General features: G+C 69.6%; 50 protein-coding genes and 1 pseudogene. 21 read left to right on the forward strand and 30 right to left on the reverse strand.

Features of this window, described 5'->3' with window-relative positions:
• Positions 1-92: 92 nt before the first annotated feature.
• Positions 93-371, reverse strand: coding sequence for a hypothetical protein (locus AB0N03_RS40925; RefSeq protein WP_364384224.1), 279 nt, complete (start codon positions 369-371; stop codon positions 93-95).
• Between the two features lie 150 nt (positions 372-521).
• Positions 522-1,847 carry an MFS transporter gene (locus AB0N03_RS40930; protein ID WP_364384227.1) on the reverse strand — a complete coding sequence of 442 codons (1,326 nt, stop codon included), beginning with the start codon at positions 1,845-1,847 and terminating at the stop codon, positions 522-524.
• Positions 1,848-2,174: 327 nt separating this feature from the next.
• Here AB0N03_RS40930 and AB0N03_RS40935 point away from each other — a divergent pair, with 327 nt between their 5' ends.
• From AB0N03_RS40935 to AB0N03_RS40950, 4 genes are read left to right on the forward strand one after another with little or no spacing between them, the layout of a single operon-like run.
• A complete protein-coding gene (locus AB0N03_RS40935; protein WP_364384230.1) occupies positions 2,175-2,822 on the forward strand; it encodes a hypothetical protein in 648 nt (215 codons plus the stop codon).
• Entirely contained in the window at positions 2,819-3,433 is a 615-nt protein-coding gene (locus AB0N03_RS40940) for an AAA family ATPase (RefSeq protein WP_364384233.1), read from the forward strand. The genes AB0N03_RS40935 and AB0N03_RS40940 overlap by 4 nt, the downstream gene beginning before the upstream one ends.
• Positions 3,430-4,260 carry a hypothetical protein gene (locus AB0N03_RS40945; RefSeq protein ID WP_364384236.1) on the forward strand — a complete coding sequence of 277 codons (831 nt, stop codon included), beginning with the start codon at positions 3,430-3,432 and terminating at the stop codon, positions 4,258-4,260. Before AB0N03_RS40940 ends, AB0N03_RS40945 begins: the two co-directional genes overlap by 4 nt.
• A gap of 55 nt (positions 4,261-4,315) precedes the next feature.
• On the forward strand, positions 4,316-5,107 hold the full coding sequence (locus tag AB0N03_RS40950) for an SDR family oxidoreductase (RefSeq protein ID WP_364384239.1): 792 nt from the start codon (positions 4,316-4,318) through the stop codon (positions 5,105-5,107).
• Between the two features lie 112 nt (positions 5,108-5,219).
• On the opposite strand, the gene AB0N03_RS40955 is transcribed toward AB0N03_RS40950, so the two are convergent.
• The 8 genes and pseudogenes from AB0N03_RS40955 to AB0N03_RS40990 form a co-directional block, all read right to left on the reverse strand.
• On the reverse strand, positions 5,220-6,032 hold the full coding sequence (locus tag AB0N03_RS40955; protein ID WP_364384242.1) for a sugar phosphate isomerase/epimerase family protein: 813 nt from the start codon (positions 6,030-6,032) through the stop codon (positions 5,220-5,222).
• Between the two features lie 29 nt (positions 6,033-6,061).
• Positions 6,062-7,051 carry a Gfo/Idh/MocA family oxidoreductase gene (locus tag AB0N03_RS40960; protein WP_364384245.1) on the reverse strand — a complete coding sequence of 330 codons (990 nt, stop codon included), beginning with the start codon at positions 7,049-7,051 and terminating at the stop codon, positions 6,062-6,064.
• Positions 7,048-7,938 carry a sugar phosphate isomerase/epimerase family protein gene (locus AB0N03_RS40965; RefSeq protein ID WP_364384248.1) on the reverse strand — a complete coding sequence of 297 codons (891 nt, stop codon included), beginning with the start codon at positions 7,936-7,938 and terminating at the stop codon, positions 7,048-7,050. Before AB0N03_RS40965 ends, AB0N03_RS40960 begins: the two co-directional genes overlap by 4 nt.
• On the reverse strand, positions 7,935-8,453 hold the full coding sequence (locus AB0N03_RS40970) for a VOC family protein (RefSeq protein WP_364384251.1): 519 nt from the start codon (positions 8,451-8,453) through the stop codon (positions 7,935-7,937). Before AB0N03_RS40970 ends, AB0N03_RS40965 begins: the two co-directional genes overlap by 4 nt.
• Before the next feature lie 29 nt (positions 8,454-8,482).
• Positions 8,483-9,478, reverse strand: a complete 996-nt coding sequence (locus AB0N03_RS40975; RefSeq protein WP_364384254.1) for a LacI family DNA-binding transcriptional regulator — start codon at positions 9,476-9,478, stop codon at positions 8,483-8,485.
• Complete coding sequence (locus tag AB0N03_RS40980; protein WP_364384257.1) at positions 9,456-10,454, reverse strand: Gfo/Idh/MocA family oxidoreductase; 999 nt, start codon at positions 10,452-10,454, stop codon at positions 9,456-9,458. Before AB0N03_RS40980 ends, AB0N03_RS40975 begins: the two co-directional genes overlap by 23 nt.
• Before the next feature lie 401 nt (positions 10,455-10,855).
• Positions 10,856-11,047: pseudogene (locus AB0N03_RS40985) on the reverse strand (SDR family NAD(P)-dependent oxidoreductase); the annotation flags it as partial.
• A 94-nt stretch (positions 11,048-11,141) separates the two neighbouring features.
• Complete coding sequence (locus AB0N03_RS40990; protein ID WP_364384260.1) at positions 11,142-12,212, reverse strand: class I SAM-dependent methyltransferase; 1,071 nt, start codon at positions 12,210-12,212, stop codon at positions 11,142-11,144.
• Between the two features lie 1,225 nt (positions 12,213-13,437).
• On the opposite strand from AB0N03_RS40990, the gene AB0N03_RS40995 reads away from it, so the two are divergent.
• Positions 13,438-14,490, forward strand: a complete 1,053-nt coding sequence (locus tag AB0N03_RS40995; protein ID WP_364384263.1) for an EcsC family protein — start codon at positions 13,438-13,440, stop codon at positions 14,488-14,490.
• A 710-nt stretch (positions 14,491-15,200) separates the two neighbouring features.
• Positions 15,201-15,833, forward strand: a complete 633-nt coding sequence (locus AB0N03_RS41000; RefSeq protein WP_364384266.1) for a TetR/AcrR family transcriptional regulator — start codon at positions 15,201-15,203, stop codon at positions 15,831-15,833.
• Here the strand turns inward: AB0N03_RS41000 and AB0N03_RS41005 are convergent.
• The gene (locus AB0N03_RS41005) at positions 15,823-16,767 is read right to left on the reverse strand and encodes a YafY family protein (RefSeq protein ID WP_364384269.1); all 945 of its coding nucleotides are present in this window, start codon (positions 16,765-16,767) and stop codon (positions 15,823-15,825) included. The two genes, AB0N03_RS41000 and AB0N03_RS41005, sit on opposite strands and share 11 nt — an antisense overlap.
• A 62-nt stretch (positions 16,768-16,829) precedes the next feature.
• Here AB0N03_RS41005 and AB0N03_RS41010 point away from each other — a divergent pair, with 62 nt between their 5' ends.
• Both AB0N03_RS41010 and AB0N03_RS41015 read left to right on the forward strand, forming a co-directional pair.
• Complete coding sequence (locus AB0N03_RS41010) at positions 16,830-17,384, forward strand: DinB family protein (protein WP_364384272.1); 555 nt, start codon at positions 16,830-16,832, stop codon at positions 17,382-17,384.
• The gene (locus tag AB0N03_RS41015; protein WP_364384275.1) at positions 17,381-18,472 is read left to right on the forward strand and encodes a winged helix DNA-binding domain-containing protein; all 1,092 of its coding nucleotides are present in this window, start codon (positions 17,381-17,383) and stop codon (positions 18,470-18,472) included. The genes AB0N03_RS41010 and AB0N03_RS41015 overlap by 4 nt, the downstream gene beginning before the upstream one ends.
• Here the strand turns inward: AB0N03_RS41015 and AB0N03_RS41020 are convergent.
• A complete protein-coding gene (locus tag AB0N03_RS41020) occupies positions 18,469-19,425 on the reverse strand; it encodes a YafY family protein (RefSeq protein ID WP_364384278.1) in 957 nt (318 codons plus the stop codon). The two genes, AB0N03_RS41015 and AB0N03_RS41020, sit on opposite strands and share 4 nt — an antisense overlap.
• A 102-nt stretch (positions 19,426-19,527) precedes the next feature.
• Between AB0N03_RS41020 and AB0N03_RS41025 the strand changes: the two genes are divergently transcribed.
• Positions 19,528-19,986 carry a nucleoside deaminase gene (locus AB0N03_RS41025; RefSeq protein ID WP_364384281.1) on the forward strand — a complete coding sequence of 153 codons (459 nt, stop codon included), beginning with the start codon at positions 19,528-19,530 and terminating at the stop codon, positions 19,984-19,986.
• Positions 19,987-20,010: 24 nt separating this feature from the next.
• On the forward strand, positions 20,011-20,973 hold the full coding sequence (locus AB0N03_RS41030; protein WP_364384284.1) for a 2-oxoglutarate and iron-dependent oxygenase domain-containing protein: 963 nt from the start codon (positions 20,011-20,013) through the stop codon (positions 20,971-20,973).
• Between the two features lie 3 nt (positions 20,974-20,976).
• On the opposite strand, the gene AB0N03_RS41035 is transcribed toward AB0N03_RS41030, so the two are convergent.
• Together AB0N03_RS41035 and AB0N03_RS41040 are read right to left on the reverse strand one after the other, a co-directional pair.
• A complete protein-coding gene (locus tag AB0N03_RS41035) occupies positions 20,977-21,456 on the reverse strand; it encodes a hypothetical protein (RefSeq protein ID WP_364384287.1) in 480 nt (159 codons plus the stop codon).
• Between the two features lie 97 nt (positions 21,457-21,553).
• Positions 21,554-22,816 carry a GGDEF domain-containing protein gene (locus tag AB0N03_RS41040; protein WP_364384290.1) on the reverse strand — a complete coding sequence of 421 codons (1,263 nt, stop codon included), beginning with the start codon at positions 22,814-22,816 and terminating at the stop codon, positions 21,554-21,556.
• Between the two features lie 340 nt (positions 22,817-23,156).
• Between AB0N03_RS41040 and AB0N03_RS41045 the strand changes: the two genes are divergently transcribed.
• Both AB0N03_RS41045 and AB0N03_RS41050 read left to right on the forward strand, forming a co-directional pair.
• Positions 23,157-24,107 (forward strand): chitinase, encoded by a 951-nt coding sequence (locus AB0N03_RS41045; protein WP_364384293.1) that lies wholly within the window; start codon positions 23,157-23,159, stop codon positions 24,105-24,107.
• Between the two features lie 192 nt (positions 24,108-24,299).
• Positions 24,300-25,673 (forward strand): cytosine permease, encoded by a 1,374-nt coding sequence (locus tag AB0N03_RS41050; RefSeq protein WP_364384296.1) that lies wholly within the window; start codon positions 24,300-24,302, stop codon positions 25,671-25,673.
• Here the strand turns inward: AB0N03_RS41050 and AB0N03_RS41055 are convergent.
• The 12 genes from AB0N03_RS41055 to AB0N03_RS41110 all read right to left on the reverse strand — a co-directional run bounded on the left by AB0N03_RS41055 (position 25,637) and on the right by AB0N03_RS41110 (position 41,829).
• Positions 25,637-26,116 (reverse strand): hypothetical protein, encoded by a 480-nt coding sequence (locus AB0N03_RS41055; protein ID WP_364384299.1) that lies wholly within the window; start codon positions 26,114-26,116, stop codon positions 25,637-25,639. The two genes, AB0N03_RS41050 and AB0N03_RS41055, sit on opposite strands and share 37 nt — an antisense overlap.
• 127 nt (positions 26,117-26,243) lie before the next feature.
• Positions 26,244-28,025: a murein biosynthesis integral membrane protein MurJ gene (gene murJ, locus AB0N03_RS41060; RefSeq protein ID WP_364384301.1), complete on the reverse strand. Its 1,782-nt coding sequence runs from the start codon at positions 28,023-28,025 to the stop codon at positions 26,244-26,246.
• 86 nt (positions 28,026-28,111) lie between these two features.
• Entirely contained in the window at positions 28,112-28,369 is a 258-nt protein-coding gene (locus AB0N03_RS41065; RefSeq protein ID WP_364384304.1) for a hypothetical protein, read from the reverse strand.
• A gap of 196 nt (positions 28,370-28,565) precedes the next feature.
• Positions 28,566-29,168 carry a TetR/AcrR family transcriptional regulator gene (locus AB0N03_RS41070; RefSeq protein ID WP_364384306.1) on the reverse strand — a complete coding sequence of 201 codons (603 nt, stop codon included), beginning with the start codon at positions 29,166-29,168 and terminating at the stop codon, positions 28,566-28,568.
• Positions 29,165-29,998 carry an NAD(P)-dependent oxidoreductase gene (locus AB0N03_RS41075; RefSeq protein ID WP_364384309.1) on the reverse strand — a complete coding sequence of 278 codons (834 nt, stop codon included), beginning with the start codon at positions 29,996-29,998 and terminating at the stop codon, positions 29,165-29,167. The genes AB0N03_RS41070 and AB0N03_RS41075 overlap by 4 nt, the downstream gene beginning before the upstream one ends.
• 10 nt (positions 29,999-30,008) lie before the next feature.
• Positions 30,009-31,175 (reverse strand): acyl-CoA dehydrogenase, encoded by a 1,167-nt coding sequence (locus AB0N03_RS41080; protein ID WP_364384312.1) that lies wholly within the window; start codon positions 31,173-31,175, stop codon positions 30,009-30,011.
• Positions 31,172-33,121, reverse strand: coding sequence for a biotin carboxylase N-terminal domain-containing protein (locus AB0N03_RS41085; protein WP_364384315.1), 1,950 nt, complete (start codon positions 33,119-33,121; stop codon positions 31,172-31,174). The genes AB0N03_RS41080 and AB0N03_RS41085 overlap by 4 nt, the downstream gene beginning before the upstream one ends.
• Positions 33,122-33,128: 7 nt before the next feature.
• On the reverse strand, positions 33,129-34,727 hold the full coding sequence (locus tag AB0N03_RS41090; RefSeq protein WP_364384318.1) for a carboxyl transferase domain-containing protein: 1,599 nt from the start codon (positions 34,725-34,727) through the stop codon (positions 33,129-33,131).
• The gene (locus AB0N03_RS41095) at positions 34,724-35,872 is read right to left on the reverse strand and encodes an acyl-CoA dehydrogenase family protein (RefSeq protein ID WP_364384321.1); all 1,149 of its coding nucleotides are present in this window, start codon (positions 35,870-35,872) and stop codon (positions 34,724-34,726) included. The genes AB0N03_RS41090 and AB0N03_RS41095 overlap by 4 nt, the downstream gene beginning before the upstream one ends.
• A complete protein-coding gene (locus tag AB0N03_RS41100; protein ID WP_364384323.1) occupies positions 35,869-37,626 on the reverse strand; it encodes an acyclic terpene utilization AtuA family protein in 1,758 nt (585 codons plus the stop codon). The genes AB0N03_RS41095 and AB0N03_RS41100 overlap by 4 nt, the downstream gene beginning before the upstream one ends.
• Positions 37,623-38,414 carry a TIGR03084 family metal-binding protein gene (locus AB0N03_RS41105; RefSeq protein WP_364384326.1) on the reverse strand — a complete coding sequence of 264 codons (792 nt, stop codon included), beginning with the start codon at positions 38,412-38,414 and terminating at the stop codon, positions 37,623-37,625. The genes AB0N03_RS41100 and AB0N03_RS41105 overlap by 4 nt, the downstream gene beginning before the upstream one ends.
• Before the next feature lie 124 nt (positions 38,415-38,538).
• Complete coding sequence (locus tag AB0N03_RS41110) at positions 38,539-41,829, reverse strand: HEAT repeat domain-containing protein (RefSeq protein ID WP_364384329.1); 3,291 nt, start codon at positions 41,827-41,829, stop codon at positions 38,539-38,541.
• Positions 41,830-42,015: 186 nt separating this feature from the next.
• Between AB0N03_RS41110 and AB0N03_RS41115 the strand changes: the two genes are divergently transcribed.
• From AB0N03_RS41115 to AB0N03_RS41155, 9 genes are all read left to right on the forward strand, one after another.
• The gene (locus AB0N03_RS41115) at positions 42,016-42,357 is read left to right on the forward strand and encodes a hypothetical protein (protein WP_364384332.1); all 342 of its coding nucleotides are present in this window, start codon (positions 42,016-42,018) and stop codon (positions 42,355-42,357) included.
• 97 nt (positions 42,358-42,454) lie between these two features.
• A complete protein-coding gene (locus AB0N03_RS41120; RefSeq protein WP_364384335.1) occupies positions 42,455-43,285 on the forward strand; it encodes an enoyl-CoA hydratase-related protein in 831 nt (276 codons plus the stop codon).
• Positions 43,282-43,887: an acetoacetate decarboxylase family protein gene (locus AB0N03_RS41125; RefSeq protein WP_364384338.1), complete on the forward strand. Its 606-nt coding sequence runs from the start codon at positions 43,282-43,284 to the stop codon at positions 43,885-43,887. The genes AB0N03_RS41120 and AB0N03_RS41125 overlap by 4 nt, the downstream gene beginning before the upstream one ends.
• 393 nt (positions 43,888-44,280) lie before the next feature.
• Complete coding sequence (locus AB0N03_RS41130) at positions 44,281-47,148, forward strand: ribonucleoside-diphosphate reductase subunit alpha (protein WP_364384341.1); 2,868 nt, start codon at positions 44,281-44,283, stop codon at positions 47,146-47,148.
• A gap of 15 nt (positions 47,149-47,163) precedes the next feature.
• Positions 47,164-48,237, forward strand: coding sequence for a ribonucleotide-diphosphate reductase subunit beta (locus AB0N03_RS41135; protein ID WP_364384344.1), 1,074 nt, complete (start codon positions 47,164-47,166; stop codon positions 48,235-48,237).
• 81 nt (positions 48,238-48,318) lie between these two features.
• Positions 48,319-48,753: a dienelactone hydrolase family protein gene (locus AB0N03_RS41140; RefSeq protein WP_364384347.1), complete on the forward strand. Its 435-nt coding sequence runs from the start codon at positions 48,319-48,321 to the stop codon at positions 48,751-48,753.
• A 311-nt stretch (positions 48,754-49,064) separates the two neighbouring features.
• The gene (locus tag AB0N03_RS41145) at positions 49,065-50,525 is read left to right on the forward strand and encodes a cytochrome P450 (protein ID WP_364384350.1); all 1,461 of its coding nucleotides are present in this window, start codon (positions 49,065-49,067) and stop codon (positions 50,523-50,525) included.
• Positions 50,526-50,762: 237 nt separating this feature from the next.
• Entirely contained in the window at positions 50,763-52,583 is a 1,821-nt protein-coding gene (locus AB0N03_RS41150) for a diguanylate cyclase (RefSeq protein WP_364384397.1), read from the forward strand.
• Between the two features lie 166 nt (positions 52,584-52,749).
• Entirely contained in the window at positions 52,750-53,211 is a 462-nt protein-coding gene (locus tag AB0N03_RS41155) for a peroxiredoxin (RefSeq protein ID WP_364384353.1), read from the forward strand.
• A gap of 209 nt (positions 53,212-53,420) precedes the next feature.
• Here the strand turns inward: AB0N03_RS41155 and AB0N03_RS41160 are convergent, their stop codons facing one another.
• The 4 genes from AB0N03_RS41160 to AB0N03_RS41175 form a co-directional block, all read right to left on the reverse strand.
• The gene (locus AB0N03_RS41160) at positions 53,421-53,942 is read right to left on the reverse strand and encodes a GNAT family N-acetyltransferase (RefSeq protein WP_364384356.1); all 522 of its coding nucleotides are present in this window, start codon (positions 53,940-53,942) and stop codon (positions 53,421-53,423) included.
• Positions 53,939-54,472, reverse strand: coding sequence for a GNAT family N-acetyltransferase (locus tag AB0N03_RS41165; RefSeq protein WP_364384359.1), 534 nt, complete (start codon positions 54,470-54,472; stop codon positions 53,939-53,941). The genes AB0N03_RS41160 and AB0N03_RS41165 overlap by 4 nt, the downstream gene beginning before the upstream one ends.
• Before the next feature lie 42 nt (positions 54,473-54,514).
• Complete coding sequence (locus tag AB0N03_RS41170; protein ID WP_364384362.1) at positions 54,515-55,720, reverse strand: LCP family protein; 1,206 nt, start codon at positions 55,718-55,720, stop codon at positions 54,515-54,517.
• A 103-nt stretch (positions 55,721-55,823) separates the two neighbouring features.
• Positions 55,824-57,071: a cyclopropane-fatty-acyl-phospholipid synthase family protein gene (locus tag AB0N03_RS41175; protein WP_364384365.1), complete on the reverse strand. Its 1,248-nt coding sequence runs from the start codon at positions 57,069-57,071 to the stop codon at positions 55,824-55,826.
• Positions 57,072-57,127: the final 56 nt, after the last annotated feature.

Raw genomic sequence — 57,127 nt, forward strand, 5'->3', positions numbered from 1 at the left:
ATCGGGATGCTCAGTCCCGACAACTTCGAGCAGTCACTCCAAGCGGCTGCCTGAATCCCTCGTAAGCCCCTGTCCACCATTCGGGGTGAACCTCACTCACCGTCGCCCCACCTCGCATCGTCGACGGCGAAATCGCGATTCCCAGCGCTCCTGGCCTCGGCATCGAGCTCGACCGAGAACGCCTCCTCGCCGCCCACGACCTCTGCCAGCAGAAGACACTGGGAGCCCGGGACGACGCGATCGGGATGCGCTACCTGGTCCCAGACTGGCAATTCGACAGCAAACGCCCCTGCCTCGTGCGGTAATCGCGTCACCGGCGACAGTAGCGCCCGTAGGTGTTCCAGTTCCTCCTCCGACACCTCGCTCGTCAACACAGCAAAGGTCCACGCTCTGGTGGGCGAGAACGGCTCCGGCAAGCCCACTGAGTCAGTTCAAGCACTCAGCGGAATTCACCAACCTCCGGCCTCGATGCGAAGCGACCCTCGACGATGAAGAGCGCCTTGCTCGCGGAGAGCAGGCGCCTACGTCAGGGAACGCCTCGTCCGGGTGCGCACAGTGGCCTCCTCCAGCTCACCTTCCACGATCTCCGGGTCCTTCAGCGCGACGGTCGCGCGCAGCGTCTTGCTGCCCGTCTCCGGGAGCGTGAAGTAGACGGCGAGGCAGACAGCGGTGATCACGATCATGTAGAGAGCGACGTACATGGGGTGCCCGGCGCCGACGAACGCGGCGGCGATCAGGGGGGCGGTGCCGCCGAAGACGGCGATCACCAGCTGGTGGGAGAAGCCGATGCCGGACACCCGGACCGACGCCGGGAACAGCTCCGCCTGGATGGTCGGGTACACCGCCTGCCAGATGCCCAGGACGAGCCATCCTGATGCGGCCACCACGACGTAGACCCAGAAGCCCGGCCGGTCGAGGAGGAGGAGCAGAGGGTAGAAGAGCACGATCATGCCGACAGCACCCACGATGGGGAAGATCTTGCGCCGCCCGAGCCGGTCCGACAACGCGCCGCAGATCGGCACGACGATGACCAGCAGGGTGAGCCCGATGACGCTGCCGACCAAGGTGGAGGCCTTGTCCCGTCCGCTGGTGAGCTGGGCGTAGGTGGGCAGGAAGGTCGCCCAGGTGTAGTAGGCCACGGCCGGCGCGGACAGCGCCGCCGTCTGCAGCAGGGCCTTCGGATGCTCACGGAGCAGAGCCAGCAGCCGGGCGGGTGCCGACTTCTTGTCGACGAGGGAGCTGGCCTCGAACTCGGAGGTCTCGTCGGCGCGGACCCGCAGGACGAGACCGACCACACCCAGGAGGCCGCCCACGAGGAAGGGGATGCGCCAGCCCCAGGCCGCGAGCTCGTCCGGAGCGAGGGCTGTGGTGATGATCGCGGCGGCCCCGGTCGCGGCGAGGGTCGCCAGGCCGCTCGCCATGTTCGAGAAGGACCCGAACAGGCCTCTCCTGTTCGGCGGGGCGTGCTCGACCATGAACGAGATGGCGCTCTGCTGCTCGCTGCCGGCCGAGATGCCCTGCAGGATCCGGGCCACCACGAAGAGGATGGGCGCCGCGTAGCCGATCGTGTCGTACCCGGGGGTGAGCGCGATGACCAGGGCGCCGAGCGCCATCCCGGACACGGACAGGGTGAGAACGACCCGCCGGCCGTAGCGATCGGCCAGCGGCGAGACGATGATCCCGCTGAAGGGGCGGACCACGAACCCGATCGCGTACGTGAGCAGCGCCGCGATGAGCGAGGCGAACGGGGAGTGGCTCGGAAAGATCTGCGGGGCGAACACCGCGGCCAGCAACCCGTAGATGTACCAGTCGTACCACTCGACGAAGTGGCCGATCGTGCCGGCCACCATGTTGACCGGGCGGCGAGGGCGATCCAGAACTTCGGAGAGCCCCGGAGGGCTTGAAGTCCCGGAGGCGTCTGGTGAGTTCGTCGTCATTGAGCGCTCCCTGGTTGGTGTGGTGCCGTGCCGGGCATCGTCAGGACTTGTTCGTCGCGGACATCGCTGTTCCCGAGCTCGTTGTCCCGGACTCCGGCCGTTCCGGGGGTGCGCCACCCGTCGAGGCGGAGCTCCATGATCGTCTCCTCAATGAGATCGATTGCTGAGATCGGTTGCAGGGACAGTAGGAAGCATGCGACTATTTGTCAATCACGCTCCCGCCCAGAGGGGACACCGGTGTTCACCAAGCTTGCGACACTGCGCACGATCGACGAGTCAGGCGCTGTGCTCATCGTTCGGCTGCCCGACGCGGACAGCGCGGAGCGCGTCGCGCATGCCGCGATCGAGGGCGGGTTCCGCGCCCTGGAGATCACGCTCTCCATCCCCGGGGCCGTCGAGCTCATCCGCCGGTTGGCCACCCGGTACGCGCCGGACGGTGTCGCCGTGGGAGCGGGAACCGTCCTCGACGGCCACGCCGCGTACGAGTGCATCCGGGCCGGTGCGGCCTTCTTGGTCAGCCCGCAGCTCAACTCCGGGATGATCCGCGTCGCCAACCGCTACCAGGTGCCGACGATCAGCGGGGCCTTCACCCCGACCGAGATCCTCGAGACCGCTGAGGCGGGTGCGGACATCGTCAAGATGTTCCCGACCGAGAACGCGGGTATCCCCTACGCCAAGGCCGTGCTCGCGCCGCTGGCGCACCTGCCGATCATGCCCGCCGGTGGGGTAACGGTCGAGAACGTCAAGGAGTGGTTCGCCGCAGGCGTGGCGGGCGTCGGTGTGGGCAGTGCCGTCACCAAGGCGTGGCAGCCTGACGGCGACTTCACCCGGGTGACCGCCGCCGCCCGCGACTTCCTGATGGCGGTGCGGGACGCGCGCGGATGAACGCACCGACCCTGCGCATCGTCATCGGCACGGCGGGCTCCGGCAAGTCGACGATCGCCCAGCGCCTCGCCCGGCAGCACGGCGCCACGTACCTCGACAAGGACGCGATGAGCGCGCGGTTCGTCGAGGCCGCCCTGGCGTCGGCCGGGTACGACCCCGGCGACCGCGAGGCCAACCCGTTCTACCGCGACAACATCCTGCCCCTCGAGTACGACTCGCTGCTCGACGTCGCCGGAGCCAACCTCCGCCTCGGTTGCCCCGTGGTGGTCGACGCACCCTTCAGCCCCTACCTGTCCGACCCCACCTTCATCACCGCGGCCGCGGAGCGCTTCGACTGGCCGCCGGTCGACGTGGAGGTGGTACGGGTCCGCGTCTCCCCGAGGACGCTGCAGGACCGGCTGCGCAAGCGTGGCCTCGAACGCGACCAGGTCAAGCTCGCCCATTGGGACGAGTACTGGGCCGTGCACGGCGGGCTGCGGTGCGCGTGGACCGGCGTACGGCTGTCAGAGCTCTCCAACGACGTGCAGGAGGCAGGGACCTCCTCGGACGTGCCGGCCCGCCCGGTTGCCTTCGAGCACGGAGGACGCGGCACGGACGGAGGCACCCGATGATCAGCGGAACGACCACACTCGTCGCGCACCTGGGCTACCCCACGCACACGTTCAAGTCGTCGCTGATCTGCAACCCCTGGTTCGAGAAGAACGGCATCGACGCCGTCGTCGTCCCGATGGGGATCAAGGCCGAGGACTACCCGGACTTCTTCCGATCGGTCTTCACGCTCACCAACATCCGCGGTGCGCTGGTCACCATGCCGCACAAGGTCACCACCATGGATCTGGTGGACGAGATCAGCCCGACCGCCGCGATCGCCGGCGCGACGAACGCCGTCCTGCGGCGGGAGGACGGGTCGCTCCTCGCCGACCAGTTCGACGGCGCCGGCTTCGTCCGCGGCATGCTGCGCAAGGGGTTCACCCCGTCCGGGAAACGCGCGCTGGTCGTCGGCAACGGCGGGGTCGGTTCTTCGATCGCTGCGTCGCTGGCCGGCCTCGGCCTGGCCGAGATCGGCTTGTTCGATCCCGACGCAGCCGCCTCCGAAGCGCTCTCCCAGCGCATCGGCCTGCACTACTCGGACGTGAAGGTCGTGATGGGGGCGAGGGATCCCGAGGGCTACGACCTGATCGTGAACGCCACCCCCATCGGAATGAACGACGGCGATCCTCTGCCTGTCGACGTCGACCGCGTCGCCGCCGGTTCGTACGTCGGAGATGTGGTGCTCAAGACCGACATGACCCCGTTCCTGCAGGCAGCCGAGGACAAGGGCTGCACGATCCAGGTCGGCAGCGACATGTTGTTCGAGCTGATTCCCGCCTACCTGGAGTTCTTCGGCTTCGAAGGCGCCGCACCCGACGAGCTGCGCGCAGCTGCGCAGCGACCGTGACGGCCACGGCTTGCGGAAGTCTGTCCCTAGTAATCCCCAGCTACAGGAGTGTGTGATGAAAGCTTTGGTCAGTGGTGGAAGTAGCGGCATAGGCGCGTCTACCTGCGTGAGGCTCGCAGAGGCGGCTCTTGCCCGGGGCAAGCAGCCGCAGATCGCGGTGTGTGGACATAAACTGACCACTGGCCAAGAGCAAACTGTCCGTTCAATTCAGTCACTGGGGGGTACTGCCATCGCATTGGTGGGTGACCTCGGTGATCCCGACGTGCCAGGTCAACTGGTAGAAGCTGCGGTAGCCGAATTTGGCGGCCTGGATGGGCTGGTAGCGAATGCCGGAATCGCCAGTCCCGGCGCAATATGCGACTTATCCGTCGAGGACTGGGACGAAATGTTCTCCGTCAACCTCCGCGGCGCGTGGCTTCTCGCCAAAGCAAGCTACGCGCATCTGAAGCGTAGTCGCGGTTCGGCTTGTTTCACCTCCTCGATGTCCGGTCAGCTACCACATGCCGGATCAGGTGCTTACAGCCCCAGCAAAGCTGCTTTGACAATGCTGGCCCAGACGCTCGCTTTGGAGTGGGCACCCGACGGTATTCGTGTGAATGTCGTATCCCCAGGCATGACTCATACATCGATGACCGAGAAAATGTACGCCGACCCCCAAATCAAGAAAGCAAGGGAAGGTATCATTCCACTGTCGCGAATTGGGAACCCCGCGGATATCGCGAACGTGATCGAGTTTCTGGTAGGCCCGTTGTCGGGTTATGTCACGGGGCAAGACATCTGTGTCGACGGCGGCTTCTCCAAGTCTATTCTCAGCCATATTCCCGGTCGGCCAAGCTCCAACTCTTAAGGCTCGATATGCTTCGAGCAGAGTCGGCACTAACCCTTTGGTTGAACGGACGGGGATCGTCGGCGGTCAACGCCTCGCGCACACCGCCGCGCCGTAGGCGTGCCAGGTCACGCTAGTTTCCTAATTTCCAGCCTTTATTTCTGAGATCGTGCATTGCCTGATTGAACTCATGCAGAGTGTTTTCTTCGCGAATTACCTCGAGAACAACATTACTTACTCCGCACGTTGCTTCGACGGCGTCGCCCAACCCTTCGAAATCTACCACTCCAGTGCCGATCGGATCATGACCCCATGTCTTCAAACCCGTATCGGAAATATGCACGAGTGCAATAGATTCTTGATGCGAGAGCAAACCCGCTACGGGATCCTCTTCTATGTAAGCAGCATTGGCGACGTCGTACACGATCTTAAGCGCATCATCGTTGACCGTACTGACGATACCCGCCAGGTCCCGGACGGTGGGAGTGAAGCAATAGGGAGTATTTTCCAGAAGGAGTCGTGTGCCAGCCAGTTTGGCCAGTGGGATCAGATCGCCCAGACTCTCATACATCCATCCATACGCTTTTTCGAGTGAAGGTGAAATCATCGGCCGCCTTGTACCAGGGGATATCACGACTTCGGGGACATCCCAAGCTACCGCCAAGTCGATCACCGACTTGATGTGTTCAATACTTTTGCGGCGCATATTTGCGCCGGGGCTCGCCAAATTGATGTCATATCCACCAGCATTGAGCGACCTGATTCTCGCGCCGTATTCGCTGAGCCTCGCCTTCATGGCCGAGCGCTCTGAGCTGGATATTTCATCCGGCCAACAATGCGGAGAGCTAATCGGAACTTCGAAAGTCTCATAGCCGTTGTCGACCAATTCCGCAATTGCATCAATCGCCGTAGACGACCATAGATACGAAAACGTGTTGATAATCACGTCGAAACATCCCTCTCGCGTCGTCGCCGTCACTTCTTGGCGTGGCTGCTCCAGGCCCGTCCGGGTTGCTCGTCGGTGGGGAGCCCGGCGGCGGCGAGGATGCGATCGAGGAGGAGCTGGGTCTTCACCGCGTCAGCCCCGGACGTCAAGGGCTCACCGCGGTCCCGGACACGGTCCAGGAAGTGGTGAACCGCTGCGGCGAAGCCGAACGTCTGCGTCGCCGTCGCCCAGCCGAAGGCCTCGGGCGACATCTCGCGCACGGTCGTCCCGTCGGGCCGGCTGATCGAGATCCGGTCGGGCGCGGTGACGCTCGCGCTCGCCCCGTCTCCGTATGCGTCGAGTTTCTCGCTCCAGCCGCCGGCGTCGCGGGCCCCCACGAGCACGCCGGAGTGACCGTTGTCGAACCGGACGAGCGCGGCCACGCCGTCCTCTTGCCAGCGGTCGTCACCGGCCGCGTGCGCGCTGACGTCGACGGGCTCGCCCCCGCAGTACCAGCGCAGCAGGTCGACCATGTGGATCGCGTTCTCGAAGGTGGCGCGGTACTCGGAGCCTGCCCGGTTCTTCTGGGCGACGCAGAAGCTCGCGCCGCTCTCCCCGAAAGCCGCGCGACCGGCCTCGTACACCGGAGCGAAGCGGCGGTTGAACCCGACCATGAGCACCCGATTTCGTACGGCGGCCAGCTCCGCGAGGGACTGCGCGTCGGACGCGCTCGTCGCCAGCGGCTTCTCGCAGAAAACGTCGACGCCGGCCTCCAGCGCGAGTCGCGTCGCGTGGACGTGCTCCGACCGGGGCGTGAGGACGAACAACGCGTCCAGTTCCTCCGCCTCGAGCAACGCCTCGGCCGTCGGATAAGCACGGCGGAAGCCCCAGCGCCGCATCAGGGGCTGCGGGTCATCCTTGCGGGTGACCAGGCCCCGCAGCTCCACGTCGTCGCGCGCGACGAGGGTCGGGAGCTGGGCGATGCTCGCGATGTTGCCGGCGCCCGCCACACCGATGCGCAGCACATCCGGACTCGTCACGCGGGCACCACCGTGGCGAGCATCTTGCGGAGCGCGAGCGCGGAGTCCTTGAAACCGACCGCGGGGTCGGGCAGGTCCTGCGGATGCCACCGGTACTCGTACTCGAGTGAGAGCACGTCGTCGTAACCGCGGCGCACGAGCTCCTCGAGGATGTCGGGCCACGGCACGACGCCCGTACCGACGACCCGGGACCTGACGGCGCGTTCCTCGGCCTTGACCCGGGCGGTGTCCGAGGCCCGGAAGGGCGCCTCCGGGTCCTTGAAGACCAGGTCCTTCACGTGCACGTGGCCGACGAGCTCGCCCTGGGCGGCAAAGGCCTCCTGCCAGGTCTCGTCATGGGTGAAGGTCAGGTTGGCTTGGTCGTACAGCACGCGGACGGAGGGGAAGCCGACCTCGCTGACGAGACGGGCGGTATCGGCCGCGGTCTGCGTCATGGTGCCGAAGTGGTTCTCGACGCAGAGCACGACGCCCGCGTCCGCGGCCTCGGGCGCGAGGACCGTCAGCGCGCTCCGCAGCTGCTCCCAGTGCCGGGCGTGATCGGTGTCCCCCGGGTGCCAGGCGCCGGCGTACACCCGGACGCGGGTCGCACCGACGGTGTGCGCGGCCTCGAGGCATGCGCGGAGCTCGTCGATCCCCTGCTGCCGGTTCGCCGCGTCGACGCTGTTGATGGAGGTCGTGTACGGGGTGAGCGCGACGATCGGGACCCCTTCGGCGTCGGCGATCGCGGCGGCCTGCCGCGCGGACCGCGGGTCCGACGGGCTGATGGCCGCCGGGTAGTCGTCCTGGTAGATGACTTCGGCGGCGTCGAGACCTGCCGTGCCGAAGAGGCGCAGCGCTTCGGCGAGGTCACGGCCCGGGGTTCCCAGCGTGTGTCCGGCGATGATCATGAGAGAGGGGTGCTCCTTATTGGCGGGCGGCTCCAGTCCGCCGGGCCGACGAGGTTCGGCGGGTGCTGCACCCGGGACCGGTCCACGAGCTCCATCAGCAGGCCCCAGGGGGTGACGAAGTACGTCCACCGGTTGCCGGCCACGAGGGGGCTGTCGGGACCGACTTCCTTGCGGCCGCCGAGGACCCGAACGTTCGGGATCGTGCCGAGGTGGGCGATCGCCGCGTCGACGTCGTCGACGACGAAGCACAGGTGATGACCGCCCCGGTCGCTGTGTCGAGGGTGCTGGGTCCGCTGGTCGACGGACTGCCACTCGAACAGCTCGACGTTCAGGTTCGGCGGGAGCCGCAGCATGGCGAGTTCGAGGACAGCGTCCGACGGGACGTCGAAGTGCGCCGGCATGAACGACGGGTCGGGACCGCGCCGGGAGCGGTAGAGTTCCTCCGCCCCGAGGACCTCGACGAAGAAGCGCACCGCCTCGTCCAGGTCTGGAACCGTGTACGCAGCATGGTCCACGTGACGGAGCCCGGGCAGCAGCCGGCCGGTCACCGGACCGGCCTGGTCGAGGAGCGGACGAGGAGCTGCGGCTGGAGCACCACGTGCTCGACCGGGCCGCCGTTCGCCGCCTGCTCGGCGAGACGGATCGCGATGCGGCCCATCTCGGCGATGGGTTGCTGCACCGAGGTCAGCGGCGGGTTGCTGCGGGCGCCGAGCGCCAGACCGTCGAAGCCCACCACCGAGACGTCGCCGGGGACCGACATCCCCCGCGAGCCGAGCGAGCTGATGAGTCCGAAGGCGACCAGGTCGTTGCCGGCGACGACGGCGGTCGGCCGCTCACGCAGGCTCACGAGCTCTTCTGCGGCACGTTCGCCGGCGTCGACGCCGATCCCGCTGCTGTCGAGCTCGATCGGCGTCATCCCGTGCTTCTCCGCCAGCGTCCGGTAAGCCTGGCGTCGGTCGGCGGCGGTGTGCGTCCCCGCGATCCCGGAGACGTAGGCGATGGAGGTGTGCCCGAGCTCGAACAAGTGGTCCAGCGCGAGCGCGATCCCCGTCGCGCTGTCGACGGTCACCGTGGATGCCTGGTCGCCGGACTCGACGCGGTCGATGACGACCAGCCGCTTTCCGAAGCCCCGGGACTCGAACTCGGCGGGAAAGACCCGGGCGTAGGGCGCGATCACCGCGAACGGCGCGTACATCGCCTGCATGGCGTCGAGGTACCGGGCGGTGGCGTCCGCGTCGTTCTCCGTCACGCACAGCACCAGCTGGTAGCCACGCTCCCCCGCGGCGGCCGTCATGGCCTTCGCGAGCTCGGCGAAGTACGGGTTGGTGATGTCGGGGACGACCAGCGGCACGAGGGTGCTGACCTTGGTTCGGAGCGCCTGGGCGAGCGGGCTCATCCGGTAGCCCATGGAGGCCGCCACCTGGCGGACGTGGTCCAGGGTCTCCCGCTTGACGGCCTCGGGGCGGGAGAACGCCCGCGAGACCGTCGACCTGTGGACCCCGGCTGCCGCCGCTACCTCATCGATGCTGGGTGTGGACACCGGTTCTCTCCTGTCGGCTGTGCGCGTACGCGTCCCAGATGACGGCCATCGTGGTCTCGAGATCGCTGATCCGCGGGAGCTCCACGAAATCACGTCTCAGCTGCTCGGCCACCTGGTCGACGAACAATCCGTACAACGGGTCGCTGTCCACGTCGATGAGTGCGGTCTCCGTGACGCCGTCGACGGAGGTGAACGACGCGTTCCCGTCAGACCGGATGGTCGCGGTCCCCGCGGCGCCGATCCGCATGAAGGAGCAGTGCCGCTTGAGCGGCGACCCGGGGAACGCATATCCCACCTCGATGGTGGCGATCCGTCCGTCGGCCGTGGTCAGCGTCATCGAGGCGTAGTCCTCGACGCCGCGGCGGTGCAGCATCGACGACAAGGCTGCCGTCACCGCTACTTCCTCCGCACCGGCCGAGCGGAGGAAGAGATCCACGAAGTGCGGAGCGAGGTTGACCATGCACCCGCCGCCGGCGCGCTCGACGTCGATCATCCACGGACTGCCGTTGACGAGGTAGCGGTCGGGCGGGCCCGCGATGAACTGGACGCTCTCGTACACCGAGCGGCCGGCTCTCGCCAGCCAGCGGTCGGCCGGGCCTCCCCGCTGCACGAGAGGCACGGCGATCGGTACCCCGGCAGCGTCCGCGGCCGCCCGGACGTCGACCAGCTCCGGCAACGACACCCCGGCCGGCTTCTCCACGACGAGCGGGATGCGCCGGGCGACGACAGCGAGGCAGACCTCGCGCATCACGTCGTGCGGGACGAAGACGTACGCCAGCTCGGCGTCCCCGTGGGCCGCAAGCACTTCCTCCCAGGACTGGTAGAGAGGCGCGTCCCAGAGACGCGCAAGGTGCTCCGTGCGCGACGGGTCGGGGTCGCTGACCCCCACGACGTCGTGCTGCTCGGCGATCCGGTCTGCACACAGGGGCACATGCCAGTGCGACGCGCCGAGGATGATCGTCTTGGCTTTTTTCATGTCTGCGCACCACTGTGGCTGGGTATCCCATCGGCGGGCTCGCCGGCCCGCGGGGCTTGGCGGCGACCGGCCAACGCACGATCACCGGGGCCATCGACGGCACCAGGAGCCCCGTCATCAGCGTCTCCGTGCGACGGCTGGGGCAGCGCGTCGCAACGTGTGCAGCGGGCATGCAGATCGCCAGGGCCAGTGGTCATGAACTCTCATTGAGATCGGTTGCTGAGATCGGTTGCAGAAAAACTAACGGAGGACCACCTACGTGTCAACCACGGATCGATCCGACGCGGGTCCGCAAACCCGGGGTTTCGGTGACGCCGGGGTTCAGGACGTTGACCCGGATCCCCGAGGCGCCGTATCCAGCGGCCGCCGCAGCGACGACCGCTTCGCAGTCCGCGTCCCCGGGCGACGTCGGCGGCCACCGCCGCGGCCTGCCCTCCCGCGGCCCGGATCTCCTCGACCAGCGCGGCGAGCTTGTCCGCCGAACGCGCGCTCAGCACCACGGCCGCGCCTTCCCGGGCGAAGAGCCGCGCGGCCGCGGCGCCGATCCCGGTGCTCGCTCCGGTGATCAGGGCGACCTTTTCGGTCAGCGGGATGACGCGACCTCAGATCACCGCGCCGGCAAATCCACGGTTCGCGCAAAAGGGCGTTCCCCGGACGGAAGGCGCAGGTTCCGGCAGAGTGTGCGGGCTATGCGGCGTCCCGGCGGGCCACCACGCGGTACGCGTTGGACCACCCGCGCTGCCGGCCGACGGGTGCACTGATCCGGTCCGCCGCCGAGGCCAGTACGAACAACGGCACGCACGCGACGAACGTGGCCTTGCGCAGGATCCGCCGCCACCGCGTTGGCGGGGCGCCCCGCCACGGAAGATCCTCCCCGGCGATCGTCAGGGCGTTGACCGCCATGATCGACGCGGCCAGCACGTCGATGGCGCCATGCGGCTCGGCACGTTGCTCGGCGACCACCGTGAATCCGCGGGCCGCCAGCTCGGCACGGAGGTTGCCGATCGGCATCAGGTTCAGATGCTGGGGTTGCAGCCAGGGCATCCACCACCGGCCGAGCACCTTCGCCCAGCGACATTCCGGATCGGGCAGCTCGATCGCCAGCAGCCCGCCTGGCCGCAACACCATCATCGCCGCCGCCAGCTCTCGCTGGGGTTCCGCGGTGTGTTCCAGGTAGTGGTACATGCTGACCACGTCGTAGCGCCCGGCGAGCTCCTCGGCCAAGTCCACGAACAAGCCCCGGTAGCCGGTACGGATCCGGCCCTGCCGACGCGCCAGGTCTACCCCGTCGCCGAGATCGAGGCCGTCGAACTCGACTCCGGGCAGCACCGCGGCGGCTTCCTTGCAGAAATGTCCGTGTCCCATGCCGACGTCGAGCCACTCACCCGATGCGCCGACCTCCCGGGCCAGCTCGGCCCGAGAGCGATAACCCGCCCGGTTGCCTTCGAACATCCCGGTCATGTTCTTTTCGCCGAGCCCGTCATAGCAGTCCCGGTAGTAGAACTCGAGCCCGGCCGGGTTCAGCCGAGGGTTCTGGAAGACGTGCCCGCAGTCCCGGCATTCGTCGAGCACGAACCGGCCCGGCTTGTGCTGCAGCAAGTCGGTCGTGCGCAACCGGCCCCGAAGCGCACCGGAGTCGCACCACGGACAGCTGGTCCGGCGAGGCTCGAAGAACCGATCCACACCGCCGGCCAGGTCCTCCAGGTAGGCCGTGCGGCGCGAGGCGACCGGATCGGCTGGCGTGTCATCCTCGATCATGGAGGCGGAGCCTAGTGCGCGAACCAACGGGAGGTGCACCGTCGAACGGACGAAAGTGCGCGCCAGCCTTGCGAGTTCCGTCTCGCCCCTGGCTGCATACGAACGTCGCTATTGCGGTTGGTCGCCCGCTCGCGTCCGCTCATGCAGAGGAGCGGCTGAACTGAAGGTCCCGGGTATGCACCGAAGGCTTGTGGATGTCGGATTCGGTGCGCCGGAAGATGTGACGAGTAACGGTCAACTGCTCGAATTCAGCGCGTACTCCCATGCCGCGTGGCGCGTGGCGCGCGTTCGCTGGGGAAGCACGCTCACCGTCCTGTGCAGATATCGGAGCCAGTCAATCAGGCACGTGTCGGCAGACGTTCTTGCCGGTCTCGACGGTCAGCTTCTGACGATGTCGGGGATCCGGGCACCCTTGTCTCGCATTGCGCGAAGAGAATGGAGCCCTGCCGTGCGGGGGCGTAGATCCCGGTCAGTGGCCCTGGTGAGCAGATCCAGCTGCACCCGTAACTTTGGCGTGGGCGGAGAGCGCCATCAATTCCGCGGCGCGGAGCAGGTCGTCCCCGAGACCGGTCGTCGGCCGGGATCGTCGGCGCGAACTCGGCTTGGGCTGCCCCATACCGATACGTTGGACGCGGCCCGCAGCGCGAGAAGAAGGGTGGCCATGGCAGAGGTCCGGCTCGATCCGATGACCAGCGAGGAATACACGGCATATCAGCGCGACGCGGTACTGGCTTATGCCGAGGCTCATGTTTCAGCGAAAAGCTGGCCGGCCGACGGGGCACTACAGCGCGCCATCGACGAGTACGCGGAGCTCTTACCCGAGGGTGTGGCCACACCCGGCCACCACCTCTACACCGCGCGGAACGGCGACCGGAAGGTTGGCATGATCTGGTTCGCCGAACGCCCCCACGGGCGCACGTGCCTACGGTCAGCTGCTCCGAGGCATGCATCCCAACGTCGACATTGTGCGCTACGCGCTGGTCGTCTCCGTCTCAGTGCGATGGGCAGCCCAGCGCGTGAAGCCAGAAATCGCGCAGCCTCGGGATCGACCTGTACGTCGTCGCGGAGGACGGCACCGTCGAGACTGCCTAGCGGGGTGCCGGGAGTCGGCCTCTACGGTGATAGTTGTCGTTGACTGTTCGGCGCTGCCGGCAACGGAATCACTTACCATGCCCCATGGGTTCGCCGCAGCAGGCGGAGCGGTCTTCGCATCGAGGGGGTGGCCGTGGGTATCGAGCTGATGAGCCCGTATGAGCGGGCGGCGTGGCAGGATATCGAGCGCTGGCGTAGCGAGCGGTTGGCGGTCAACGAGCGCCGCTTGGTGCCGCCGGGCGTTCGTGGTCGCCTGGTCAAGGGTGGCCAGGTCGCCAAGGGTCGGCTCGAGCAAGTGCCCGGCGCGGAACAGCTGACCGCGATCGTCCACAACTCGATCGACGGATTGCTGACGTTGGTGAACAAGACCAGCGAGGCGACGCTGCGACGCAAGGCGGTCGTCGCAGCTTATGCCAAGCGCGGGCATGCCGTCAGCGAGCTGAGCGACATTCACAAGCTCAGCCTGGGTGACATCGACAAGGCCAAGCCTCGTCTGGGGCTGCGCTACACGGCCTTCAGCGCGGTCGAGGGCGCGGGCGCCGGCCTGGCAGTCTCTGGTGGTGAATTGCTCACGACAGCCGGCGGCATCTTCGGCGCGGGTGCCGGTGCAGCACCCGGTGTGGGCACGGTTGCCGCGGCGATCGCGGCCGACGCCGTGCTCGTACTGGGTGCGATGACGAGGGCGATCGCCCATACCGCCGCGTACTACGGCTACGACACCGAGTTGCCCCAGGAGAGAGTCTTTGCGCTCGGCGTCCTCAACTTCGGGATGGCTCAGCAGACCAGCAAGAGCGTCGCGTACGTCCAGTTGAACAAGCTCGTGAACGACCTCGCCCGCAGGGCGACGTGGGAGCAGTTGAACAGGAACGGCGTCACGCGGATCGTCAGAGCGCTCTACGAGCGATTCGCCGTGCGGCTGACGAAGCAGAAGCTCGGGCAGGCCGTGCCGGTCCTCGGCATCGCGATCGGCGCCGGACTCAACGCGCGGATGCTGCACAACCTCACCGAGGACGCCGAGCATCTTTACCGCGAGCGCTTCCTGCGCGAGAAACACAACCTGGAGACGGTTGATGCCACCGTGACTACGGAAGGTGCTGACCTCGACCTGGGCGACGACACGGTCCTCATCGCGGAGATCGTCGAGGAAGCGACCGCCGACGATCAGCACACCCGACGGGCTGACTGACGACTGACCTGGATGCGAAACCCCCTCGAGGAAGGCGTTCTGTTCGAGCACGCGGCGCGCATTTCACGCGTGTAGTTGTCAAGGCAGTCAGTGGCAAGGCCGGACCTACGCACATCGTCGACATGAGCGCGGATCACTGCGGGCAAACTCGGTCGCTGCGGCAGGTGCCTTCGACCTGCCATCACGGTGAGCCCGCCCAAGGCGCATCTACCTGGTAACGGTGCGTCCTGCCCGTCGCATGGTGGGGGGGCAGCCCGTTCGAGCCGGGTCGGGTCCGGGAACTCACTCCGCGACGGGAGGTGTCGGGGTTCTCGTCTCAGCCCGCAGCGGCAGAAGCGGACGTTCGGCCGGAGGTCACCGCTCACTGGCCGTAGGAGTAACGAAGACCGGCGAACAGCAGTTGGTTGAGCCGTCGCCGAAGGTCCCGGCCGAGCCACGGGTTGCCCGCTTCACCCTCCCAAGCCATCGGGCGAGTTCGCCTGCGATTGCCTTGGAGACGAGCACGTGAGCGACTGCATGCCGCCGCGCTGGGTGCGTAGGCAGCTGAAGCGGACCCCAAGCCGCGAGGTCGGCCGTCAGGGCGCTGGCCTCACTGGCATGACATCCCCATTTTGGGGATGTATCCCCAAACCTCTCGACAAAGCGCCCGCTTACAATGGGGGCGATCGGAGCCGGCCATCCCGGGCGGTGCGGTCTGGGAGGATCACCGGATGACGATGTCGCTGTCGGCCGAACTGTGGCCGGATGTGCAGCCCGAGACCGCTCGCCGGTTGATGCTGGCCGGGGTGGAAGCCTTCGCCAAACGCGGCTACCACGCCACCACCACGCGGGACATCGCCGGTGCCGCCGGGATGAGCCCCGCCGCGCTCTACGTGCACTTTCCGTCCAAGGCCGCGCTGCTGTTCGCCATCAGCCGGTACGGCCACGAGCAGACCCTCGCCCTCGTCGAGAACGTCGTCGCGAAGGAGTCCGATCCCGTCGAACGGATCCGCCTGATCGTCGAGGACTTCGTCGCCTGGCACGCCCGGCGCCACACCGTCGCCCGGGTCGTCCAGTACGAGCTGCAGGCCCTGCCCGAGAAGGAGTTCGAAGTGGTCGCCGAGCTGCGGCGACGCATCGAGCGGATCGTGCGCGACGTCATCACCGACGGCGCCGAGGCCGGCGTCTTCACCGTCTCCGACGCCTACGTTTCCGCTCGCGCCGTGCTCTCCCTCGGCGTCGACGTGGCCCGCTGGTACACCGAGCGCGCCCGCCAGACGCCGACCGCGCTCGGCCGGGAGTACGGCGGCCTGGTGCTGCGGATGCTCGGCGCGACCCGGCCTGAGACGCCGATCACAGACTGAGCGGTCGGTCGGCCGCCGCGGCGTAGCGGCGAGCCAGCCGCGCAAACGCTTCCCTCAGCTCCGCCGGCCCGACGACCTCGACGTCGGCGTCGAACCGGCCGATCGACGCCGCCAAGCCGACCCACGACCAGCCTCCCAGCACGAGCCGGCACCGGTCGGGCGCCAATTCTTCCACCACGCCGTCGCCGGCGTAGGTCGACACGACGCTCGCGGGCAGGTCCAGGATCACCTCGCCCCGGCAGGACCACTCGCCGCCGTGCCGTCCCGAGAACCGGTCCGCCACGAACGCCGCCACGTCTCCCCCGGGCAGGTCGCGCGGCTCGAAACGCGGCCCGTGGGGCGTCCGCGGCGTCATCCGGTCGACGCGGAACGTGCGCCAGTCCGCGCGGTCGAGGTCCCACGCCACCAGGTACCAGCGCCCGCCGCGCGTCACCAGGTGGTGCGGCTCCGCCCGGCGCGGCGCGTCCGACGACGCGTAGCCGAACCGCAGCACCTCGCGCGCGTGGACCGCCGCGCTGAGCGTCGCCAGCAGCGACGGATCCACCGGCGGCCCCGGGGAAACCGCCGTGACGTGCAGCGCGTCGACGCGGTGGCGCAGCCGGGCCGGCATCACCTGCCGGACCGTCGTCAGGGCCCGCGCCGCCGCTTCCTCGATCCCGCCGCCGGTGACCGTCCGCAGCGCCACCGCCAGGGCGACCGCCTGCTCGTCGTCGAACAGCAGCGGCGGCAGGTCCGCGCCCGCGCCGAGCCGGTAGCCGCCGTCGGGGCCCTTGGCCGCCACGATCGGGTAGCCGAGCTCCCGCAAGCGGTCGACGTCGCGGCGGACCGTGCGCGCGCTCACCTCCAAGCGCTCGGCCAGGAGCGTCCCCGGCCAGTCGCGGCGCGCCTGGAGCAGCGACAGCAAGGCGAGCAGGCGCGCGGAAGTTTTCGGCATACCGCCGATCTTGCCCGCAGTAGCGGACACACCCTGTCCGCTACCCCTGTCAAGGTGGTCCTATGAGCAACGAAACCGAACGCGACGACCTCATCGCCGAGCTGGCGGCCGCTCGAGCTGCCCTCGTCACCCCTGCGAACGGCCTCACCGACGAGCAGGCCGGCGCGCGGCCGACCGTCAGCGCGCTGTGCGTCGGCGGGCTCGTCAAGCACGTCGCGTCCATGGAAGAGAACTGGCTGCGCTTCGCCGCCGAAGGCCCGTCGGCCCTGCGCTACGACCTGCCCGACGGCGTGACCTGGGCGGACATGGCGGCCGGGACCGCCCGCGAGTTCCCGCAGTGGGCGATCGACCACCAGAACGAGTTCGCCATGCAGCCCGGCGAGACCCTGGCGGGCGTGCTCGCGCGCTACGAAGACGTCGCGAAGCGTAGCGAGGACGTCATCCGCACGCTGCCCGACCTGTCCGTGACGCACCCGCTGCCGGACGCGCCCTGGAACCGGCCGGGGACGGTGTGGACCGCGCGGCGGGCCGTGCTGCACGTCATCACCGAAACCGCCCAGCACGCCGGCCACGCCGACCTCCTCCGCGAGACGCTCGACGGCCGGAAGTCGACGTGACGGTGCTGGACGCCCGGTCGCTCAACCGCGCGACGCTCGCCCGGCAGCTGCTGCTCGACCGCGCCGGCCTGCCGGTGCGCGACGCCGTCGCGCACCTCGGCGGCCTGCAGGCGCAGGAACCGCAGGAGCCGTTCACCGGGCTGTGGTCGCGGTTGCGCGCGTTCGACCCGGCGGCGCTGTCGGAGCTGCTCGCCGGGCGGCGCGTGGTGCGGACGCACCTGATGCGCCGGACCGTCCACCTGCTCACCGCCGAGGACGTCCTGGCGTGGCGGGCGCGCTTCGACGCGATGCTGCGCCAGCGCGTCCTCGGCACCTACCGCCGCGAGCTCGACGGGGTGGACCTCGACGAGCTCGCGGCGGCGGGCCGGGCGGTCCTGGCCGACGGCGAGCCGCGCTCGATGAGCGAGCTGGCGCGCGCGGTCGGCGATCGGTGGCCTTCGTGCGGGCCGCGGCCGCTCGGCGAGATGCTCGTCGCCGCGCTGATCCCGGTGGCCCAGCTGCCGCCGCGGGGGCTGTGGCGGACGAAGGGCGGCGTGCGGAACCTGCCGCTCGCGTCGTGGCTGGGCCGGGAAATCGACCCGCTCGACCCGGACGACGGGGTCGGACAGGCGCTGCTGAAGCGCTACTTGGCCGCGTTCGGGCCGGCAGCGACGGCGGATCTGCGCGCGTGGAGCGGCTTGACGGGACTGCCGGCGGCGGTGAAGGCGGTACGCGACGAACTGGTGGTGTTCCGCGACGAGCGGGGCCGCGAGCTGCTCGACCTGCCGGACGCACCGCGGCCGGACCCGGACACGCCGGCGCCGGTGCGGTTCCTGCCGGCGTTCGACAACACGATCCTCGGGTACGACGACCGGACCCGCGTCATCGACGACGCCCATCGAGGGGTATCGGTCGCGGGCGAGCGGGTGGTGCTGGTGGACGGCCGGGTCTCGGCGATCTGGTCGGCGGCCGCCGACGCGGTGGTGGTGGTGAAGCCGTTGCGGCGGCTGACCAAGCCCGAACGCACCGCGGTGACCGAGGAGGGTGGCGAGCTGGCGTCGTTCCTTTCCGACGGCGAAAGTGATCGCCTCCGCGTCGAAGCGAGCTAACCGACCGCCCGGGCGAAGCGCTCGGCCACCTCCCGCAGCCGCTCCACCAGACCCGGCGGTGCCTCCTCCACCACGAAGTCGTACCCCCACTGGGCCAGGTAGTACGGCACCGTGTCCAGGGTGTTCGCCCCGGTGCGGACCCGGCAGCTGTGCTCGTCGATCGGCTCCACCGCGCCGCTCGTCGGCGGCACCCGGCGGGACAGCTCCGACGCCGGGGCCGCCACCCGCAGCACCAGCTGGACCGGGTACGGCGCCATCGAAATCTGCCGCGACACGTACGCCGCCAGGTCCTCCGCCGGGGGTTCGCGCGGCGTGAACCGGAAGCTCGGCGCCGGCACGCCGGTGATGCGGTCCACGCGGAACGTGCGCCAGCCGTCGCGGTCCAGGTCGAACGCCACCAGGTACCAGCGTCGCCCGGTGTGGACCAGCCGCAGGGGCTCGACCGACCGTTCCGTCTCCGTGCCCGCGCGGTCGCCGTAGCCGAAGCGCAGCCGCTCGTGGTCACGGCAGGCCGACGCGATCGCGGTCAGCACCGAAGCGTCGACTGTCGGACCGCCGCCCGGGAGCGACACCGTCGCCGCCTGCAGCGCGCCCACCCGCGGACGCAGCCGCGCCGGCAGCACCTGTTCCAGCTTCGCCAGCGCGCGCACCGACGTCTCCTCGATGCCGCTGACCGTGCCGCTCGCCGCCGTGCGCAGGCCGACCGCGACCGCGACGGCCTCGTCGTCGTCCAGCAGCAGCGGCGGGAGCGCGGCGCCCGCGCCGAGCCGGTAGCCGCCCGCGACGCCCGAGGTCGCGTGCACCGGGTAGCCGAGGGAACGCAGCCGCTCGACGTCCCGGCGGATCGTGCGGACGTCGACCTCGAGCCGCGCCGCGAGGTCGCCGCCCGGCCAGTCGCGCCGGGCCTGCAGCAGCGAAAGCAGCCTGAGCAGGCGTTCCGATGTCCCGTACATGGGACGCAGTGTGCCAGACATCGAGGACAGTTCCGGTCCTCGATCCACCTCGGACGTGGCTGACCACTTGCCACGGACCGGGTCCGGCGGAAAGAGTGACGCATGCCGATCGACCCTGGCGCCCTGCTCGCCGTCGCCCGAGAAGAAGCCGAGCTGGGCAAGGCCGAGGGCGGCGTGCCGATCGGGGCCGCGCTGTTCGACACCGCGGGCACGCTGCTGGGCCGCGGGCACAACCGGCGCGTGCAGGACGACGACCCCTCGATGCACGCCGAGACCTCGGCGTTCCGCAACGCCGGGCGCCGTCCGCACTACCGCGACACGATCATGGTCACGACGCTTTCGCCGTGCTGGTACTGCTCCGGGCTCGTCCGTCAGTTCGGGATCGGGCGCGTCATCATCGGCGAGGCGGAGACGTTCCACGGCGGGCACGACTGGCTCGCCGGGCTCGGCGTGGAGATCACCCTGCTCGACGACCCCGCGTGCACCGCGCTGATGACGGAGTTCATCGCCGCGCGCCCGGACCTGTGGTTCGAGGACATCGGGGTCGAGAAGTCCGAATAGGACAGTGTTTGTTGAGGAGCCGGTATGCCGTCAACCGTTCCGCTCGTGGACCTCTCACCGTGGTTCGCGGGCACGTCCGAGGGCCGCGCCGACGTGGCCGGGCAGGTCGACCGCGCGCTGCGCGAGTCCGGGTTCCTGCTGGTCACCGGGCACGGCATCGCGGACGACCTGCGCCGCCGGACGCGTGAGCTGGCGCGGGAGTTCTTCGCGCTGCCCGAGGACGTCAAGCAGCGCTACGCCGTGACCGTCGGCGGCCGCGGCTGGCTGCCGCCGGGCGTCGAAGCCAACGGCTACGCCGAGGGCACCGAGACGCCGCCGGACCTCAAGGAGTCGTACTCCGCCGGCGCCGACCTCGGCGTGGGCGTCGCCGAGGTCGACGGCTTCTGGTTCCAGGCCAACGTCTGGCCGGCCGAGGTGCCGGGGCTCGCCGAGGCGGCCACGGAGTACATGCGCCGGATGCGGGCGCTGTCGGATCACCTGCTGGAGATCTTCGCCGCGGCGCTCGGCCTGGCCGAGAGCCACTTCACGCGCCACACCGCGCACCCGACGTACACGTTCAACATCAACTGGTACCCGCCGATGACCCACGTCGGCGCGCCCGAGCCGGAGCAGTTCCGGATCGGCCCGCACACCGACTTCGGCACGGTGACGGTGCTCGACCGCCAGGCCGGGGTCGGCGGGCTGCAGGTATGCACGGCCGGCGGCGAGTGGGCGGACGCGCCGTTCCACCCGGACGCGTTCACGGTCAACATCGGCGACCTGATGGCCCGCTGGACGGGCGACCGGTGGCGTTCGACGCGCCACCGCGTCCTGCCACCCGCCGCCTCGGCTCCCGACGAGGACCTGGTGTCGTTGATCTTCTTCTACGAGACCGACCACGACGCGCGGATCACGTCGCTGGCGCCGCCGCTGGGCAAGACGACGTATCCCGAGGTGATCGCTTCGGACTACCTGCGGGAGAAGCTCAACGCCATCACGGTCACCTGACCGTCAGGAACAGATCTGCTCGGCGATCGCGGCCGGGACCTCTTCGCACAATTCCCCGGTGCCCCCGGTCCGCGCGATCCAGGTTCCGTTCCGATAGGTGAACAAAACGCTGCCACCGTCGATGTCATTGGTGAAGTGCGCGAAAGCCCAGGGCGTCGCGCACTTGATGCGCTGCAGACCTTTGCTGTCGACGACCAGTGCACCGGACAATTCCTTGTTCGCCTTGAGCGCGGCTTCCAGCGTGGCTTTGGTCGCCGAGGCACAAGCGCTCACCTTGGTCGGCGCCGGCTTCACCACCTGCACCGGCGTGGTGGCCTGAACGGGAGCGGCGGCGGCCGTCGTCGCCACCGGTGTCGTCGGTGTCGTCGGTGTCGTGGCCGGTACGCCATTCGAAGCGGAATCCTGCGGACCGGTGCAAGCCGACAGAATCGCCGCCGCCATCACCATGGTCGCGATGCCCGTGGCACGACGAAACGAAAACATTGTTCCCCCTGAATTCCCCCGGCGGCCCCTCGCCGCCTTCCTGCCTAATAAGACGCTCAGCGGTATTGCCGGTTGTACGGCCGAGCTAACGGTCGGATCACGACGCCGGCTCGGCGCAGATCGTGCGATTGCGGCCCGCCGCCTTCGCGCGCAGCACCGCCGTCTCCGCCGCGAGCAAAGCGTCCGCCAGCAGCCGGTCCGCGCAGCCCGCGACCCCGATCGACACCGTCACGCCGACGAACTGCGGCCCGTCGCCCGACGCCTTGAGGGCCACCAGCGTCGACGCGATCCGCAGCCGGATGCGCTCGGCGATCGCCAGCGCGTCGAAGCGGCCGGTGCCCGGCAGCAGCACCGCGAACTCCTCGCCGCCGGAGCGGCCCACGAGATCCGCGGCCCGGACCTCGTCGCGCAAGGTATCGGCGACCGCGCGCAGGACCGCGTCGCCGACGCGGGCGCCGTAGCGGTCGTTGAGCTGGCGGAAGTGGTCGAGGTCGAGCAGCAGCACGGCCTGGCCCGGGCCGTGGCGGCCGAGCCGGTCCAGCTCGGCTTCGGCGGCGCCGCGCCACGACGCCGCGGTCAGCACGCCGGTGCCGGGATCGAGGGTGACGTGGTCGCGGCGGCCGCGGCCCAGCCCGCCGCGGTGCAGCACGACGGTGACGCCGGCCAGCACCGGGACCAGCGCCGGCGCGGCTTCGACGGCCCAGGCGAGCGGCAACGCGAAGCCGGTCATCGCGGCGTCGAAAGCGTGTCCGGGAAGAGCCGCCGAGGGACGACGGGGACCGTCGGCGGCGGTCACGAGCGCGGCGTTCACCGCCAGGAACACTACCCCGGAGACGGTCAGCAGGACGACGGTCCGGACGTCGAGGACCTCGCCGAGCGGCCGGACGCCGGTCGCGGTGAGGAACGCGCCGGCGACGAGGGCGGCCAGCGCCGTCGCGGCGGCGCCGAACACCTGCCGGTAGACGGGTCTTCTGCGGACCCGGAACCACTGGTGCAGCGCGGCGAGCACGACCAGCGCGACGGCGAGGCCCGGCCGGAGGACCAGCACCCCGGCGAAGAGCCACGGGGTGTCGACGCCGGGGCCGAGGAGGGTGTCCTCGCGGTGGCGCTCCACCGTGCGCGCGAGCTCGGCCGACACCAGCATCCCGCCCAGGAGCAGCGCGAACGGCGTCAGCATGGCGGCGAGCGGCGGGAACCGGAGGGCGGCGAGCACCGCGGCGGCGACGGCGAGGACGTCGATCGCGACGAGGTAGAGGACCTGGCCGCGGCGCGGCAGCCGCCACAGCGCCCAGCGCTGCAGGACGAAGGCGGGCAGGAACCGGCGGCGTCCCCCGCCGGCGGCGACCGAATCCCCCACCATTTCGGCAAAGTAGCCGGAATGGCGGGCGCTGTCACTCCGCCTTCAGGGGAATCTCACGTCGCCGACGCTGGGGAGCCGGGTGCGCACGGTAAGTCATATTTCCGCCCCTCGGAGGGTTGACATCCAACATTGGTCTAGTCCACTGTGTGGTGGCACACAGCGCTCCTCCCGGGTTGATCCCGCCGCCTCAAACCGGAGGTGCTCCATCCAGCACGTTTGGAGGACCCCCATGCTGCATCGTTCATCGCCGATCCATCCACAGCCACGGCCGGACAATTTCGTGGCAACGGTTGCCCGTCGCTCGAGGGGCGGCCTGCTTTCGGCTCGATCGGCGACCCCAGTGCGCCGTCTGGTCACCCTCGCGGTCGCGGCCGGAGCCGCGATGGCGACGGCGATCGGCCTCGCCCCGCCGGCGATGGCCGCGGTCGACCCGGTGCTCGCATCGCCGTACCTGTACCAGCGGGGCGGGCAGACCAGCCCCACCGCGGCGATGTCCGCCACCGGCGTGAAAGCGTTTACCCTCGCGTTCGTCCTGTCCGACGGCACCTGCAACCCGAAGTGGGACGGCAGCCGTTCGCTGACCGGCTCGGACAAGACGATGATCCAGAACATCCGCAACGCGGGCGGGGACGTGATCCCCTCCTTCGGCGGCTGGTCCGGTACGAAGCTGGGCTCGAAGTGCACGTCGGCGTCGGCGCTGGCCGGCGCGTACCAGAAGGTGATCGACGCCTACGGCCTCAAGGCGATCGACCTCGACATCGAGAACACCGACGAGTTCCAGAACAACACGGTGCAGGACCGCATCCTCAACGCGGTCAAGCTGACCAAGCAGAAGAACCCGAACCTGAAGGTCGTCATCACCATCGGCACCACGACGACCGGCCCCGACAGCTGGGGCAAGCGCCTGATCAACCAGGCCAAGGCGATCGGCGCGGGCGTCGACGTCTGGTCGGTCATGCCGTTCGACTTCTCCAGCGGCGGCGACATGGCCGCGCTGACGAAGTCCGCGGTCGACGGGCTGAAGAACCAGCTCAAGACCACCTTCGGCTGGAACGACGACACCGCCTACCGGCACAGCGGCCTCTCCTCGATGAACGGCAAGACCGACAACGCGGGCGAGACGGTCACAGTCGCGAACTTCACCTCGATCCGCGGCTACGCGACGAGCCACCACCTGGCCCGCTTCACGTTCTGGGCCACCAACCGCGACTGCAGCGGTGGCGGCGAGTGCAGCGGCATCACGCAGGACAAGTACGCGTTCACGAAGATCGTCGCCGGGTACGCCGGCTGACGCCTGAGCCCGTAGTGGGGCTGTCGAAGGCCCTCTCACCGGCATCGGGGCCGGTGAGGGGGCCTTCGCGGGTTCCGGTGAGCGGGAACCCGGCCGAGCCGGAATCCGGGTTCCGGTGAGCGGCAGCCGTTCCGGTGACCGGGAACCGGATTCCGTCACACCGCCGCAATCTTCGTCGCCTACCGTCTTCGCATGGCGAGCACCGAGCACCCCGGCTACGGCGACAAGGTCGTCGCCGTCGAACCCGGCGGGGTCGAACCCGTCGCCGACGCCGACCGCCACGGCAGGCCCCGGCAACTGGCCTGGACCTGGGCCTCCCCCAACCTCGAGTTCGCCACGATCTTCGTCGGCGTCCTCGCCGTCACCGCGTTCGGGCTCTCCTTCACCCAGGCCGCGCTCGCCGCCGTCGTCGGGAACGGGCTCGGGTCCCTGGCCCACGGCGTCCTGAGTGCCCGCGGCCCCCGTTACGGCGTGCCGCAGATGGTGCTCGGCCGGGCCGCGTTCGGCTACCGCGGGAACCTGGTGCCCGCCGCGCTCATGTCGGTCATGGCCGGCGTCGGCTGGTTCGCCGTCAACAGCGTCAGCGGGGCCTTCGCGCTCGCCAGCCTCACCGGGCTCCCCACCGTCGCCTGCCTCGTGCTCGTCGTCGCCCTGCAGATCGTCATCGCGTTCTTCGGGCACAACCTCGTCCAGGCGTACGAAAAGTACGTCTTCGCCGTCCTCGCCGTCGTGTTCGCCGTCGCGAGCGTCGTCATCTTCGGGAAGTCGGGCGCCACCACCGCCTCCGGCAGCGTGGGCGGTTTCCTCCTGGCCGTCGGCACCGCGTTCGGCTACACCGCCGGCTGGAACCCCTACGCCGCCGACTACACGCGCTACCTGCCGAAAACCGCGTCACGACGCGCGATCGGCCTCTACGCCGGCAGTGGCCTGTTCCTCTCCACCACGATCCTGATGCTCGTCGGCGCCGCCTCGACGACCATCGCCGGCCCGGCCGACGACAACCCCACGACGGCGTTCACCGGGCACCTGCCCGGCTTCCTCGCCGCCGCGACGCTGCTGGCGATCACGCTCGGCGCCGTCGCCGCGAACGTCCTCAACGTCTACTCCGGCGCGCTCGCCTTCCTCGCCCTCGGGATCAAGCTGCCGCTGGCGTGGCGCCGCGCCGTCGTCGCGCTCGCGTTCGGCGCGGTCGGGTTCGTGCTGGCCTGGCTGGGGCTCGCCGACGCCGGGCACGCGTACGAGAACTTCCTGCTGGTCATCGCCTACTGGATCGGCCCGTGGCTGGGCGTGCTGCTGGCCGACCACCACCTGCGCCGCGGCACCGGGTTCGGTGAGCTGCTCGCCGACCGGCGTCACCGGAACGTCGCGGGGTTCACCGCGTTCCTCGTCGGGCTGGTGGTTTCCGTCGGGCTGTTCGCCAACCAGGCGCTCTACACCGCGCCGATCCCGAAAGCGGTGCCCGGCACCGGCGATCTGACGTTCGCCGCCGGGTTCGTGCTCGCCGCCGGGACTTACCTGCTGCTCCGGCGTCAGCGCACCGGAGTCCCGTCGCGACGGCAGCCGTAGGGGTAGCACCGGTAGTCCGGGGTGAACGTCGGGAGGGTGACCGTCGTCGTCGGTGACGGCGGCAGGTCGACCGTCACGGTCGGCGTGGGGGTCGGCGTCTGGCGCGCGTGCATGACCACCGGCGACGGTGTCGTCGTCTGCGTCGGCGCGGCGAGCACGGTCGACGTCGGGACGCCGGTGGCCGGCTGCAGCTGCGGGAACTGCGTGGACCCCGGGACGGGCTCGGTCCGCGTCGCCAGGGCGAGCACGAGACCGCCGAGCACCACGATCACCGCCGACGCCAGCGCGATCCGGCCGGCCGCGCCGCGCGGCTCGGCGCCGGGTTCCCGCCGGGCGGCCGCCGCGGCCGAGCGCGAACCGGGTTTCCGCGGCCGCGCCCCGGCCTCCCGCAGCAGTTCGTCGACCGTGACCCGGTCCCGCCGCCTGCGTGCCCTGCGCGTCATGCACGCCCTCCACCCCATCGCTGATCCGGATGGATCGTAGAAAGCCGCGCCGGAAATGTAAACGCGCTGATCGCAGCGGTCTCGTTACCGTTTCGAGACATCCGGATCGTGCTCCCGGCCGTAGTCGTCAACGAGGGGCGAACCGCCGCAGGAGAGCGCTCACGCGCCGGGTCACGGGAGTGAACTCCGGGAGCCTCAGCAAGGCCAGCAACCCGAACGGGACGACCATCCCGAGCAAGGTCTGGACGGGCAGTTTCACCCACGCGGCCGGGATCACGCCCAGCGATCCGGGCACGGCGTAGCCGGCGAGCACCGCGGCCCCCGCGCCGAGCGCGCTCACGGACAGGGTGATCAGCCCGACCCGCAGGGATCGCTTGCTGCGCAGGTGCCCGAGCCGGACCCAGAGCCAGACCTGGCCGAGGACGGCCCCGACGACGAACCCCGCGCCGTTCACGAGCATCACGCCGAGGACGATGTGCTGGCCGTCGAGCAGGCCGCGGCAGAGCAGCAGCAGCGGGATCTTCACAGCGGTCATCACGAGCATGATCAGCGTGGGCGTGCGCGCGTCCTTCATCGCGTAGAACACCCGCAGCTGCAACATGACCAGCGCGAAGGGCAGCAGCCCGACGGCGGAGACGGCGAGGGTCTGGCCGAGGCGCTCGGCGTCGTCGAGGGTGCCGCGGCCCCAGGTGAAGATCGCGATGCCGACCGGCGTGCCGACCACGGCCAGCACGGCGGAGATCGGCACGAACAGCACCGTCGAGATGCGGGAGGCGAGCGAGAGGTCGCCGACGAGCGAGACCGTGTCGCCGTCCGCGGCCGCGCGGCTCATCCGCGGCATCAGCGCGGTCAGCAGCGAGACGCCGAGGATGCCGTACGGGAGCTGGAAGAGCAGGGACGCGTAGCTGTAGGCCGTGACGCCGCCGCTGGTCCCGTGCGTCAGCACGCGGGTGGTGACGACGAAACCGACGTGGCTGACCACGACGTAGCCGAGGATCCACGCGGCGAGCCCGCCGAACTCCTTGATCCGCGGGTCGAAACCCCAGCGCCAGCGGAACCGGAACCCGGTGCGCAGCAGCGCCGGGACCAGCACCACGGCCTGCACGACGATGCCGAGCGTGGTGCCGAGGCCGAGCACGAGCAGCTTCCGATCGCCCATCCGGACCGGGTCGAGCGTCAGCTCCCCCGGCACCACGGCGAACAGGACGAGCGTGGCGGTGACGACGACGTTGTTCAGCACCGGCGCCCAGGCGGGCGGGCCGAAGACGTTCTGCGCGTTGAGGATCGCCGAGAGCAGCGCGAAGAGGCCGTAGAACAGGATCTGCGGCAGCAGCAGGTACGCGAGCGCGGTGGTGAGCCCCGGGTTGGCCGTCGGAGACGATTTGTCGATGTAGAGCGTGGTGAACAGCGGCGCGATCGCGACCGCGACGGCCGTGCCGATGGTCAGCAGGACCAAGGCCATGGTGATCAGGCGCTGCGTGTAGGCGCGGCCGCCGTCCAGGTCGTCCTGGGAGCGGACGAGCAGCGGCACGACGACGCTGGCGAGCACGCCGCCGAAGAGCAGCTCGAAGACGATGTTCGGCAGGGTGTTCGCGACCGTGAAGGAGTCGTTGACCACCCCGGTGCCGACGACGGCGGCGAGCAGCAGCTTCGCGACGAACCCGGTGATCCGGCTGACGGTCGACGCGACGGCCATCCGGCCGCTCGAGCGGGCCAGCGACGAGCCGGCGCCTTCGCCGCGGCCGGCGCTGACGGGCGAGGCGGGCGGCCGCGCGACGATCTGGGTGGCGAACTCGTCGTAGGGCCGGCGGGAGACGTCGGGGTCGCGGGTCGGCCAGTGGGCGCCGCGCAGCTCGCTGGGGAGGAAGACCGTCGCCTCGTCGTCCACCGGTGGTGGGGGTTCCGCCATGGCTCAAGCCTGCCAGGTCGCGATCGCCCACGGGAGACCGAACAGCCGTTCGACGGCACGACGCTCGGTGACGCACGTGCAGGTGCTCAGGCGGCGAGGGTGATCTCCAGCGCGGCGCGGCCGGCCTCGGTCAGCTCGGCCGGGACGCGCCCGGTGGCGGCGTCGGCGGCGGGACGCAGGTAGCCGCCGTGGGCCAGTGCGTGAGCCGTCATCTGATCGCAACAGGCGAATCCGTCGATGAAGAGGTCGGGCTCGCAGCTGCACGACATCTGCGCACGGCCTGCTGCCACCGCCTTCAGCATCGCCATCGCGCGGTGGGTGAGCTCGACTCCTGAACCGGACACCGGACTGCCTTCCTTGGAGAAATCGCTACAACCAGTCATTCGCCCATTGGGCCGATTGTGTTACTTACGGCACTATGACGTTTCGGACGCGGGTGCGGTTCCGGATTGGTCGTCGACGCGGTGAACGGCAGCCCGGATGCGCCGACAGGCGGTGCCGGCTTCACACGAGCGTCCGGCACGGGCCAGTGGATGCGGCTCAGCCGCCGTTCAGCCGCAACTCCAAGGTGCCGGCCCACTCGCGGACGATCTGCCGCCGGCGCCGGGTGTCATCGGTGAGCAGGTTGGCCAGCCCCAGTCCGCGGGCGAGGTCGAGAGTGGCCTGGACCAGTTCGCGCACCCCCGGGCGGGACTCGTCGACGCCGAGGAGCTCCACCGTCACCCGGTGCGCCTCGCGCCCGACGCGCGCCTCCAGGGGCACCAGCACGTCCCGCAGCGCCTCGTCGGTCGCCGCCACCGACCACAGCTGCAGGGCCGCGCGGAACAGCGGCCCGGTGTAGAGGTTCAGCACCATCTCGACGACGCGCTCGATGCGCGGCGCCCCGCTCGGCAGGTCCGCGGCCTTGGCGCGCAGCTCGTCGATCTGCGACTCGCCGAGCAGGTCGACCGCCGCCACGACGAGGTCCTCCCGCGTCGGGAAGTGGTGCTGGGCCGCGCCGCGCGAGACGCCGGCGCGCTCGGCGATCCCGGCCACCGTCACGCCGTGCCAGCCGCGCTCGCCGAAGCCGTCGAGCGCGGCCTCGATCAGCCGCCGCCGCGTCGTGCGGCTGCGTTCCTGCTGGGGTTCGCGGACGCCGGTCAAGCCGGGTCGACCCAGAAGTCGAGCTGGAGGTCCTCCTCCGAGCCGCCGATGCGGTACTTCGAAAAGTCGGTCACCCCCGAAGCGCGCAGCACCTCGTCGTCGAGGAAGAAGTTCCCGGTCGCCTCGCGGCTCGGCTTGGCGAGGATCGCGTACGCGGCGTCGGCCATGATCTCCGGCGTCCGGCTGCGGTCGGCCAGTTCGGCGCCGACGACGTTGCGGATCGCCGCCGTGTCGATGGTCGTCCGCGGCCACAGGGAGTTGACCGCGACGCCGTCCTTCTTGAGTTCGGCCGCGAGCCCGACCGTCACCAGGCTCATCGAGTACTTCGCGATGCTGTACGCGAGGTGCCCGGCGGTGAACCACTTCTCATCGAGGCTGATCGGCGGCGACAGCGTCAGGATGTGCGCGTTGGCCGCTTTCCGCAGGTGCGGGATGGCCAGTTTGGACAGCAGGAACGTGCCGCGCGCGTTGATGTCCTGCATCAGGTCGTAGCGCTTCATGCTGACCTGCTCGGTCGGCGTCAGGTCGATCGCGCTGGCGTTGTTCACGACGATGTCGATGCCGCCGAACTGCTCGACGGTCTTCGCCACCGCTGCGGCGACACCGTCGTCGTCGCGGACGTCACCGAGGATCGGCAGCGCGTGCCCGCCCGCCTTCTCGATCGCCTCCGCGGCGGTGTAGATCGTGCCGGGCAGCTTCGGGTGCGGCTCGGCGGTCTTGGCCAGGAGCGCCACGTTCGCGCCGTCCTTCGCGGCGCGGAGCGCGATCGCCTCGCCGATGCCGCGGCTGCCGCCGGACATGATGATCGTCTTGCCGTCCAAGGTGGACATGGCGACCCTCCTAGTAGGACTTGGGCAGGCCGAGGCTGTGCTGGCCGACGAAGTTGAGCACCATCTCGCGGCTGACCGGGGCGATCCGGCCGAGCCGGACGGCGGTGACCAGCGTGCCCAGGCCGTATTCGGTCGCGAGGCCGTTGCCACCGTGGGTCTGCACGGCCTGGTCGGTCGCGCGGATGGCGACCTCCGCGGCGGCGTACTTGGCCATGTTGGCCGACTCCCCCGCGCCGAAGTCGTCACCGCAGTCGTAGAGCGATGCGGCCTTCTGAGTCATCAGCTTGGCCAGTTCCAGCTCGACCTTGATCTCGGCGAGCGGGTGCGCGAGGCCCTGGTGGGCGCCGATCGGGGTGCCCCAGACCTGGCGCTGGTTGGCGTAGGAGACGGCCTTGGCCAGCGCGTAGCGGGCGATGCCGAGGGAGAACGACGCGCCCATGATGCGTTCCGGGTTGAGGCCCGCGAACAGCTGCGCGATCGCCGCGTCCTCCTCGCCGACCAGCGCCTCGGCCGGGAGCTTGACGTCGTCGAGGAACAGCGAAAACTGGTCCTCCGGCGCGATGATGTCCATCGGGATCTTCGTGTACTCGAAGCCCGGGGTGCCGGTCGGGAGGATGAACAGCGCGGGCTTGAGCTTGCCGGTCCTGGAATCCTCCATGCGGCCGACGACGAGCACCGCGTCGGCCTCGTCGACGCCGGAGATGTAGACCTTGCGTCCACTGAGGACCCAGCCGTCGCCGTCGCGCTTGGCGGTGGTGGTGATCTTGTGCGAGTTCGACCCGGCGTCCGGCTCGGTGATCGCGAAGACCATCCGCTTGGTGCCGTCGGCGATGCCGGGCAGCCACTGCTTCTTCTGCTCTTCGGTGCCGAACCGCGAGATCACGGTGCCGCAGATCGCCGGCGAGACGACCATGAGCAGCAGCGGCGAGCCCGCGGCGGCCAGCTCTTCGAGCACCGCGGCGAGGTCGGCGATGCCCGCGCCCCCGCCGCCGTACTCCTCGGGGATGTTGACGCCGAGGTAGCCCAGCCGGCCGGCCTCGTCCCACAGCTCGTGGGTCTTCTCGTCCGCCCGCGCCTTGCGCGCGTAGTACTCGTGCCCGTACTTGGTGCCGAGCTCGGCGACGGCCTTGCGGAGCGCGATCCGCTCCTCCGGCTCGATGAAGTTCATGGCGTTCATTCTGCTTCTCCCACCACCGCGAGGATCGTGCCCACTTCGACCTGCTGTCCCACTGTCACCGGCAGTTCCGCCACCACGCCGTCGGCGGGAGCGGCGATCCGGTGTTCCATCTTCATCGCCTCGAGCCACAGCAGCGGATCGCCGGCCTTGACCGGGTCCCCGGCCTGCACGGCCAGCCGGACGACGGTGCCCGGCATCGGCGCGACCAGCGACCCGGCGGCGAGTGCCGCGTCCGGGTCGGCGAACCGAGGTGCTGCCGTCAACGCCACCGAGCCGAGCGCGGAGTCCACGTAGGACACTCCGTCGTGCCGCACGACGTCGAAGGTGCGCCGCACCCCGGCGACGTCCAGCACGACCCGGCCGGGCTCAGCGGTGACCAGTTCGGCTTCGTAACCGTCGGCTTTCAGTCCGTCGCGGGTCAGCGAGTAGACGATCTCGTACTCGCGATCGCTCGCGGTGAAGACCTTGCGCTGCCCGGCCGACCGGACGTTGCGCCAGCCGCTGGGCAGCCTGCTTTGCGTGGTCGCCGACGCCCGGTTGCCCGCCGCGTCCGCGAGCGCCGCGGCCAGCGCCGAGACGCTCTCGGTGTCCACAGTGGCCAGCGGTGCGGCGAGGGTGTCCAGGCCGTGCCGGTCGAAGAACGCGGTGTCCGTCTCCCCGGCCAGGAACGCCTCGTGCCGGAGGATGTTCACCAGCAGGTCGCGGTTGGTGACGACGCCGTGGATCTTCGACGCCGCCAAGGCCTTCGCGAGCCGCCGAGCGGCCTCGGCCCGGGTCGGGGCCCAAGTGATCACCTTGGCGAGCATCGGGTCGTAGTGGACGCCCACCACGGACCCGCTCTCGAACCCGGAGTCGAGCCGCAGCCCGGTGCCGTGGGTGAACGCACGGTCCACATCGGGCACTTCGAACGTGTGCAGCGTCCCGCTCTGCGGCTGCCAGTTCGCCGCCGGGTCCTCGGCGTACAGCCGGACCTCGATGGAATGCCCTTGCGTAGCCGGTGGCTCGGCGGGCAGCCGCTCGCCCTCGGCGACGCGCAGCTGCAGCGCGACCAGGTCCAGACCGGTGACGTTCTCGGTGACCGGGTGCTCGACCTGCAGCCGGGTGTTCATCTCGAGGAAGTAGAACCGGCCGTCCGGCGCGGCGAGGAACTCGACCGTGCCCGCGCCGACGTAGTCGATCGCCTTGGCCGCCTTGCGTGCGGCGTCGAACAACTCCTCGCGCATCGCTTCATCGACAAACGGCGACGGTGCTTCCTCGACGACCTTCTGGTGCCGGCGCTGGATCGAGCACTCCCGCTCCCCCACCGCCCACACCGTGCCGTGCCGGTCGGCCATGACCTGGACCTCGATGTGCCGCCCGGTTTCCAGGTAGCGCTCGCAGAACACGGTCGGGTCGCCGAACGCCGATCCCGCCTCGGCGCCGGCACCTTCCACGGCCTCGGCAAGCTCGTCGAGTGAGCGGACCACGCGCATGCCGCGGCCACCACCGCCGGCGGACGCCTTGACGAGCAATGGAAGATCGTCCTGGGTCACCTGGTCCGGGTCCAGTTCGGACAGCACCGGGACCCCGGCGGCGGCCATCAGCCGCTTGGACTCCACCTTGGAGCCCATGGTCTCGATGGCCTCCGGCGGCGGCCCGACCCAGGTCAGCCCGGCGTCGAGGACGGCACGCGCGAACGCGGCGTTCTCGGACAGGAAGCCGTACCCGGGGTGGACGGCGTCGGCGCCGGTGTCGGCCGCGGCCTTCACCAGCAGGTCGGCCCGCAGGTACGTCTCGGACGGCGCGTTGCCGGGCAGCCGGACGGCCGCGTCGGCTTCGACGGTGTGCGGCGCGGCGGCATCGGCGTCGGAGAACACCGCGACCGTGCCGATCCCGGCGTCGCGGCAGCTACGGAAGACGCGGCGGGCGATCTCGCCGCGGTTGGCGACCAGCAGGTTCTGGATCATCGCTCACTCACATCCGGAAGACGCCGAAGCCCTCGGCGCCCTTCACTGGTCCATTGTGGATCGCCGACAGGCTCAGCCCGAGCGCGGTGCGGGTGTCGCGCGGGTCGATGATGCCGTCGTCGTAGAGCATGCCGGAGAGGAACATCGGCATCGACTCGGCCTCGATCTGGCCTTCCACCATGGCGCGCATGGCCTTGTCGTTGTCCTCGTTGTACTCCTGGCCGCGACTTTCGGCCGCCGCGCGGGCCACGATGGACAGTACGCCGGCCAGCTGCGCCGGGCCCATCACCGCGGACTTCGCGCTCGGCCAGGCGAACAGGAATCGCGGATCGTAGGCACGGCCGCACATGCCGTAGTGACCGGCGCCGTAGGACGCTCCCATGAGGACGGACAGGTGCGGCACCTTCGAGTTCGACACGGCGTTGATCATCATCGCGCCGTGCTTGATAATGCCGCTCTGCTCGTACTCCTTGCCGACCATGTAGCCGGTCGTGTTGTGCAGGAACACCAGCGGCGTGTGGATCTGGTTGGCCAGCTGGATGAACTGCGCCGCCTTCTGCGACTCCTCGCCGAACAGCACGCCCTGCGCGTTCGCGAGGACGCCGACCGGATAGCCGTGGATGCTCGCCCAGCCCGTCACCAGGCTCGCCCCATAGAGCGGCTTGAACTCGTCGAAGTCGGAGCCGTCGACGACGCGGGCGATGACCTCGCGCGGGTCGAACGGGACCTTGAGGTCGGTCGGCACGATGCCGAGCAGGTCCTCGGTGTCGTACAGCGGCTCGGCGTAGTCCGGTTTCGGTGTCGGCCCCTGCTTCGTCCAGTTGAGCCGCTTGATGATGTTGCGGCCGAGGCGGATCGCGTCCTGCTCGTCGACGGCCAGGTAGTCGGCCAGGCCGGAGGTCCGCGCGTGCATCTCGGCGCCGCCGAGCGACTCGTCGTCGGACTCCTCCCCGGTCGCCATCTTGACCAGCGGCGGCCCGCCGAGGAACACCTTGGCGCGTTCCTTGACCATCACGACGTAGTCCGACATGCCCGGCAGGTACGCCCCGCCGGCGGTGGAGTTGCCGAAGACCAGCGCGACCGTCGGGCAGCCCGCCGCCGAAGCGCGCGTGATGTCGCGGAAGATCCGGCCGCCGGGGATGAAGATCTCCTTCTGCGTCGGCAGGTCCGCGCCACCCGACTCGACGAGGTTGATCGACGGGAGCCGGTTCTGCGCGGCGATGTCCGCGGCCCGGAAGCTCTTCTTCGTGGTCCACGGGTTGCTGGCGCCACCCTTGACCGTCGGGTCGCTCGCCGAGATCAGGCACTCGACGCCTTCGACGACCCCGATGCCGGTCACGAGGCTCGCGCCGACCCGGTAGTCGGTTCCCCAGGCCGCCAGCGGCGAAAGCTCCAGGAACGGCGAGTCCTCGTCCAGCAGCAGCTCGATCCGCTCGCGGGCCAGCAGCTTGCCGCGCTTGCGGTGGCGCTCGACGTACTTCTCGCCGCCGCCGGCCACGGCCTTGGCCTGCTCGGTGGCGATCTCGGCGAGCTTCTCCAGCATCGCCTCGCGGTTGGCGCCGAACTCGGCAACCCGCGTGTCCACTGTGGACCTCAGAGCGGTCATGAAGTGTATCCCAATCGCTTCGCGGCCAGGCCGGTGAGGATCTCGGTCGTGCCGCCGCCGATGCCGAGGATCCGGACGTCGCGGTAGTGGCGCTCCACCTCGGCCTCGCGCAGGTAGCCGAGGCCGCCGTGCAGCTGGACGGCCTCGTTGACCACCCACTCGGCGGCCTCGACGGCGGTGTTCTTGGCGAAACAGGCCTCGGCGATGACTTCCTCGCCCGAGACGTGCCGGATCGCGGCCTGCCGGGCGTAGGTCCGGGCCACGTCCACGCGACGGGCCATTTCGGTCAGCTTGTGCTGCACGACCTGCCGTGAGATGAGCGGACGGCCGAACGTCTCGCGCAACCGGCACCAGTCCAGCGTCAGGTCGAGAGCGCGCTGAGCGTGCGAGTACGCCTGCACGGCCAGCGAAAGCCGTTCGGTGACGAACTGCGTGGCCACCTGCGCGAACCCGCTGTTCTCGGCGCCCACCAGGTTCTCCACGGGCACCCGGACGTCCACGTAGGACAGTTCGGCGGTGTCGGAGCAGAGCCAGCCCATCTTCTCGAGCTTGCGGGAGACGGTGAACCCGGGCGTTCCGCGTTCGACGACGATCAGCGAGAGCCCGTGCGCGCCGTCGCCGCCGGTGCGCACGACCGTCGTGACGAAGTCCGCGCGGCAGCCGGAGGTGATGTAGGTCTTGGCGCCGTTGACGACGTACTCGTCGCCCTCGCGCACGGCGGTGGTCCGGATCCCGGCGACGTCCGAACCGCCGTCCGGCTCGGTGACGGCGAGGGAGCCGATCTTGTCCCCGGCCAGGGTCGGGCGGACCCAGCGTTCGATCTGCACCGGGTCGTTCGCCTCGGCGATGTGCGGCACGGCGATGCCGCAGGTGAACAGCGACGCGAAGAGCCCGCCGGAGCCGCCGGCGTAGTGCATCTCCTCGGCGATGACGAGCGCGTCGAGGTAGTTGCCGTCGCCCCCGCCGATCTCCTCGGGGAAGGCGACACCGAGCAGACCGAGGTCGCCGGCTTTGCGGTGCAGGTCGCGCGGCAGCTCACCGGCGCGCTCCCAGTCGTCGAGGTGGGGCAGGACCTCCTGCTCGACGAACTTCCGCACGGTCTTGCGCAGCTCGGCCCGCTCGGGCGTCCGGAACGGATCGGTCACTGTGCCTCCTGGGGCCGAGCCCCAGACCCCAGCCGGGGGGCAAGCCCCCCTGGGCCCCCCAACTGCGGTAGGAGCACCTCGGGGACGTCGATCTCACGGGACCGCAGCCATTCGCCGAAGGCCTTGGCCTGCGGGTCGAACCGCGCCTGCGACGCGACGCCCTCGCCGAGGATGCCTTCGACGACGAAGTTCATCGCCCGCAGGTTCGGCAGCAGGTAGCGCGTCACGGGCAGGTCGGCGGTTTCGGGCAGCAGCAGCTTGAACTCGGCGACGGTCAGCCGGTGCACCAGCCACCGCCACGCCTCTTCCGACCGCACCCAGACGCCGAGGTTGGCGTTGCCGCCCTTGTCGCCGCTGCGGGCGCCGGCGATCGTGCCCAGCGGGGCCCGGCGCACCGGTCCGTGGTCGAGGGGTTCGGGCAGCGCGGGCTCGTCCACTTCGGACAGGTCCTGTGTGGACGTCGAAGGCGCGATGTCGACTCGCATCCCGTCCGGCAGGACGGCCACGTGCGGGACCTTCGCAGCGTCCACATAGGCCGCGGTGTAGACGCCGTACGGCGAGGCGTCGGACGGCGGCGCGGTGACGTGGAACCCCGGGTAGCTGGCCAGGGCCAGCTCGACGGCGGCCCCGGTGAACGCGCGCCCGGCGACCTTGGGGTCGGCGTCCTTGACCGCGACGTGCAGCAGGGCGCTCGCGGTCTGCTCGGTGTCGGCGTCGGCGTGATCGGTGCGGGCCAGCGTCCAGCGGACGTCGGCGGGCGGCCGGTCCTTGAGCGCACCTTCGAGCTGTTCCTTCACCAGCGCGGCTTTCGCGTCGATGTCGAGTCCGGTGAGGACGAACGTCGTCTCGTTGCGGAAGCCGCCGAGGGTGTTCAGCGCGACCTTCAGCGTCGGCGGCGGAGCCTCCCCGCGGACGCCGGAGATGCGGACGCGGTCGGGTCCGTCTTCGGCCAGCGAAAGCGTGTCGAACCGGGTCGTGACGTCCGGTCCGGCGTACCGCGCGCCGGTGATCTCGTACAGCAGCTGCGCGGTGACGGTGCCGGCGTTCACCACTCCCCCGGTGCCGGGGTGCTTGGTGATGACGCTGGAGCCGTCGGCGTCGATCTCGGCGATCGGGAAGCCGGGCACGCCCAGGGAATGCTCGGTGAAGAAGGCGTAGTTCCCGCCCGTGGCCTGCGCGCCGCATTCGATGACGTGCCCGGCGGCGACCGCGCCGGCGAGGGCGTCGAAGTGGTCGCGGGCCCAGCCGTAGTGCGCGGCGGCCGGGCCGACGATCACCGAGGCGTCGGTGACGCGCCCGGTGACGACGACATCAGCGCCCGCGTTCAGGCACTCCACGATGCCCCAAGCGCCGAGATAGGCGTTGGCGGTCAACGGTTTCCCGAGATTCAGTTCGTCGGCGCGTGCGACCAGGTCGTCGCCTTCGACGTGCGCGATCTTGACGTCGAGCCCGAGCTTCGCGGCCAGCTCGCGCAGGGCGTCCGCGAGCCCGGCCGGGTTGAGCCCGCCCGCGTTGGCGACGATCTTGACACCCTTTTCCCGCGCCAGTCCGAGGTTTTCCTCCATCTGGCGCAGGAACGTCTTGGCGTAGCCGCGGTTCGCGTCCTTCATCCGGTCGCGCCCGAGGATGAGCATGGTCAGTTCGGCCAGGTAGTCCCCCGTGAGCACATCCAGGGGGCCGCCGGTGAGCATCTCGCGGACGGCGGAAAAGCGGTCACCGTAGAAGCCCGACGCGTTGCCGATGCGGTAGGTCATGCGAACTGCCCGGGCTTCCGGCCTTCTCCAGGAGGTCCGGCGAAGGCCTGCGCGATGGTCAGCCATTCTTCGACGTCGGCGCCGTGGGCGATCAGGTCGGTGTCGGCCGGGTGCCGCCGCTGGGTGACGACGAGGCAGAAGTCGACGGCGCTGCCGGTGAGCTTCTGCTCGGCGTCCTCGGGGCCGAACGCCCAGGTGGAGCCATCGGGCGCGGTCAGTTCGACGCGGAACTCCCCGGCCGGCGGCGCGAGGGAATTGAGCAGGTAGGCGAAGTCGCGGGTGCGGGTGCCGAAGCGGGCGATGTGCCACAGCCGCGCGGTCGGCTCGCGCGTCAGGCCGAGGGCGTCGTAGATGTCCTGGCCGTGGGCCCAGGTCTCCATCAGGCGAGCGGTGACCATGGAGGCCGCGCTCATCGGCGGGCCGTACCAGGGCAGCTTTTGCCCGTCGGGCACGGCGGCGAGGGCTTCGGCGAGCGCGGCCCGCCCGGCGCGCCAGTCTTCGAGGATCTCCCTCGGCGGCCGCTCCGCGCCTTCGGCCGCGGCGAGGTCGACGTAGTTCTCCCCGATCGTGAGGAGCTCTTCGACCTCGGCCTGCCAGTCCTCCGGGTGGGCCGCCGCGATGAAGGCTTTGCGGTCGGTCCACGCCAGGTGGGCGATGGTGTGCGCGATCGTCCACCCCTCGGCGGGCGTCGCGCGCGCCCAGTCGGACGCGGGCAGGTTCGCCACCACGTCGTCGATCGTCCGTGTCTCCGCGTCGAGATCCCCGAGGATCACGCCGAGATCCGCCATCCGCCGCCTCCTTGCGTCCTGCGGCCCAGCGTCGCACCGGTGGTCGGAAAAATCAAGCACGCCTGATTGTTTCTTTGGTTCGACCCGGAGTCGCCAGCTGTAACTTCCGTAGACCTGCTCGGAGCTAGCGCCGCCACAGGTAGAAGCGGCGAAGAACGTTGAACGCCCGGCCACGATCAGCTCTCGAAACTCTCCTGTCACGGCTCAGATCGTCGATCAAATCGATGATCGTCACCCGACTCAGGTCCATGTTGCCGACGGGATCCACCCGGAAGTCTTCCGCGGCGTGCATCCGGACGTCCACGGCGTCTGACAGCCGCGCATGCTCGCCGAGCAGGAGCTGGGCGAGCAACTCGGCCGCGTCGACACGAGCCACCCCGGCCACGCTCCGGTCGCCGATGAAGCCAAGGAGAAGACGGACCGCGGCCGGCTTGTCGATGGATCCCTGCAGGCCCGCGGCGAAGACACGAGCACGATCCCCAAGGGAACGGTCGCCGACCAGCGACTTCACCGCGTCGACACCTCGACGGCCGCCGGCTTCGAGCATGATCTCGAGGATCCGGAGCCGTCCGTTGTTGTCGAGCGTCGTATCTCGAACCAGCGACTCGAGCAGGTCCATCGAGTTGTACTCCCCCATAGCAGCCAACATCTCGACTGCGCCGATCCGCACGTTATGGTCGCTCATGCGCTGCATCGCGATGCGCTCGAGCTCCTTCAACGCGTCCTTGTCCCCGCGTTCCGCCAATGCACCGGCAGCGCGGATCCCGACGTGTGGGTCGACCGAATGGTCCGACGCCAGCTTCAACAGCACGCTGTCCGCCTTGGAACCACCGTGCTTGACCAGCGCGCGGACCGCCTCCTCGCGCACGTAGATCGGAACGTCGACGGCGCGGGCCAGTCCGTCGAGCAGTTCGATCCCGCGCACGTCCCCCGCACCGGCCAGAACGCCGGCGGACCTGACTCGCGAGTACCCGCTCATCCTGGTGTCCAGGGCGAGTTCGGCGAACAGGTCCGACGCGAGCCCAGCTTCGAGACCGCGCAGAGTCATGACCGAAGCCACCCGTTCGCGACCGGCCAACGTGGCATCTCGGGCAAGATCGACGAGCAGACGGGACATGTGGTTCGGATCCAGCGACTCGACCCGCGCCGCAAGAGTGGCCCGCATCCGCGAGCCGATCGTTTTGTTCCTCGCCAGTTCGTCCAGCAGCCCGACAGCAACGGCTACGTCCACGTCGAGGTCGACGACGGCCTCGGCCGCCCTGGCTCGGACGGCGGGGTGGAGGTCGTCGTCGCGGGCGATCGAGCGCAGTCGGTCGAGCGCGTCCTCCGCGCCGATGGACGCCAGAAGACGAAGGGCCAGAAAGGCGTTTTCGAATTGCTCCTGATCACTGCGCACCACTCCTCGAGCACGACGAGGAGGCGCCGAATTCAAGGTATTGCCCAGGACCCAGACGAGATCCATGAGCTTCCTTGCCATCGCCAAGACGACGCTTCGCGGAACATTGGTGCCGAGACGGAGCAGAACGGCGATGAACCCGCACCCGGCCACACCGCCACGGTCTACCAGCCTGAGCAGGCAATCGACGACAGCGTCCTTGACTTCGCCGCACTGGTCGAGGACGAACCCCGTGAACGACGTGTCCACCTCCGGCGGCGGCGGTACGCGGCGGACGAGGATCCGTTCGGCGAGAGGGAGGCGACGCTTTCTTCCGAAAAGGGCGGCCAGCGACTCCAGGCAGGCCGACGTTGATCGCGTCGCGTGTGCGGCGGCCAGGAACTCCCCGACGGTCTGATGGAAGAAAGACAGCTCACCGCTACGCAGGACGACCAAGCCGCTGCGTAGCAACAGACTTTGCTGGTACTCGTGCCAAACGCCAGCCGGCACGCGTTTGGGGCACGCAGCACCGGGCAGGCCCGAAAAGATGTCCAAGATCGAAGCCGAGCAGCCGCCGTGCATCTCGGCCGCCGACTGAGAGATCAGTTCGGGTAGGCGCTCAAGGATACGCCAACCCTCCCCTAGCGCCTCGTCCCCGTAGCGTTCCAAGCTGGCCCGCACCTGGGCTTGGATACCCGACATGTCCGCGCTCTGCATGCGCCGCGTCAGCTGCTCCACATATTTGCGGTAGATTTCGCCGCGGCTGGCCGGTAACGGAGCGTCCGGGTTCGCACCGTGCAACTGACAGAGCAACGCTGCCATCAGCGGCGTCCGGGCAAGACCGAACACCCTGGTCCGCCGCACCGCACTCGCGAACCTCTCGGCCACCCGGTCCGGATTCTCGAGTCCGAGCACCCGGAACCAATCGGCGGACACGCGGTTCAGGTCCGACCAGGTGAACGGTTCCAGCTCGTACACCGGAGCCTGCGCCCCGAGCACCGCGAGCTCCCATTCGGGGAGCGGACGGGTGGCGATGACGAACCGATACTGGCGCCCACGGCTCCCGTCGGAGATCTGGTCCAGTGCAGCCAGGAGATTCCGGCGGCCCGCCGTGTCGGTGATTTCGTCGAGCCCGTCGACCATGACGAGCCACGACACGCCTTCGTACGGGCACTCCTTGAACAGATCGTCCGGCAGCTTCTCGAGCAGGCCGAAGCTGCTCAGCTCGGCGGTCACCGCCTCCGCGAGCGCAGCGGCCAGCGGTTTGCCCGACAAGGCGGCCGCGGACACCAGGATCGGCAGTGAAGTGTCAAGTTCACCCGCCTTCCTCGCCTCCACCGCCCGGATCAAGTGAGTGCGGAAGAGGCTGGTCTTGCCCCCGCCGGGGGTGCCGACGACCACGCAGATGCGATCGCTGTCCAGGATCTCTTCGGCGGACATCCGGCCGGACACACGCCGGGGCGGCGGTATGGACGTCCACGAAGCTCCCTCGCGGACCAGCGCCGAGGCCGGGCCCGCGAGCTTCCCGGGTGCAGCCGACCGCGAGCGTGCCGTCCCCACCCGAACTCGCTGACGGACGTAGACCTCGGTCAGCGGCGGCGTGTTCCCCGGCAGCACGCCCGGGTAAGGGTGCTCTCGAGCCGCCCGGACGGCAGCCGCGATGTAGTCGTCGATCGGGGAGTGCGCCGGACCGCTTGCCGGCTGGAGCTCCGTCCGCGCCCCGCTCTTGGCGGATCGGCCGGGCTGGGCGGCCTCCAGCAGGTCGGCCCAGTACCGCTCCGCGGGAGCGGTGACGCCAGCCTGCTCGCTCCAAACCCGGACCAGCGCGAAGACGGCGGCCAAACTGTTGGCAGATGGCGTTTTGGTCTTCGAAAAATCTTCTGCCAGCCAGTCGCTCAGCCGCTGACCTCGAAAATCGGCGACGAGATACGGCGCTTTGCGCAAGATACGTTCGGTTTCGTCCTGCGACAACGGGCGGAGTCCGGCTTTGCGGCGCGCAGCGTCGGCCTTTCCCCTGAGAGCACGCAACTCGTCGTACAAGCGCCGCTCACTCCGCGTAGCGATATCTCCCTCCCCGCCGCTATCCCTCGCCCGCAGCGGGTGAAGTCTCGACCCGAAGCAGCGTGCAGCGTAGCCCACGACCTGCCCGCTTCACCCGTCCGAGGCCCCGACTCGCCGGAACCGACGAATGCTCGCCCTCTGCAACCACATGGTCGAGGAGGACCCGTGCACAAGCAGGAACGCGTACGCGACGAGAACGAATTGACAGCGAAGAAGATCGGCGCCACCTCGGGCGAAGAATTGCACCAGCCTGCCACGAACGCCGGTTCTCCGTTGCTCACCCAGGTGCTCTTCCTTGCCCTCACCGGTGACCGAAAGACCTTTGTCAGGATCGTTTCGCTCTTCGTCCTGCTGGTGGGTGCAGTGGTCTTCGTCGGCACGGTGCTTCCCTGGGTCGCCGTCGCAGTCGGCAGCAGTTCGGCCTGGGCGAGCTTGCGGGTCCGCCGCGGGGCCGGCGGGGCCGGGAACAGCCCTGCCACCGACACGCCCACCCGAGCGCAGTTGTGAACGAGATCAGCCAAGCCGACCCGGCCTCAGCCTCGGACGCCGCGGACACACTATTGACACCTTGCCAGTAGTGGCGGACTGCAATACGTTCCTCACCATGGCCGAGACCACCTACGCCGTCGCGGAGCGGATCGCCACGGTGACGCTGAACCGCCCCGAGGCGCGCAACGGCTACACGATCCGGATGGCCGACGAGCTCGGCGCCGCCATGGACCGCGCGGACCGCGACGAAGACGTCCGCGTCGTCGTCCTGACCGGAGCCGGCAAGGACTTCTGCGTCGGCGCTGACCTCTCGCAGGGCGGCTTCGACTTCGACCCGGCGACCGGCCCGGACGCGGCGTGGCAGGAGCCCGCCGGCCGGTGCTCGAAGCGGATCTTCACCATGAACAAGCCGGTGATCGCGGCCCTGCAAGGCGCGGCCGTCGGCGCGGGGAGCACGATCACGCTCCCCTGCGACTACCGGCTCGCCTCGGAGGATTCGCGGTTCGGTTTCGTGTTCACCCGCCGCGGCATCTACCCCGAAGGCGCGTCGGCCTGGTTCCTCCCCCGGCTCGTCGGGATGGGCACCGCTTTGGACTGGATGATCAGCGGCCGGGTGTTCCCCGCCCCCGAGGCCCTCGAGAAGGGCTTGGTGCACAAGGTCTTCCCGGCCGGGACCGTGCTGGACGAGGCCTACGAGCTGGCCCGCGAGATCATCGCGAACACCGCGCCGGTGTCGGTCGCGGTCACCCGGCAGCTGCTCTACCGGATGGCGAGCGCCGATTCGCCGTTCCCCGTGCACGAACTCGACTCCCGCCTGATCGGCGGGCTCGGCGCGAACCCGGACGCCGTCGAGGGCGTCCTGTCGTTCCTGCAGAAGCGGCCGCCGTCGTGGGGCCTGCGGGTCGACAAGGATCTGCCTCCGTATCTCCCCTGGTTGGACGAATGAGCCTCTACCCGCCTCAGCCCTGGACCCTGACCGCCGACGCGCGGGTGTCGATCTGGCGCGTGCCGCCTTCCCGGCTGCCCTCGTTGCCACCCGGCGCGTCGCCGTTGCTCGTCGCCGGGCACGCGTCGGTCTTCACGGCGTGGATCGACTACACGCCGCCGGGGCAGATGGCGTACCACGAGCTGCTGGCGGCGGTGTCGATCAAGGCACGCCGCGTGTCCTGCTCGATCACGGAGATCTGGGTCGACAGCGAGGCGTCCCTGGCCGGCGGCCGCGAGCTGTGGGCGATCCCGAAGGACCTCGCGATCCTGAACTTCACCGGCGGCCCCACGTTCCAGGCCACGGCGGCGACGGCGGACGACTGGATCGCGACGGCGGCGTTCAAGCGACTCCCGGCCCTCCCCCTGCGACTGCCGACGTCGTTCGAGGTGGTCCAGGAGCGCGACGGTCTCCTGCAGACTCCGGTGGGCGCTCGAATCCGACCCCGTCCAGCCTCGGCGGACTGGAGCTTCAACCCTGACGGCCCCCTCGGCTACCTCGCCGGGCGGCGCCCGGTGATGAGCCTGGAGCTCCCCAAGTCGGAACTCCGCTTCGGCTCCTGACCCGGCCGAAAGGTCATGAACGACTCGTTCATGACGTCCGGCGACATGAACGACTCTTTCATGACATCCGCCCGCCCGGGTGCCTGACCGGACCACCGGACACCCGTGGTCCACTCTCCTCGCGGCGACCTCGGAACCTACTCGCGAGGCCCCGGATTCGCCTCCTGAACTGCACCTCTGGGTGATCACGTAACCCACCAGAGTTAAGCGCGCGACACGCCATTTAGGGTCCCGTGCGGGCAGTGACCCCTACATGTAGTCTCTGGTGACCGGCAGCCCCCAGCGACGGGGAGACCGCTGCAGAGGGTGGCCGGGCAGCTTTGAAGAACCTGCAGCGCACGGCCTCGTAAGGCCGCGCGGCGATCGAACGCGCCCGAAAACCTGGAGACACGCATGTCAGTCGAAACCGGTCAGCGGCCCTCCGGGACCGCCTCACCCACCGCGATCCGGGTCATCCGGCGGGACGGCAGCGTGTCGCCGTTCGACGCCGGGAAGATCTCGGTCGCGCTGACCAAGGCGTTCCTCGCGGTCGAGGGCGGCGACGCCGCCGCGTCCTCCCGCGTGCACCACGTCGTCGCCGAGCTGACCCAGCAGGTGGAGACCACCCTGCTGCGCCACGCCGGCCCCGAGACCGCCCTGCACATCGAGCAGATCCAGGACATCGTCGAGCTCGCCCTGATGCGCGGCGAGCACCACAAGGTCGCCCGCGCCTACGTCCTCTACCGCGACGAGCGCACCAAGGCCCGCGAGGCCGTCAAGCCGGCCGCGACCGAGGTCGCGCTGAACGTCAAGGGCACCGACGGCGTCCTGCGCCCGCTCGACTGGGCCCGCGTTTCCCACGTCGTGGGCGAGGCCGTCGCCGGCCTCGAGGACGTCACGGCCGAGCCCGTGCTCGCCGAGGCCAAGCGCAACCTCTACGACGGCATCAGCGCCGACGAGCTGGCCCTGGCCCAGGTCCTGGCCGCCCGCGTGCTGGTCGAGCAGGAGCCGAACTACTCCTACGTCTCCGCCCGGCTGCTGCTGGACAAGCTGCGCGGCGAGGCCCTGAGCTACCTCGCCAAGAAGCCGCGCCTGGCCAGCCAGGACGAGATGGCCACCGAGTACCCCGCGTACTTCCGCGCCTACCTGCGCCGCGCCATCGAGCTGGAGCTGGTCGACGCCGAGCTGCAGCGCTTCGACCTCGACAAGATCACCGCCGCGATCCGCCCGGAGCGCGACCTCGACTTCGGCTTCCTCGGCCTGCAGACCCTGTACGACCGGTACTTCCAGCACCACGACGGCACCCGCTTCGAGCTGCCGCAGGCGTTCTTCATGCGCGTCGCGATGGGCCTCGCCATCCGCGAGGACGACCGCGAAGCCCGCGCCATCGAGTTCTACGAGCTGCTGTCGAGCTTCCACTTCATGGCGTCCACCCCGACGCTGTTCAACTCGGGCACCACGCGCCCGCAGCTGTCGTCCTGCTTCCTGACCACGGTGGACGACGACCTGGACTCGATCTTCCAGGCCTACAAGAACAACGCCCTGCTGGCCAAGTACTCGGGCGGCCTCGGCAACGACTGGACCCCGGTCCGCGGCCTCGGCGCGCACATCAAGGGCACCAACGGCCAGTCGCAGGGCGTCGTGCCGTTCCTCAAGATCGCCAACGACACCGCGGTCGCGGTCAACCAGGGCGGCAAGCGCAAGGGTGCGGCGTGCGCGTACCTCGAGACCTGGCACGTGGACATCGAGGAGTTCCTCGACCTGCGCAAGAACACCGGTGACGACCGCCGCCGCACCCACGACATGAACACCGCGAACTGGGTGCCGGACGAGTTCCTCCGCCGCGTCGAGGCCAACGCCGAGTGGACGCTGTTCTCGCCGAACGAGACCCCGGACCTGCACGACCTCTACGGCAACGAGTTCGCCGCCCGCTACCGCGAGTACGAGGCGATGGCCGACCGCGGCGAGATCAAGGTCTTCCGCCGGATCCGCGCCGTCGACCTGTGGCGCCGCATGCTGACCATGCTGTTCGAGACCGGCCACCCGTGGATCACGTTCAAGGACCCGTGCAACCTGCGCTCGCCGCAGCAGCACGTCGGCGTCGTGCACTCGTCCAACCTGTGCACCGAGATCACGCTGAACACCACCACCGACGAGGTCGCCGTCTGCAACCTCGGCTCGGTGAACCTGCTCAAGCACGTCACGCCCGAGGGCCTGGACACCGAGCGCCTCGAGAAGACCGTGCGCACGGCCGTCCGCATGCTGGACAACGTGATCGACATCAACTTCTACACGATCCCGGAGGCGCGCCGCTCCAACCTGCGCCACCGCCCGGTCGGCCTGGGCATCATGGGCTTCCAGGACGCGCTGTTCGAGATCGGCGTCCCGTTCGCCTCCGACGAGGCCGTGAAGTTCGCCGACGTCTCCATGGAGCACGTGTCCTACTACGCGATCTCGGCGTCGACCGACCTCGCCGAGGAGCGCGGGCAGTACCAGACGTTCGAGGGTTCGCTGTGGAGCAAGGGCATCCTGCCGATCGACTCGCTGCAGCTGCTCATCGACGCCCGCCAGGGTGACGGCCTCGACGTCGACACCTCGTCCACTTTGGACTGGGCGCCGCTGCGCGAGCGCGTCAAGACCGTCGGCATGCGCAACTCCAACGTGATGGCGATCGCGCCGACCGCGACGATCTCCAACATCTCCGGCGTCGGGCAGTCGATCGAGCCGCTGTTCCAGAACCTGTTCGTCAAGTCGAACATGTCCGGCGACTTCACCGTCGTCAACCCGCACCTGGTCAAGAGCCTCAAGGCCCGGGGCCTGTGGGACGAGGTCATGGTCAGCGACCTGAAGTACTTCGACGGCAGCCTCGGCCAGATCGACCGCGTCCCGGACGACCTGAAGGCGCTGTACGCCACGGCGTTCGAGATCGAGTCGCGGTGGATCGTCGACGCCGGTTCGGTGCGCCAGAAGTGGATCGACCAGGCGCAGTCGCTGAACCTCTACATCGCGGCGCCGAGCGGCCGCAAGCTCGACGAGCTTTACCGCTACGCGTGGCACAAGGGCCTCAAGACCACGTACTACCTGCGGGCGCAGTCCGCGACGCACGTGGAGAAGAGCACCCTGCGCGGCACCGACGGCAAGCTGAACGCCGTCTCGGCCACCCCGGCGCCCGCGGCTCCCGCGGCCACTCCGGCCCCCGCCCCGGCACCCGACGTGGACTTCGTCGCCACCGAAGGCGCCGCCTGCCGCATCGACGACCCCGACTGCGAATCCTGCCAGTAAGGAACCCTGAGGAACATGACCAACGTGGAGACGACCGGCGCCACCGGCCTCGGGGAGATCGAGGTCGGCGCCGCCCGGATCAACGTCGACGACAAGCGCATGATCAACGCGCGCGCCGACGTCAACCAGCTGCTGCCGATGAAGTACACCTGGGCCTGGGAGAAGTACCTGGCCGGCTGCAACAACCACTGGATGCCGACCGAGGTCGCCATGCAGGCCGACATCGCGCTGTGGAAGTCGAAGGACGGCCTCACCGAGGACGAGCGGCAGATGCTCAAGCGCAACCTGGGCTTCTTCGCGACCGCGGAGTCCCTGGTGGCCAACAACATCGTGCTCGCGGTGTACCGGCAGATCACCAACCCCGAGTGCCGCCAGTACCTGCTGCGCCAGGCGTTCGAGGAAGCCGTGCACACGCACACCTTCCAGTACATCTGCGAGAGCCTCGGCCTGGTCGAGGGCGAGCTGTTCAACATGTACCGCGAAGTTCCGTCCATTTCGGACAAGGACGCGTGGGCGCTGAAGTACACGCAGCACCTGGAGGACCCGGACTTCGAGACCGGGACGCCGGAGGCCGACACGGCGTTCCTGCGTGACCTCGTCGCGTTCTACGTGATCTTCGAAGGCATGTGGTTCTACACCGGCTTCGCGCAGATCCTGTCGCTGGGCCGCCGGAACAAGATGGTCGGCATCGCCGAGCAGTACCAGTACATCCTGCGCGACGAGTCGATCCACCTGAACTTCGGCATCGACTGCATCAACCAAATCAAGATCGAGAACCCGCACCTGTGGACGGCCGAATTCCAGGAAGAAATTCGCGGGATGCTGAAGGAGGCGTGCGAGCTCGAGGTCAAGTACGCGCGCGACACGATGCCGCGCGGGATGCTCGGCCTGTCGGCGCAGCTGTGCGAGCAGTACATGCACTTCATCACCGACCGCCGCGCGCAGCAGATCGGACTGGCCCCGATCTTCGGCGAGACCGAGAACCCGTTCCCGTGGATGTCCGAGGCGATGGACCTGAAGAAGGAGAAGAACTTCTTCGAGACCCGCGTCATCGAGTACCAGTCGGGCGGCGCGCTCGACTGGGACTGATCTCCCACTGCTGAGTTCCTGCCTGGGAAGGATCCTTCCCAGGCAGGAACTCGCGGCTTTTGCCGGCCCCGCTCCCGGTCGATGGTGGAGACACCACCGATCAGGGAGAGTTCCCGCCGTGGCCTGGAAGATCCCGCCCAGCGGATCGAAGACTTCAAAGCCGCCGTCTCCTTGTTCACCACCCGGCCCGAGGTCGACGCCGGCCGGATCGGGCTGCTCGGCATCTGCGCCTCCGGCGGCTATTCGCTGGCCGCCACCGGCGGAGACCACCGGGTCAAGGCCGTCGCAGCCGTCTGCACCGCCGAACCGGCCCGCCAGTTCCGCTACGGCGCCGACGGCACCCAGGACCCGGCCGTCTTCCAGGGCCTGCTCGACGCCCACCGGCGCGCCACCGGGCCCGCGGAGATCCACTGGATCGAGGGCGCGAGCCACGTCGACCTCTACGACAAGCGCGAGTACATCCACCTCGCTGTCGGCAAGCTCACCGATTTCTTCGCCGTCACCCTGGACAAGTGACCTGGACTCGGTGCCGCCACTGGTTCCCCGGGGTTCGCCCCGGGGAGGCAACAGGAAGCGACGGCCGGTAGGCGCGAGCAGCACGCCCACGAGTCCGAAGACCTGCCCGTGGTGCGCGGCGCTAAGAGCCGGCAAGGAGTCCTTCACGGCATCTGGCCGACCTTGATTCCGGCGGCCGTCCCGGGAGACCCGCCCGCCACAGCCGGACGAGGACGGGCCGCTGAGGTGCCACCCGAAAAGAGGGCCGCCCAGGTGTTGTCACATCGTCAACAAGGGTGCATCGTGGAGGGGACGCCGATCTCAGCGGGGAGATGGTCACTTTGCCGGGCACCGTGAGCCGAGCCGCCGAAGCACTGCGTGAACGCGTTCCGCCGCTGACGGCGCTCCCCCTCCCGCACAAAATCGACGAACGCTGGCTGCACTCGCGCTGGCCCGTCCAGGAGCTCGCCACGCCGCCCGCGGGCAGCGGCCTCAAACCCGTCCTCGGCGACGAAGGCCCGCCGGTCGTCGGGCACATGCTCGAGATGATGCGCTTCGGGCCCGCGTTCGGCCTTCGCCGCTACGAGCTCTACGGCCCCGTGTCGTGGACCGGCGGCTTCGGCCGGCGGATCGTCGCGCTGTCCGGGCCGGAGGCGACGCAGATCGCGCTCGTCAACAAGGACAAGGCCTTCTCGCAGGAGGGCTGGAAGTTCTTCATCGAGAAGTTCTTCGAGCGCGGCCTCATGCTGATGGACTTCGGCGAGCACCACCTGCACCGCCGGATCATGCAGGAGGCCTTCACCCGGTCCCGGCTCACCGGCTACGTCAACGAGATGGGCCCGGCGCTGCGCGAAGGCGTCGCGAGCTGGGGGCCGACCGAGCGACCGCGGCTGTACTGGGCGCTCAAGCAGCTGACCCTCGACGTCGCGACGCGCGTGTTCATGGGCATGCGCAGCGGCGGCGACGCGCACCGGATCAACCGCGCGTTCGTCAGCTCCGTGCGCGCCGGCACCGCGCTGGTGCGCTTCCCGGTGCCCGGCGGGCGCTGGTCGGCCGGGCTGCACGGGCGGAAGGTCCTCGAGCGCTACTTCAGCGAAAACCTGCCCGCCAAGCGGAAGTCGGACGGCGACGACCTGTTCACCGCCCTCTGCCACGCCACCACCGAGGACGGCGACCGGTTCACCGACACCGACATCGTCAACCACATGATCTTCCTGATGATGGCCGCGCACGACACGACGACCATCACCAGCAGCGCCATGGCGTACTACCTCGCCAAGCACCCGGAGTGGCAGGAACGCGCCCGCGAGGAGTCCCTCGCCCTCGGCGACGACGTCCTCGACATCGACGCCATCGACCAGCTCGAGACCCTCGACCTCGTCATGAAGGAAGCGCTGCGGCTGGTCGCGCCGGTACCGTCGCTGACCCGCCAGACCGTCAAGGACACCGAGGTGCTCGGCCACTACATCCCCGCGGGCACCCTCTGCGGCGTCTCGCCCACGGTGAACCACTTCTCGCCGGAGTGCTGGACGAACCCCTTCGAGTTCGACCCCGAGCGGTTCGCCGAGCCGCGCCGCGAGGACAAGTCCCACCGGATGGCGTGGATGCCCTTCGGCGGCGGCGCGCACAAGTGCATCGGGCTCCACTTCGGCGGTCTCGAGGTCAAGTTGCTGATGCACGAAATGCTGCGAGCCCACCGCTGGTCGGTTCCGAAGAGTTACACGGCGAAGTGGGATTACGTGTCCCTGCCGGTGCCCGCCGACGGTCTGCCGGTGCGCTTGACCCCCCGCTGACCCCGGCGCTGTCCACCACTGCATACATGCCGTGACAAAAAGTTACCGCATGTGGAGGTTCGTTCACTCGTTCAGCCGGTAGACACCCCGTTACGCGCATGATGGCGTGGCATCGGTCACGGGCGAGGGGTACCCGAGGTGGCTTCATGATCCCCGACACCGTGTCTGAACTGGCCTGACCTGTGCGTGAAGAGGTGGAGTGTGCCTGAGTCCGGTGCCGCGCCAGGACTGCTGGACGTGGCGCGCCGGTGGGCGGCGACGTTGGCCGACACCAAAGGAGTAACACTTCCCCTGGAGGAGCTCGAGCCGCTGCTGCTGGAGATCGCGCACGACGCGGTCGACCACGTCGGCTCGGCGGACCACGGCGGCGCCCTGCACCGGTTCTCGGCGCTCTACGCCGCGTCGCCGATGGGGATCGCGCTGGCCGACCCGGACGGCGAGATCGTGGAAGCCAACCTCGCGCTCGGCCAGCTGCTCGGCTGCTCGCCGAACCGGTTGCGGGGCCGGCACATCACCGATCTCGGCTCGACCGGCCACGACGTCTCGCGGCTCAAGGCGGGGCTCGAGCAGGTGCGCTCGGGGCGTGAGCGCTACCAGGAGCGGATGCTGCTCGACCACAGCGAAGACGGGCAGCTCTGGACCGACGTCACCCTCGCCCGGCTGCCCGGCGACCGGCCGGGCTCGGTCTACCCGGTGCTGATGGTGTCCGACGCGAACGAGCTGCACCTGCTGCAGGAACGGCTGCTGCACCAGAACGTGCACGACTCGCTGACCGGGCTGCCCAACGCGTCGTCGTTCACCACCAAGCTCGAAGCGGCGCTCGGCGCCGGCGCGCGCGACGACATCGCGCTGGTCTACCTCGACGTCGACGGCTTCAAGGTCGTCAACGACGGCCTCGGCGCCGGCGTCGGCGACCAGGTGCTGCGCGGGGTCGCGGCCAAGCTCTCGGCGGTGTTCACCGGCCACCACGACGGGTTCGTCGCGCGGCTGTCCGGCGACGGCTTCGCGGTGCTGCTGCGGGGCGAGCTGACCGCCACCGAGGTCGTCGAGCTCGTCGAACGGGCGCTGGAAGACCTCAACGAGCCGATCTACCTCGGCGGGCACGGCATCGGCGTCAGCGCGAGCGCGGGCATCGTGGTGCGCGCGGCCGTCGAGGGCGGCGGCGCGGAGCTGCTGCGGGCGGCGGAGATCGCGCTGCACCGGGCCAAGGAGGCCGGCAAGGCGCAGTGGATGCTGTTCGACCCCGAGCTCGACGCCCGCGACCGCGGCCGCTACCAGCTGGGCGCGGTGATCGCCGGGGCGCTGGAGAACGGCGAGTTCTCGCTCGTCTACCAGCCGACGGTGAAGCTCACCACCCCCGACCGCCTCGCCGCGGTCAACGCCGGCCTGCGCTGGAACCACCCGGAGAAGGGCGAGCTCGGCTCGGACGAGTTCTACCCGCTGGCCCAGACGACGGGCATGACGGTGCCGCTGGGCCGCTGGCTCTTGGCGGAGTCCCTGGCGGCGACGGCCCGCTGGCGCGCGCGGTTCGGCGACGCGGCCCCGGACGTGTGCGTCCAGCTGCCCACCCGGCTCGCGATCGACCCGGACCTGGTGCTGCTGGTGAAGGAGCAGCTGGACAAGCACGAGCTGCCGCCGAACGCGCTGCGGCTGTGCACGGACCGCGACTCGGTCCTCGACCCGCGCGGCGAGGTGCTGGACTCGTTCGCGGTGCTGTCGGACCTGGGGACGCAGCTGGTGCTGACGATCACGGGCTCGGCGGACCTGGAGCTGATCCCCCAGCACGGGCTGCCGGTGCACCACGTGATCCTGTCGGGCGCGGTGGTCGACGCGCTGGACTCGGACTCGCCGCCGGAGCCGGCGCTGCGGCACCTGACGCAGCTGGTCACGCGGGCCCGTGAGCTGGAGTTGCGGGTGGGCGCGGAGGGGGTCCGGACGCACGAGCAGGCGGCGCGGCTGCGTCAGCTGGGCGTGCTGGCGGCCCGGGGCCCGTTCGTGACCGACTCGGCCACCGGCGACGAGGTCGACGAGCTGATCGCCCGCCACCCCGCCGGCTGACCAGAGCGCCCCAATGTGGCCTTCGGTGCGTCGAACGCACCGAAGGGCCCCTTGGGTGCGTTCAACGCAACCAAGGCCACATTGGGGCGCTGGGGACCAAGCCGGTTTCGCGGCGGCTCCGAAGACCCGGCACGATGGGTTCTGCCGCCGACGAGAAGGGACCTCCATGGACGCCGGAGACCTCGCCCCCGATTTCACGCTGCCCGACGACCAGGGCGCCGACCGCACGCTGTCGGACTTCCTGGCCACCGGCCCGGTGGTGCTGTTCTTCTACCCCGCCGCGATGACGGGCGGCTGCACGGCGGAGAGCTGCCACTTCCGCGACCTCGCCGCCGAGTTCGCCGAGGTCGGCGCGCACCGCATCGGCATCAGCCCGGACGGCGTCACCAAGCAGCGGCAGTTCTCGGAGGCCAACGGCTTCGACTACCCGCTGCTGTCCGATGTGGAGGGTGAGGTCGCGAAGCAGTTCGGCGTCTGGCGGAAGCTGCTGCCGATGCACGCCAAGCGCGCGACGTTCGTGATCGGCGAGGACCGGAAGATCCTCGAGAAGATCAAGAGTGAGCTGAACTTCACCGTCCACGCCGACCAGGCGCTCAAGGTACTGCGGGAGCGGAACAAGGTCTCCTGAGCGTCAGCGACGCCACCCGCGGGGCGGCCAGACCGGCGGTCGGCGCACACCGGCCGCCGGCCACCCTCTCGGACGGTTACGCCGACGCCGACAGATCGCGTACTCGTGCGCCTCCGCGCGATTCCCGCGCTTCTCCGCCCGGTTCGCGAACTCGCGCCGCTCGCACGGCCATCGGTGGCCCGGCCGGGCCATTTCGACGAAAACCGGCTTCACGGCTTCTCCTTCCGCCACACGTGATTCGTCCCGACACACGATGGGGCCAGCGGTTTTTCGACCGGTTCCTCGCGCACCTTCGTGAAACCCAGGCGCGCGGGCACCGCTCCACTGCGGACGTTCCGTTCGTCGTGCTTGATCTCGACGTACCCAGCGCCGAGCCGGAACGCCTCCTCGGTCAGCAGCCGCACCGCGCGGGTGATCAGGCCCCGGCCGCTGTGCTCGCGCGCGAGCCAGTAGCCGATCTCGACGCCGCCCTCGCGCGCCATCGTGCCGATGCCGCCCGCGATCGAGCCGCCGGCGCGGATGGCGAAGTCGTGCATTTCCCCGCTCTCCCAGTTCTTCCGGGTGCGCCGCAGGAACTCGGCGCTGTCTTCGGCGGTGTAGCCGCCGGTCGCCCAGATCATCCAGGCCCCGATGTGGTCGAGGGACCCGGCGACCGTCGCGGTGAGTTCCGGCCCGTCGGCGAACGTCCAGCGGGCCAGGGTGAAGCCGTCTTCGGCGTACGTCTCCTTCACGGCCGCTCCTTCCGCCACACCTGCTTGACGCCCACGCACGCCGGCGGCCGGTCGCCGGGGTCCGCGGGTTCCTTGCGCACCAACGAGAACCCGAGCCGCGCCGGGATCGCTCCACTTCGGACGTTCGCCTCGTCGTGCCTGATCTCGACGTAGCCCGCGCCGCGGCGGAAGGCGTCCGAAACCAGCAGCGAAACCGCGCGGGTCACCAGGCCGCGGCCGGTGAAGTCCCGCGTGAGCCAGTAGCCGATCTCGACGCCGCCGTCGCGGGTCATGACGCCGACGGCACCCGCGAGCGAGCCGTCCACCCGGATCGCCCACTCGTACGCCCGGCCGGTTTCCCAGTTCTCGTGCGTCAGCCGCAGGAAGGCCGCGGCGTCCTCGTCCGTGTAGCCACCGACGGCCCAGGGCACCCAGTCGGCCAGGTGCGCGCCGGACCCCGAAACCGCGGCTTGCACCGGACCCGCGTCGGCGGACTGCCAGCGGGTCAGCGAAAACTCGTCACGGGAAAAGGTCTCGGCCGGGGTCTCCATGGTTCCCATGGTGCCCCGGCCGAGTCCTGCGGCGCTCCCGAATTAATTGACGATGACGCTGTCCGGGATCTCCGTGTCGTTCTTCAGCGCGTCGAACAGCTGCTTCGACTTGGTCTTGTCCCAGTTCTCCGCCGACCCGCTGGTGACCGGGACCGTCGTCGTCACCACGCCGCCCGAAGAGATCCCGCGCATCGCGATCGCCAGGCCGGCCAGGTTGTGCACGTGGTCGCCCGAGTCCATGGTCAGCGCGTCCGGCCCGGAGCCCAGCAGCGGGAAGAAGTGGAACGGGTTGAGCAGCGTGCCGGGGCTCGCGATCTGGCTGACCAGCGCGCCGATGAACTTGCGCTGGTTGGCGATGCGGTCCAGGTCCGAGCGCGGCGTCGCGTCGCTGTGGCGCATCCGGACGAAGCCCAGCGCCGAGCGGCCGTCGAGCGTCTGGGGGCAGCCCGCCTTGATGCTGATCCCGGTGACCGTGTCGTTCATGTCCTGGTCGATGCACATGTCGACGCCGCCGATCGCGTCGACGATCTTGGCGAACCCGCCGAAGCCGATCTCCGCGTAGTGGTCGATGTGCAGGCCGGTGGCGCCTTCGACGGTCTGCGCGAGCAGCTTCGGCCCGCCCAGCGAAAACGCCGCGTTGATCTTGTTCTTGCCGTGGCCGGGGATCGCGACCTGCGAGTCGCGCGGCAGCGACAGCAGCGTCGGCTTGGTGGAGTTGTCCGGGAGGTGCGCGACCATGATCGTGTCGGTGCGCTGCCCGCCGCCGGCCGCCGCGACGTCACCGGTGGCCAGGCGTTCCTCGTCCTCGGCGGTGAGACCCTCGCGGCTGTCCGAGCCGACGATCAGCCAGTTGGTGCCGGACGCGGCGACCGGGCGGCCCGAGTAGTCGGCGAGCGCGTCGACGCGCTTGATGGAGAACTCCAGGTAGACCCAGATGCCGGCGAAGAACACGACGAACACCAGCACCAGCGTCAGCAGGATCCGGCCGAAGCCCCAGCGGCGCTTGCGGGGCGGGCGGGACGGCGGGTAGTCGTCGTCGACCGGGCGCCGGGGCGGGTCCTGGCGCGGCGGAGGCGGCGCGTACTGCCGCTCGCCCTCCCGGGTGCCCATCGGGCGGGTGCGCTCGTCGTACGGGCTCTGGCCGCGCCCGGGCAGCGGCATCATCTGCGCGCGCTGGTGGTCCCGGGACCGCCCGGCGGGCCGGGGCGGCGGCATCCGGCGCCCGCCGTCGTCGCCACGGTACGTCATCACCCATCACCCAATCCCGATCCGGACAAACGTGTCGTCGTCAGTAGACCGCACGCCTTCGAAAGGAGGACGTGCGGCACCGGGGTCGGGTTGTCCGGCGGGGTTACTTGCCGGTCGCCTCGTAGCCGAACTGGTGGACCTTGAGGTACCCGGAGCGGAACCCGGCCTCGGAATAGGCCAGGTAGAACTCCCACATCCGGCGGAAGACGTCGTCGAACCCGAACCCGGCGATGTCGGCCCAGCCGTGCAGGAACCGCTCGCGCCACAACCGTAGCGTGCGCGCGTAGTCCTGGCCGAACTCGCGCATCCCGGCCAGCTTGAGCCGGGTGTTCGCGACCACCCCGTCCTCGATCGAGCGGACGGACGGGATGATGCCGCCCGGGAAGATGTACTTGTGGATCCACGTGTAGGCGCGCGAGGCTGCCAGCATCCGGTCGTGGTCCATGGTGATGGCCTGCAGGCCGAACCGGCCGCCGGGGCGCAGCCGCTCCCCGATCGTGGCGTAGAACGCCGGCCAGTAGGACGCGCCGACCGCCTCGATCATTTCGACGCTGACCACGGCGTCGTACTGGCCGCTCGACTCGCGGTAGTCGCACAGCTTCACGTCGACGCGGTCGGAGAACCCGGCCGCGGCGATGCGCTCGGTGGCCAGCGCCCGCTGTTCCTCCGAAATGGTCAGCGACGTCACCTGGGCGCCGCGGGCGGCGGCGCGGATCGCGAGTTCACCCCATCCGGTACCGATTTCCAGGACTTCGCTGCCCGCGCGGACGCCGGCGTAGTCCAGCACGCTGTCGATCTTGCGGTACTGGGCGGCGGTGAGGTTTTCGCCGGGGCCGAACAGCGCCGAGGAGTACATCATCGACTCGTCGAGGAAGGCGCCGAACAGGTCGTTGGACAGGTCGTAGTGCCGGTGGATGTTGGCCCGCGCGCCTTCGAGGGTGTTCTCCTCGGCCGGCGGCTGCGTGCGTTCGGCGATCTTCCGGAACTTCTGCAGCACCGGCGGCACGAGGGTGGCCATCCGCTCGGCGAACGGCGTCAGCACCTCGGCCAGGTCGGACGCGGTCCAGTCACCGGCCATGTAGGACTCGCCGAAGCCGATCTTGGCGTCGACACCGAGGCGGTGGAAGAACGCTTCCGGCCGCAAAATCCGCATTTCGGGCGATTCCGGACCACCGGCGCCGAGAACGGTGCCGTCCGGGAAGATCACCCGCACGTCGAGCGGGCGGACCGCGCGGCGGAACAACGTGGCGGCGATCCGCGCGCGCAGCGCCGATCGCGGAGGGCTGGCCAAGCCCGGCCAGCGAGACTCGTCGGGGATGTCCTGAGCGCGGTCCACACTCGAGGCGGTCACGGTTCTCCCTCCGGCCGGCCAGCTGCGCCGGTGATCGATCCTAGTCGCCGCACCCC

Source organism: Amycolatopsis sp. NPDC051061, assembly GCF_040682935.1.
Taxonomy (GTDB): domain Bacteria; phylum Actinomycetota; class Actinomycetes; order Mycobacteriales; family Pseudonocardiaceae; genus Amycolatopsis.

Coding starts and splice junctions, on each gene's coding strand:
- AB0N03_RS41005 (WP_364384269.1), bottom strand. CDS start 16,767: ATGCCGAAAACTTCCGCGCGCCTGCTCGCCTTGCTGTCGCTGCTCCAG.
- AB0N03_RS41135 (WP_364384344.1), top strand. CDS start 47,164: ATGACCAACGTGGAGACGACCGGCGCCACCGGCCTCGGGGAGATCGAG.
- AB0N03_RS41030 (WP_364384284.1), top strand. CDS start 20,011: ATGCCGTCAACCGTTCCGCTCGTGGACCTCTCACCGTGGTTCGCGGGC.
- AB0N03_RS41075 (WP_364384309.1), bottom strand. CDS start 29,998: ATGTCCACCTTGGACGGCAAGACGATCATCATGTCCGGCGGCAGCCGC.
- AB0N03_RS41105 (WP_364384326.1), bottom strand. CDS start 38,414: ATGGCGGATCTCGGCGTGATCCTCGGGGATCTCGACGCGGAGACACGG.
- AB0N03_RS41090 (WP_364384318.1), bottom strand. CDS start 34,727: ATGACCGCTCTGAGGTCCACAGTGGACACGCGGGTTGCCGAGTTCGGC.
- AB0N03_RS41010 (WP_364384272.1), top strand. CDS start 16,830: ATGAGCAACGAAACCGAACGCGACGACCTCATCGCCGAGCTGGCGGCC.
- AB0N03_RS41170 (WP_364384362.1), bottom strand. CDS start 55,720: ATGACGTACCGTGGCGACGACGGCGGGCGCCGGATGCCGCCGCCCCGG.
- AB0N03_RS41120 (WP_364384335.1), top strand. CDS start 42,455: ATGGCCGAGACCACCTACGCCGTCGCGGAGCGGATCGCCACGGTGACG.
- AB0N03_RS41100 (WP_364384323.1), bottom strand. CDS start 37,626: ATGACCTACCGCATCGGCAACGCGTCGGGCTTCTACGGTGACCGCTTT.
- AB0N03_RS41000 (WP_364384266.1), top strand. CDS start 15,201: ATGACGATGTCGCTGTCGGCCGAACTGTGGCCGGATGTGCAGCCCGAG.
- AB0N03_RS41040 (WP_364384290.1), bottom strand. CDS start 22,816: ATGGTGGGGGATTCGGTCGCCGCCGGCGGGGGACGCCGCCGGTTCCTG.
- AB0N03_RS41125 (WP_364384338.1), top strand. CDS start 43,282: ATGAGCCTCTACCCGCCTCAGCCCTGGACCCTGACCGCCGACGCGCGG.
- murJ (WP_364384301.1), bottom strand. CDS start 28,025: ATGGCGGAACCCCCACCACCGGTGGACGACGAGGCGACGGTCTTCCTC.
- AB0N03_RS41130 (WP_364384341.1), top strand. CDS start 44,281: ATGTCAGTCGAAACCGGTCAGCGGCCCTCCGGGACCGCCTCACCCACC.
- AB0N03_RS41080 (WP_364384312.1), bottom strand. CDS start 31,175: ATGAACGCCATGAACTTCATCGAGCCGGAGGAGCGGATCGCGCTCCGC.
- AB0N03_RS41055 (WP_364384299.1), bottom strand. CDS start 26,116: ATGACGCGCAGGGCACGCAGGCGGCGGGACCGGGTCACGGTCGACGAA.
- AB0N03_RS40945 (WP_364384236.1), top strand. CDS start 3,430: ATGATCAGCGGAACGACCACACTCGTCGCGCACCTGGGCTACCCCACG.
- AB0N03_RS41050 (WP_364384296.1), top strand. CDS start 24,300: ATGGCGAGCACCGAGCACCCCGGCTACGGCGACAAGGTCGTCGCCGTC.
- AB0N03_RS41155 (WP_364384353.1), top strand. CDS start 52,750: ATGGACGCCGGAGACCTCGCCCCCGATTTCACGCTGCCCGACGACCAG.
- AB0N03_RS41035 (WP_364384287.1), bottom strand. CDS start 21,456: ATGTTTTCGTTTCGTCGTGCCACGGGCATCGCGACCATGGTGATGGCG.
- AB0N03_RS40940 (WP_364384233.1), top strand. CDS start 2,819: ATGAACGCACCGACCCTGCGCATCGTCATCGGCACGGCGGGCTCCGGC.
- AB0N03_RS40965 (WP_364384248.1), bottom strand. CDS start 7,938: ATGATCATCGCCGGACACACGCTGGGAACCCCGGGCCGTGACCTCGCC.
- AB0N03_RS41025 (WP_364384281.1), top strand. CDS start 19,528: ATGCCGATCGACCCTGGCGCCCTGCTCGCCGTCGCCCGAGAAGAAGCC.
- AB0N03_RS41020 (WP_364384278.1), bottom strand. CDS start 19,425: ATGTACGGGACATCGGAACGCCTGCTCAGGCTGCTTTCGCTGCTGCAG.
- AB0N03_RS41085 (WP_364384315.1), bottom strand. CDS start 33,121: ATGATCCAGAACCTGCTGGTCGCCAACCGCGGCGAGATCGCCCGCCGC.
- AB0N03_RS40990 (WP_364384260.1), bottom strand. CDS start 12,212: ATGATCGAGGATGACACGCCAGCCGATCCGGTCGCCTCGCGCCGCACG.
- AB0N03_RS40950 (WP_364384239.1), top strand. CDS start 4,316: ATGAAAGCTTTGGTCAGTGGTGGAAGTAGCGGCATAGGCGCGTCTACC.
- AB0N03_RS41165 (WP_364384359.1), bottom strand. CDS start 54,472: ATGGAGACCCCGGCCGAGACCTTTTCCCGTGACGAGTTTTCGCTGACC.
- AB0N03_RS41140 (WP_364384347.1), top strand. CDS start 48,319: ATGGTGGAGACACCACCGATCAGGGAGAGTTCCCGCCGTGGCCTGGAA.
- AB0N03_RS40980 (WP_364384257.1), bottom strand. CDS start 10,454: ATGAAAAAAGCCAAGACGATCATCCTCGGCGCGTCGCACTGGCATGTG.
- AB0N03_RS41145 (WP_364384350.1), top strand. CDS start 49,065: ATGGTCACTTTGCCGGGCACCGTGAGCCGAGCCGCCGAAGCACTGCGT.